We start from the raw sequence: 57,671 nt of genomic DNA, 5'->3' as shown, positions 1-57,671 counted from the left end.
GCTCGACCTGCCCGCTGCCGTCGCTGATCGTGACGCCCTGCCGCGGGTTCCACTTCTGCGAGAAGCCGGAGGACAGGAACTCGCGCGCGGTCGCGTAGTTGTTCTGTGCGCCGGTCGCCGCCGCGATGAAGCCGCGGAGCACGGCGGTCTGGTCCTCGCCGCCGGAGGGGCCGTCTGGACGCAGCTCGACGCCGGAGACGGACTCGTCCTTGATGGACTGGCCGGAGCGGACGTCGCCGGAGACCGGGATGGCGGCGCACGCGGCGAGCGCGACGAGCGTCAGGGCGGCGAGCGCGACCGCGAGGCTGCGGCGGAGGCCGCGGCGCGGGGCGCGGGCGGCGGCGCCGGTGGTCGCGCGGGCGACGCCCGGGTCCGCGGCGGTGCGGCCGGCTGCGGTGCGGCGGGTCATGCGTCCTCCTCGCGGACAGCGCGGGGGCCGTCGTAGGGGTCGTCGAGGTCGGGCAGCGGGATCGCGGACGTCGCCGTCGACACGTGGCCCGTGCGCGGCAGGGTGAGCACGAACGCCGACCCGTCGCCGACCCGGGACCACACGTCGATCCGGCCGCCGTGGAGGTTCGCGTCCCCGAGGCTGATCGCGAGCCCGAGCCCGGTTCCCCCGATGGTGCGCTTGCGGCTCGGGTCCGCACGCCAGAACCGGTCGAACACCCGGGCGGCGTCCTCCGGGGGCATGCCGACGCCGTGGTCGCGCACCGCGATCGCGACCGTGCGCGCGTCGCTGTCGACGACGACCTGCACCGGCCGTTCCTCACCGTGCTCGATGGCGTTGCCGACGAGGTTCCGCATGATCCGCCGGATGCGCTTGGCGTCGAGCTGCATCGTCGTGTGGCCGCCTGGTGTGTGCAGCTGGAGGTCGACCCCGGCGCGTTCGGCGAGCGGACGGAACTCCTCGACGATGTCGGCGGCGAGCGCCGCGGGGACGACCGGCTCGGTGTCGAGCTGCGCCGCCTGCGCGTCGTAGCGGGAGATCTCGAGGAGGTCGGCGAGGAGGAGCTCGAAGCGTTCGACCTGGGCGTGCAGGAGCTCTGCCGACCGCGCCACCGCCGGCTCGAACGCGTGCCGGGAGTCGTAGAGCACGTCACCCGCGAGACGGATCGTGGTGAGGGGCGTGCGGAGTTCGTGCGAGACGTCGGAGACGAAGCGCTGCTGCACCCGGGACAGTTCGGCGAGCTGCGTGATCTGCCGGCTCACCGCGTCGGCCATGCCGTTGAAGCTCCGCGCGAGGGTGGCGATGTCGTCCTCGCCGTGCACCGGGATGCGCTCGTCGAGGCGGCCGGCGGCGATCTTGCGGCTCGTCTCGGCGGCGCCGCGGATCGGCACGACGACGAGCCGCACCACGAGGCTGGTGACGAGGGCGATGAGGACGATGAGCGCCACGCCGCCGATCGACAGCGTCTGCGACACGAAGTCGAGGGTCTGCTGCGCGTCCGAGAGGTCGTAGACGAGGTACAGCTCGTACTGGCCGGCGCTCGGGATCTGGAGCGTCGAGCCGACGGCGAGCCCGGGCTGCCGGCGTCCCTCGTCGTCGAGCTGCACGGGCTGGAGGCTGAGCCGTCCGGTGTTCTTGGCGACCTCCTTCCGCAGCGCGTCGGTGATGACGGCGTCGGGGAAGTCGCGCGTGACGATGGTCTGCAGGGTCTGCGGCGTCGTCTGGCCGGGGGTCCGCTCGATCGCGACGTCGGTGCCGCCCGGGCTCGTCGTGTTCGAGAGGATCGCCTGCTGCGCCTCGTTCTGCAGCGTCTCGAGCTCGGACTGGTTGTTGTCCTCGCTGGCGGTCGCGGCGTCGAAGATGTTCTGCGCCACGAGGGTCGCGCGGGCCGACTCGGACTCGATCTGGTCGCGGCGCTGCGCGTAGACGTTGTTCGAGATGCTCACCATGACGGCGGTGCCGATGACGGCGACCGCGAGACCGGTGGTGACGACGGTGATCGCCACCGACCGGAACATGAGCGACCGGCGCCACAGGTAGGCGATGCCGCGCCAGCCGCGGCGCGCCCACCGGCGCAGCCGACGGCCGACCCGGCCGAGGGTGCCGCTCGGTGCCGCGCGGGGTCGCGACGGGGGTCGTCGCGGCACGGTGCTCAGGCTCCTCCGGCCCGGTACCCGACGCCGCGGACGGTCGTGACGATCTTCGGGTTGTCCGGGTCGTGCTCGATCTTCGCGCGGAGGCGCTGGACGTGCACGTTCACCAGCCGGGTGTCCGCTTTGTAGTGGTAGCCCCACACCTGCTCGAGGAGCATCTCGCGGGTGAAGACCTGGTTCGGCTTCTCGGCGAGGGCGCGGAGGAGGTCGAACTCGAGCGGGGTGAGAGCGATCGCGGTGTCGCCGCGGCGGACCTCGTGCCCGGGGACGTCGACGGTGAGGTCCCCGACGTGCAGCACGGTCGAGTCGGAGGCCGTGGGTCGGAGCCGGGTGCGGATGCGCGCGACGAGCTCCTTCGGGTTGAACGGTTTGACCACGTAGTCGTCCGCGCCGTTCTCCAGCCCGACGACGACGTCGGCGGTGTCGCTCTTCGCGGTGAGCATGATGATCGGTGTCCCGCTCTCGGCGCGGATGCGCTTGCAGACCTCGATGCCGTCGATGCCGGGGAGCATGACGTCGAGGAGCACGAGGTCCGGCTCCGAGTTCCGGAACGCGTCGACGGCGTCGTTGCCGTCGGCGCTGAACTCGGGTTCGAAGCCCTCGGAGCGGAGGACGATGCCGATCATCTCGGCGAGGGCCTGGTCGTCGTCGACGACGAGGATGCGCGGTGTCATGTGATGGGGGCTTCCGTCCCTGTGGAGCGTGGGTGTCGGTCCGACACCGTTCCTCACGATAGCCGAGGCCCCCGCCGTCGACGCTTTTCCGCCAGGATGGAGACCACCGCGTGTCCGCGTGCGGTGCGACGGAGGGGGTGGGGCATGTCCGGCTGGCAGGTACCGGGTTCCGACGGTGCGCAGGAGCGCCCGACTGGAGGCGCGCAGCAGCCCGTCCCGCAGCCGCCGTCCGCCCCGTGGCCGGGAGCAGGGCCCGGTGCGGGTCCGCGACCGGGCGCCGGGGCACCGGCGGCGTCCCGTCCGGTCGTGCCGCTGCGACCGCTCGGCCTCGGCGACGTGCTCGGGGGCGCCTTCACGGTGTTCCGGCGCAACGCCCGGGTGCTGCTGCTCTGGAGCTTCCTCGTCACGGGTGTGATCGGCGTGCTCGCGAAGGTGGCGTCGACGCTCTCCCAGGGCAGCCTGCAGGCGCGGGTGTTCAGCACGCTCGACTCGGGCACGTCCTCGGCCGACGCGGCGTCGGTCGCCGCCGGCACCGCCACGGCGTTCCTGCTGCTCTCGGTCGGGCTGCCGTTCGTCGCGGCACTGTTCCGTGGGTTCCTCCTCGCGCCCGTCGCGGTGGACACCGGGCAGCGGGTGCTCGGGCGCCGGGCGACGTTCCGCGGCGTGTGGGCGCTCCTCGCCGGTCGCCGCTGGTCGGTCGTGGCGTGGGTGCTCCTGCAGGCGGCGGCCGGTGTGCTGCTCGGCGGGGTGTTCCTCGCGGTGTTCATCGGCTTCGTCGTCGCGCTCGTGAGCAGCCGGGCCGAGTTCGGCTGGTTCCTGCTCGCGGTGCTCGTGGTGGGACTCGGCGGCGCGGTGGTGTCGACGTGGCTGACGACGAAGTTCGCGTTCACCATCCCGACCATCGCGCTCGAGGGCCGCGGGGTGTTCTCCGCGGCCGGGCAGTCGTGGCGGCTGACCCGAGGGGCCTTCTGGCGGACCTTCGGCATCATGCTGCTCGTGAACGCCGCGTTCGCGTTCGCGGTCTCGATCGCGTCGTTCCCGCTCTCGATCGCCACGGTGCTCGTCGGTGGCGTGTTCGACCCGCTCGGGCAGACCTCCGGGTCCGACGGCGGCGTGTGGTCGGTCGTCGTGGTGGTCGTCGGCGCCCTGCTCGTCACGGCGGTGCAGTGCACGACCGACGTCATCTCGGGCTCGGTGCTGACGTTCCTGGCGATCGACCGTCGGATCCGGACCGAGGGGCTCGACCAGCGCATCGCGTCGCACCTCGACACCGGAGTGCCGACCGACCCCTTCGCCCCGGCCGATCCCCTGCCGCCGGCGCCTCCCGGTGCGTGGGGGCCGCCCGGGGCGTGGGGACCGCAGCCGCAGTGGGGACCGCCGCCACAGCGGGGTCCACAGCACCAGTGGGGTCCGCAGCCGCCGCAGCAGTGGGCACCGCCGCAGTGGGGCGGACCGCGGTGAGCGCAGTCGACCCCGACGAGGCGCGCCGACTGCTCGAGCAGGAGCTGCAGCACCAGCGGTACGACGCGGCACGGCCGACGTGGTGGGACCGGGCGTCGAAGGCGTTCCTCGACTGGCTCGGATCGCTCCGTGCCGACGGACTCGACTCCCCGGCGTTCGGGCACACGCTGCTCGTCGTGGCGGTGGTCGTCCTCGTCGCCGTGGCGGTCGTGGTCGTCCTCGCTCGTGGCCTCCCCCACCGCCGCGCCCGCACGTCCGGATCGCCCGGCGGCGGCGTCTTCGAGGACGGTGACACCCGGACCAGCGCCGACCTCGTCCGCTCCGCGGAGGCCGCTGCTGCTCGGGGCGACTGGACCACGGCGGTGCTCGACGGCTTCCGGGCGCTCGCGCGCGGCCTCGGCGAGCGTGACCTCGTGCCGGACGTACCCGGTTCCACGGCGCGGGCGATCGCGGCGCGTGCGGCCCGGTCGTTCCCGGACCTGGACGACGCCCTCGACGGTGCCGCCCGGGTCTTCGACGACGTCCGCTACCTCGGTCGCACGGCCGACCGGGACACCGCGACCGTCGTCCTCGACACCGCCCGGACCGTGGACCGCGCCCGCCCGGTCCGCCCGGACGCCCAGGCGGTGCCCGCGTGAGCGCCACGCTGACGACACCGCCGCACGCCCCGGACCGGCACGTGGACACGGACCCGGCCTCGTCCACGCCGTCGGGCCGACGTCGACGGTGGGGCGCCTGGGTCGTCGTCGCCCTCGTCGCCGTGCTCCTCGCCGGACTCACGGCCGCGGTGGGCGGGCAACGGGGGCCCGCCACGCGGGAGCTCGACCCCCGCAGCCCGTCGGCGAGCGGCGCCGAGGCACTCGTCCGGGTGCTCGAGCAGCGCGGCACAGCCGTCGACGTCGTGCGGTCCGCCGACCGGGTCGGCACCGGCACCGTGTTCGTCGACGACGCGGACCGAGCGTTGTCAGCGGCCGTCGCGCGCCGGATCGCCCGCTCCGCCGCACACGTCGTCCTGGTGGGCGGGTCCGGCGCCGTCCTCGAGGCGTTCGGCCTCGACGTCGAGCCGGTCGCCACCGTCGGTGACGGACCAGCGGTCGGCACGACGACCTGCGCGGTCCCGGAGGTCGCCGCCGCGCGCTCCGTCACCGCCGACGGCACGTCCTACCGGGTGTCGGGCGGCGACGTCGAACGCTGCGTCCCGACCGGCTCCGGCGACGCCCGAGGGTGGGGCATCGTCCGGGCGACGACCGACGGCGGCGACGTGACCCTGCTCGGCACCACGAACGTGCTCCGGAACGACACGATCACGACCGCGGGCAACGCCGGGCTCGCACTGGGGCTGCTCGGCGGGAGCGACCGGCTCACCTGGTACGTCCCGACGCCGGGGAGCGCCGACGCCGCGCCGACCCTCGGAGACCTCGCGCCCCCGTGGGTCCCGAGCGCGATCGCACTCCTCGCGCTCGTCGCCGTCGCCGCCGGCATGTGGCGCGGACGACGACTCGGTCCGCTCGTCGTCGAACCGCTGCCGGTCGTGGTCCGCGCCGCCGAGACGACCGAGGGACGGGCCCGCCTCTACGCACGGACGCGCGACCGGACGCACACGCTCGACACGCTGCGCGTCGCGGCACTCCGACGCATAGGCACCCGCCTCGGGCTCCCCCGCTCCGCCCACGTCGACGAGGTCGTCCGGGCAGCGGCACGGGCGACCGGCCGACGCCACACCGACGTCGGCGCCGTGCTCGTCGGCGGTCCGGCGACGACCGACGCCGCCCTAACCGCCGGCGTCGCGGCGCTCGACGACCTCGAGCACGCCGTGACCGCCGCCACCACGGGCGCGACCGCCGCCCCCGCCGAACCGACCGACCGAGACCGACCTGGAGCACGAGCGTGACCGACCTGCCCCCGAACCACCAGCAGCAGCCCGCCGTCGCGGCGGCCGACCCGCTCCGCGACGCCTTCGACCGCGTCCGCGCCGAGGTCGCGAAGGCCGTCGTCGGCCAGGAGGGCGCGGTGTCCGGCATGATCGTCGGGCTGCTCGCGCAGGGCCACGTGCTCCTGGAGGGCGTCCCCGGGGTCGCGAAGACGCTGCTCGTCCGGAGCCTCGCGGCCGCGATGTCCCTCGACACGAAGCGCATCCAGTTCACGCCGGACCTCATGCCGGGCGACGTCACCGGGTCGCTCGTGTACGACGCGTCGACGGGCACGTTCCCGTTCCGCGAGGGCCCCGTGTTCACGAACGTGCTCCTCGCCGACGAGGTGAACCGGACGCCCCCGAAGACGCAGTCCGCGCTCCTCGAGGCCATGGAGGAACGCCAGGTCAGCGTCGACGGGGACGCACGACCCCTCCCCGACCCGTTCTTCGTCGCCGCGACCATGAACCCGATCGAGTTCGAGGGCACCTACACGCTGCCCGAGGCCCAACTCGACCGGTTCCTCATGAAGCTCACACTCGACGTGCCCCCGCGGGACGTCGAGTGGCAGGTCCTCCGACGGCACGCGGACGGCTTCGTCCCGCGGGACGTGTCGTCGGCGGGCATCGTCCCGGTGGTCGGACGCGACGAGGTGCTGGCGGCCCAGCGCGCGGTCCGCGGGGTCGGTGCGCGGGACGACGTGCTCGCCTACGTCGTGGACCTCGCCCGCGCCACGAGGCAGGCACCGTCCATCCGGGTCGGCGTGAGTCCGCGCGGTGCCACGGCCCTCCTCGCTGCGGCGAAGGCCTGGGCGTGGATCACCGGGTACGACGCGATCACCCCGGACCACGTGCAGGCGATGGTCCTGCCGGTCTGGCGCCACCGGCTGCGGGTCGCCGCGGACGCCGAACTCGAGGGCGTCGGCGCGGACGGTGTGCTGCAGCAGGTCCTCGAGCAGGTCCGGGTGCCGATCTAGTGGCAGTCAGCGGTCGGTTCGTCGCGCTCCTCGCGGTCGGCGTCGTCCTCGTCGTGCTGCTCGGCACGGGGTGGGCGGGCCTCGCGTGGGTCGGGGTCGTGGTCGTGGCCGCGGCGCTCGACGTGCTGCTCGCGGCCGACCTCGGACGGGTGCGCGTCGACCGCCGGATGCCCCGACTCGCACGTCGGGACACCGTGGCCGACGGCACGCTCGTCCTCGCGAACGACGGCCCGCGCCCGCTCCGTGCGCTCGTCCGGGACATGTGGGAGCCCTCGACCGGGTTCGGGCCGGACCGCGTCCGCCTGACGGTGCCCTCCGGGGAACGGCGCACCGCCCGCGTCCGGTTCGCGCCGTTCCGTCGTGGGCGTCGACGGACCGCGGGCGTCGCCGTCCGGGCGTTCGGACCGCTCGGTCTCGCCGCACGGCAACGGGTGCTGCCGGCTCCGGCCGAGCTCGTCGTGACGCCGCCCTTCCGGTCCCGTCGACACCTGCCGTCCCGGCTGGCACGACTCCGGGAGCTCGACGGCGAGACGACGCTGCAGCTCCGCGGCCACGGCACCGAGTTCGACTCCCTCCGCGACTACGTCCGGGGCGATGACGTCCGGTCGATCGACTGGCGGGCGACCGCCCGTCGGCAGGACCTCGTGGTGCGGACCTGGCGTCCGGAACGGGACCGTCGGGTGGTGGTCGTCGTCGACGCCGGCCGTGCCGGGGCCGGGCGGATCGAGGACGAGCCGCGGCTGGACACCTTCATCGAGTCGGCACTGCTGCTCGGCGCGCTCGCTGCCGCGGCCGGGGACCGCGTCGACCTCGTCGTGCTCGACGACCACGTCCGCGAACAGGTCGTCGGCGCCACCCGGACGGACGTCGTGCAGCGGTTCGGCGAGGCCCTCGCGCAGGCCGAGCCCGGGCTCGCCGCCACCGACTGGGCCGCGGTGCCGGCGGCCGTCGACGCGGTCACGACCTCCCGGGCGCTCGTCGTGCTGCTCTCCGGCCTCGACTCGGTCGGGGCATCGGGTGACCTGTTGGCGGTGCTCCCCCGGCTGACCGCGCGCCACGCGGTCGTCGTGACGAGCGTGACCGACCCGGACGTCGCGGCGGCGGCGCGCGGCGACCGGGAGCCGGCCACCGAGCCACGTGGGCTGACCGTCGGACGCGGGGCGGGCCTCCCGGCCGGGGCAGCACGCGCCGGGGCTGCCGAACGCGACGTCCACCGACGGGCGGCCGCCGAACGCACCCTGCTCGACGCCGACGGGGTCGCGGACGCCGCCCGCCGTGCCGGTGCGGAGGTCGTGCGGGGCGTGCCGACGGCGGTGCCGCCGCTCGTCGCCGACGCCTACATCCGTGCGAAGGCGGCCGGACGGCTCTGACTGCTGCTCAGCCGGCGGTCAGCGCCGTCGCGCCGCGCTCGAACTCCTCGAGGTCACCGCGCTCCCCCGCGCGGTAGGCCCGACCGCCGACCACCCACTGGTAGACGAGGACCAGCGCGAGCGCGACCGTCCCGATGCCGATCTTCACCGGCCACGGCCATGGCTGTCGGGTGACCACGCCCTCGACGAGCCCGGACAGGAGCAGCGTCAGCGTCAGTCCGACCGCGACCGTGATGAGCGCGCGACCGTCCTCGGCGAGTGCCTGCGCCCGGGTCCGCGCGCCCGGCGCGATCCACGACCACGCGATCATCAGTCCGGCGGCTCCGGCGACGAAGATCGAGTACAGCTCGAGCTGACCGTGCGGTGCGATCCAGAGGAAGAAGTCGCCGAGGCGACCCTGGGAGTGCATGACCGCGCCGGACACCCCGAGCCCGACGGCGTTCTGCACGATCGAGAACGGGACGAAGACGCCGGTGATGCCGAACGCGACCATGCTCGCGGCGATGTAGGCGTTGTTCGTCCACACCTGCGCCGTGAACGCCCCGAGGCCGTGGTCCGAGTAGTAGTCGACGAAGTCCTGCGTGGCGTACCGGCGGAGCGCCTCTGGCGTGCCGAACGTGTCGACCGCGCCGGGGGTGGCGCTGATCCACACGCCGACGACGACCCCGATGAGCGTCGTCGCGACGGCCACCCAGATCGTGGTCCAGCGGATCCGGTAGAGCGCGGCGGGGAGCTGCACCGCGAAGAACGTGGTGAGCGCGGTCAACGGGTCGACCGGGGTGCCGGTGAACCGGAGCCGGGCGCGGAAGAGGGTGAGCGAGAGGCGGTCCCCGGTCGCGGTCCGGGGCGCTGCGCCACGGATGCGGGCGAGGTCGGTCGCGGCCTCCTGGTAGCCGGAGACGAGTGCGTCGACGTCCGCCCCGGAACGGGGACGGCGGCGAGCGAGTCGGTCGAGCTCCTGCCAGCGGTCACGGTGCACGTCGCTGTACGCGTCGAGGTCCACTGCTCCCCCTCGTGGTCCGGCTCCGGTGCGCGGTGCCGGCGGTCCGGCACCGGTGCGTGGCGCCCCGGTCTCCGACAGAATGATCCCATGCCGAAGCCGACCGCGCCGCGCGACCTCGCGGACACGCGCTTCGTCCGGGCGCTCGACGACACCGCGGACGAGCTCGTCGTCGGTGAGGCGGTGGCGCTCGACGTCCAGCCGGCCGGCATCGCGCTCCGACTGGCCGCGGCGCTCCTCGACGCGGCGTGCACCGTCGCGCTGTACGTCATGCTGCTCATCGGTCTCGCTCGTGTGGTCCCGAGCGGGGTCGACACGGGCTGGGTGGCGGCGTTGCAGATCGCCGTCCTCGTCCTCGTCCTCGTGCTCGTGCCCGCCGCCGTCGAGGCCACCACCCGCGGCAAGAGCGTGGGACGGTACGCGACGGGCACCCGCGTCGTGCGGACGGACGGCGGCGCGATCGGCTTGCGGCACGCCTTCACGCGCGCCCTCGTCGGGCTGCTCGAGCTCTGGGGCACGCTCGGCTCGTTGGCGCTGCTCGTTGCGTTGTTCGGCTCGCGGCCGCGGCGGCTCGGAGACCTGCTCGCCGGGACGGTCGTGCAGCACGAGCGGGTACGGCGGACGGCGGACCCGGTGGTGCTCATGCCGGTCGAGCTCGGCGAGTGGGCCCGGGTCGCGGACGTGTCGTCGCTCCCCCAGCGGCTCGAGAACCGGCTCGGGGCGTTCTTCCGCGGAGCCGCCGACATGCGGCCGGACCACCGGACGGCGACGGCGGACGCCCTCGCCGCGGCCGTCGCTCGGCACGCGCACCCCGTGCCGCCCGTGCCCGCCGAGGTCTTCCTCGCCGGGGTCGTGGCGCTCCGGCGGGACCGGGACCTCCGCGCGCTGCGGGGTCGAGCTGCGACGATCTCCGCGGCGGCCGCCACGGCGGGTGCGCGGCCCCAGGGCTTCCCGCGCTAGCCCGCGCTGGCCTGCGGCGCACAGGGCGGCGGGCGCCGTGCGCTCCGCGCGCCGCGCGCCGCCCGCAGCGCTGCGCGGAGCGGATCGCGTTCGCACAACCGAAGGCACCACGAACCACGCGCAACCGTGATGCGGCGCGACTTTGGTTGTGCGGGGCGCCGCGCGCGTCGTGCGCGCCGCGCGCGTCGTGCGCCCGCGCGCACCGGGCGCCGCGCGCACCGGGCGCCGCGCGCCCCGCTCCCCGCGCCCCGCGCGCCCCCGCGGCGCGGCCGCCGCGCGCCCCCGAGTCCCCGCGGAGCGGCCGCCGCGCGTCCTCGCGCCCCACCGCGTCAGTACCGGTAGTGCTCCGGCTTGTACGGCCCCTCGACCGGCACGCCGATGTACGCCGCCTGCTCGGGCCGCAGCGAGGTCAGCCGGACCCCGAGGGCGTCGAGGTGCAGACGCGCGACCTTCTCGTCGAGGTGCTTCGGCAGCACGTACACCCCGGTCGGGTACGCGTCCCGCCGGGTGTGCAGCTCGATCTGCGCGAGGACCTGGTTCGTGAACGAGTTGCTCATGACGAACGACGGGTGCCCGGTGGCGTTGCCGAGGTTCATCAGGCGCCCCTCGGAGAGCACCAGGATCGAGCGACCGTTCGGCAGCCGCCACTCGTGCACCTGCGGCTTGATCTCGACCTTCTCGACCCCGGGAAGCGCCTCGAGCCCCGCCATGTCGATCTCGTTGTCGAAGTGCCCGACGTTCGCGACGACCGCGAGGTGCTTCAACGCGAGCATGTCCTCGACCCCGACGACGCCGAGGTTGCCCGTGCACGTCACCACGATGTCGACCTCACCCGCGACGTCCGCGAGCCGGGCGACCTGGTAGCCGTCCATCGCCGCCTGCAGGGCGCAGATCGGGTCGACCTCGGACACGATCACGCGGGCGCCCTGGCCGCGGAGGGCCTCCGCCGCGCCCTTGCCGACGTCGCCGTACCCGACGACGAACGCGACCTTGCCGCCGATGAGGACGTCGGTCGCCCGGTTCAGGCCGTCGGGCAGCGAGTGCCGGATGCCGTACTTGTTGTCGAACTTCGACTTGGTGACCGAGTCGTTGACGTTGATCGCCGGGAACTTGAGCTTCCCGTCGCGCGACAGCTCGTAGAGGCGGTGCACGCCCGTGGTGGTCTCCTCGGTCACGCCCTCGATGTCCGCCGCGATCCGGGTCCAGCGGTCGGCGGAGTCCCGGAGCGACGCCGCCACGGTGTCGAGGACGATCCGCCACTCGGCGCTCGCGTCGGGTCCGGCCTCGGGCACGCGCCCGGCAGCCTCCGCGTCGGCTCCGGTGTGCACGAGCATCGTCGCATCGCCACCGTCGTCGAGGACCAGGTTCGGGCCGATCCAGTCCGCTCCGGCGGACGCTGCCTCGGCGCTCCAGTCGAAGATCCGGTTCGTGCACCACCAGTACTCCTCGAGCGTCTCGCCCTTCCACGCGAAGACCGGCACGCCCGCGGGCTCGTCGATCGTCCCGGTCGGGCCGACGACGACCGCCGCGGCGGCCTCGTCCTGCGTCGAGAAGATGTTGCAGCTCGCCCAGCGCACCGTCGCGCCGAGGGCCACGAGCGTCTCGATGAGCACCGCCGTCTGCACCGTCATGTGCAGCGACCCGGCGATGCGGGCGCCGGCGAGGGGCTGCGCGGCGCCGAACTCCTCGCGCAGGGCCATCAGCCCCGGCATCTCGTTCTCCGCGAGACGGATCTGGTGGCGTCCGGCCTCGGCCAGCGAGAGTTCGGCGACGCGGAACGGTGCTTCGGTGCGGGACTCGATGGTCATGGCGCCAGTCTTCCACGCGCGCGTCGGCGCGTGGTGTGCGCGACGCGGTGCGACGCGCGGAGCACGCCTCGGCGGTGACGGCCGGGAGGCACGGTGCGCGACCCGACGTCGGTCACGCGAGCAGGGCCTCCAGGCCGGTGCCTCAGTCGGCTTCGCGGAGCGGCTCGCGTCGGACGACGCGCCAGCCCCGCGGCACCCGCAGCCGCGCGGCGTGCCGCGCGCACAGGTCGTAACCGTGCGGCTCGACCCGCGTCGAGAGCGGGCCGACGACGACCATCGAGTCCCCGTAGTCGTACGTGAGGGTCGCCGACGCGCTCGCGCCACAGGCGACCTTGCTGCAGATCCGTACGTCCATACCGGTACCGACCCTACCGGGTGGGTCCCGGACCCCTGCGCCCGCGTACGATGACGGGATGCGTCGCAAGCCCCCGCTCGTCACCCCGGTCGACCGAGGCCGGGGCCGTTCCCGGCACGGACGCGGCGGTCGTTCGAGCGTGACCGGCCCGGACCTCGCACCGCTCACCACGCGGGCGGAGGCGTTCGACCGGATCGTCGGCGACACCGCGCACTACCTCGTGCAGCTGTGGCCGGACGAGCTCGCGGGCGTCGTGTTCCAGGTCGCGGACATGCCGACCGACCCGACCCTCCCGGACCGGATGCCGCGGTGGCGGGTCGACCGGGCCGGCAAGCGGGTCACGGTGTTCCGCGTCCCCGTCGAGCGGGTGACCCGCAGCCCCGAGAAGGACGACGTGGACCGCCGGATCATCGTCGAGACCGCCGTGTTCCGCGCGGTCGGCGAGCTGATCGACAAGGACCCGTGGGACCTGGCACCGGACCGCTACCGGCACTGGTGACGGTCCCGACGGTCCCGACGGACCCGACGCTCCCAGCGCACCCGACGCACCCCGCGGGCCGAGCGTTCCCCGCTCAGGGGTAGACGCGCACCGGGGTCGAGACGGCCGTCGACGGCCGCACCGGGAAGCCCGCGATCCCGTCGTCGTTCTGGTAGGTCACCCCGGCCACGAGCCCCGCGGCGCCCGTGATCGTCAGCTGCTTCGCGGTCGGCGCCGGGACGGTCACGGTGGCCCCGGAGACGACGGACACCCGCCGTTCCTCGTCACCGGAGGCGATCGTGACGTCGGCGTCCGCACGTGTCGGGTTGACGAGGGTCAGCTGTGCACCGTCACCGGGCGCGACCGCGGTGACGACGTCGTCCCCGAGCGGCTCGGCCGACGCGAACCAGCCGAGGTCGGTCGCGTCGTCCTGGGTCGGCGTCGTGGTGCGGGCGCCCGCGACGACCGGCACCGTCGAGCTGATCGTGAGCGAGTACCGCCCGTCCGGGAAGTCGTCGAGCGTGACGTCGGTCACGATGCCCGGCTCGGCCGTGGCGTTCACGGTGGAGCCGCCGCCGTCCGCCGTCGTGATCCCGAGCGTCACCCGTGCCGCGGTGGTGCCGGGGACGAAGAGTCGGACCACCGGGGCGGCGTCCGCGGTGTCGTCGCCGCGCTGGGCTGCGTCGGCGCCCTCGAGGACGACCCCGGGGATGATCTGGGACGTGCTCGGAGCGGCGCCGCCGGACACGATGTCGAAGCCGCCGGGGGTGAGCGTCCGCACCACCGTCTCCTGCATGTGCGCGACGATCTGCCCACCGGAGGACTCGACGTGGACGACGGTCGAGCCCTGGTCGGAGACGAAGCCGGACAGCGGCACGACCTTCTGGCTCCGCGGCGCGACCACGATGCCGGTCGTCCCCGGGGCGCTCACGGTGCCGGAGCCGTCGTAGATCGCGAGGTCGACGGTGGCGTTCACGTCGGTGGGGTTCGCGAGCGTGATGAGGCTCGTGCGTCCGGTCTCGGTCGAGCCCCCGACCAGCCAGGTCGACTGCGCGGGGTCGTCGCACGACGCGGCCCCGACGCCGACGAGGTCACCGTCGGAGACGCTCTGGTAGCTGCTGCCCGCGACCTGCGGCGTCGTGGAGCCGGCCGGCGCGGTGAGGAGCCGGGGGTCGCTGCTGCCGGAGTCGTCGACGCCGAGGTCGGACCGCTCGACGGAGTCGCCCGTCGTCGCCGTGGCCACGGTGGCGCTGCCGACCGGGCTCGCCTTGGTCGCGTCGTTGCCCGCGTCGTCCGAGAGCCGCAGCGCGTTGCCCGCGCAGACCCGCTGCGCGTCGGCCGCGACGGGGGTGACCGTCTGTCCGGCGGGACGGCCGGGGGTCGACTCGGTCCCGATGGCGTGCGCCACCGTCACGGTGCCGGCGGCGACGACCACGGCGACCGCGGTGGCGGTGCCACGGACCAACCAGCGGCGGACGGTGGCGGGGGTGCTGGCGCTCATTCGTCACGCTCCTCGTCGAAGGTGGTCGCGGGTTCCTCGGCCTCGATGCGGTTCGAGGTGGCGCGGCGCCGGCGGGGTGCGGTGGGGACCGCGAGCAACGCTGCGGCGCCGAACACCACGCCGAGGACGACGAGGTAGGCGACGTGCGTGGCCTGAGCGGCCGCGGAGCCGGTGGAGGTCCGGTCGACCTCGCCGTCGAAGTGGAACAGCTGGCCGTTCGTGGTCTCGCCGATGCTCGTGAAGAGCGCGTTCTGGCCGATCGCCCCCGCGGCGCGGTCGTGCACGGTCTGCGCCAGCGGGTCGGAGCCGGCGTCGTCGAGCAGCACGAAGCTGATCCCGAGCGAGCGCAGCGCCGGGCGGGGGTCGTAGCCGCTGCGGCTCGCGAGGTTGCCCGCGAGCGTCGTGAGCTGCTCCCCCGAACGGCTGAGCGTCAGCGCCGTGGAGTCCAGCGTCGACTGGTCGTCGAGCGTCGAGCCCTGCCCGCGCTCGAGCGAGACGGACAGCGAACCGTCGGGCTGCGGGTCGACGACGAGCGTGCCGACGTCCGGGTTCGCCTGTGCCTCGGCGTTGACGTAGGCGCTGAGCACGCGCCCGCTCGTCGGCTGGATGGTGGCGGTCTGCAGGTAGAACGCGGCGAACGCCGGTGCGACGGTCACGCCGGCGAGGACCGTCGCCACGAGCCCCGCGACCGGGGCGAGCCTCGGCAGCACGTCGAGGCCGATGCACGCAGCTGCGACGATGCCGAGCCAGTACACGCTCAGCCCGCTCCCCGGCCAGACGATGGTGGTCGTGGAGCCGACGCCCGTGACCGCGAGCTGCGTGGCGCCGAAGGCCGTGGCGTACCCGAGCAGGGCGACGACGAGCGCGGCGCCCGCGACGGCCCAGCGGTGCCCGAGCACCGCGCCGAGTGCCGCGACCGCCACCGGGAGCGCCAGGACGGCCATGACGACCGGCAGCACCCACGCGACGAGGGCGAGCGACTCGGTGTGCAGCAGCCAGCCGCTCCAGTCCGGCACGGGCTGCCCGATGGCGAGCTGGAACGCCGACGGCGCGCGGGTCGCGGACGGCACGCCGGGGTCGGCGAGGACGGCGAGCGGGTTGCCCCTGGCCACCTGCGCCAGGAGCAGCGGCAGGAACAGGACCGCGGCCGGCACCGGGATGAAGATGCGGCGGTGTGCCCGCCGCCAGCCGACGACCAGTGCGACGAGCCACGTCAGCAGGAGCACCGGGAGCAGCGACGGCGCCGAGGCTGCGACGACCGCGAAGAGGATGGCGGCGCCGGCGGCCCACGCCCACGACCGGTGGGCCTCGAGCAGCGCGAGGAACAGCCACGGCAGCGTCAGGTGCGCGATGACGGCACCGAGGTGCCCGCTCGTGACCGCCCCGACGAGCGTCGGCGCGATCGTGTACAGCGCTGCGCCGATCACCGGCACCCAGGTCCGGGTGGTGACCTTGCGCACCGCGAACCACGCGCCGAGCGCGGACACCGGGAACGCGAGCAGCATGACGAGCACGACCGAGGTCGACGGCGACCAGAACGTGATCGAGCCGAGGACCGCGACGACCGCGGTGAACGGATCGCTCGGACCGGTGAAACCGGTACCGAGGGAGTGCCAGCCGTAGCCCACGTTCTGCCACAGCCGACCGACCGAACTCGACAGCGGCAGGAGCCCGCCACCGGTCAGCGCCGGCGACCCGAGCAACGGGTACAGCGTCACGACGCTCAGCACGGCCGCGGCGAGCACGACCCAGACCCCGCCGTCGCCGAGGAACGAGGCGCGTGCGATCGGGGCGTCCTCGACGCGTGCGAGTTCGACGTCGCGGGACGTCGTCCGGCGCTCGTGCAGGCGGCGCCAGCTCACGCGGAGCGGCTCGATCGCGGCCCACCCGACGGTGCGGTTGCGGGCGAGCACCTTCCGCGCCCGTCCGACCCCGCTCCCGAACGCGACCGCGAAGGCGGCGGCGAGCTCGCCCGTGACGGCGGCCGGGTGCTTCGCGACGAGGTGCCCGACCGCACGCGCGACCGCGAACGGGACGAGCGTCAGCCAGTGCAGCCAGAGGGTCCACGCCGGTGCGTAGGTCAGCCGGCGGTGGAGCTGCGCCTGACGGTGCAGCCGCACGCGCTTGCCCTCGGAGAGCCGCTTGCGACCGAACTCCTCGACCGGGCCGGCACTCGAGACCCGGGCCTCCGGGACCACCGCCACGCGGTGTCCCGCGAGGCGCGCCCGTACGCAGAGGTCCAGCGCGGCGTCGACGTCGGGCAGCGCCGGGTCGAACCCGCCGAGCTGCTCCCAGACGGACCGCCGGACGAGCATGCCGGCCGCCGCGACGCCGAGGACGTCGGTGTACCGGTCGTGCTGACCCTGGTCGAGTTCGTCCTGCACGAGCACGAGGGACCGTCCGGTCCTGGTCATGCTCTCGCCGAAGTCGCGGATGCGGGAGGGGTCGTCGTCGTGCACGAGCTTCGGGCCGACGACCACGACCGACGGCGCGATCTCGACCGCGGTGAGGAGTTCGGCCAGCGCCTCGGGAGCCGGTGCGTTGTCGTGCCCGAGGAACCAGAGCCACTCGTCGGCCGGACCACCGTCGCCGTCGGCGGGCGCGACCTCGCGGACACCCGTGGCGACCGCCTGGACGAAGGTCCGGCGCGTCGACAGGCGGACCAGTGCGGCCGAACCGCCGAACTCGAGTCCCGCCGTGGAGCCGTCGGTCGATCCCGCGTCGACGACGACGAGACCCTCGGGGTGGCGGGTCTGCCGGGCCAGCGCGTCGAGGGTGCGGTCGAGGTGGTCGCCGCCGTCGGCGGCGACGAGGATCGCGGTGACACGGGGCTGGGAGACGCTGGGCTGCATGACGGGCGTCACTCTACGGTCTGGAGGCACGCGGTCCGTCGCGGACGGCGGCGCGCCGTGAACCTGTGGGAGCCATCACCGCACGGTGTACGCCGGACGCGCACCGTGCCTCCCGGCGGCTACGCCCTCTTGCGGAGCTTGCGACGCTCGCGCTCGGAGAGACCGCCCCAGATGCCGAAGCGCTCGTCGTTCTCGAGCGCGTACTCGAGGCACTGCGCACGGACCTCGCACGAGGTGCAGATCTTCTTCGCCTCGCGCGTCGATCCGCCCTTCTCGGGGAAGAACGCCTCGGGGTCGGTCTGCGCGCACAGCGAGTCCGCCTGCCAGGCGAGCGGGTTCTCCTCGTCGTCGGTCTCCGTGCGGCGGACGCCCGGGACGCCGAGCGACACCGGGTCGACGTGCCAGTCCTCCGGAACACCGGCGCTGAAGTCGGAACCGTTCACCCTGATCACCCCTGACGACTTGTGACGGACCACGACGGGTTGCCGTCGTTGCCTGTAATTACAGCGGTGTGATTCCCGAGAGTCAAGTCGCGGATCATAGAAGCGCCTGACCGTTGCGGCGTGTCATGTCCCCCGTCCTGGCGTGTCGCCCGCGTTCTGTCCGGGTTTCGGGGGACACACCAGGTCCGGACCAGGTCACGCTCGAGCGACGCTCCGGCGCGCCTCCCACGCGCTGGACACCATCTGGTCCAGGGAGTGCCGCATCGCCCAGTCGAGGTCACGGGCCGCCGCCTCGCCCGTCGCGACGATGCGCGCGGGGTCACCGGGGCGCCGCGGAGCGACCTCGGGCTCGAAGGCGATCCCGGTGCCTTTCGCCATCGCGTCCATGATCTGGCGGACGCTCACGCCGTCGCCGCTGCCGAGGTTGTACGCCCGGTCGAGCGGCTCCCCCGCCTCGAGCTTGCGCGCGGCCACGGCGTGCGAGTGCGCGAGGTCGGCCACGTGCACGTAGTCCCGCACGCAGGTGCCGTCCGGGGTCGGATAGTCGTCACCGTTGATCCGCGGGGTCCGACCGGCGAGCAGCGCGTCGAACACGAGCGGGAAGAGGTTGTGCGGGCTGGCGTCGTAGAGGTCCGGCTCGCCGGAGCCGACGACGTTGAAGTAGCGCAGCGACGTCGTGGTGAAGCCCCGGGCGACCTCCATGTCCCGCAGCAGCCACTCGCCGATGAGCTTCGACTCGCCGTAGGGCGACTCGGGCGCCTTCGGGGTCGACTCGACGACCGTGTCGACGTCCGGGGTGCCGTACACGGCGGCGCTCGACGAGAACACGACCCTCGTGACGCCCTCGTCCGCCATCGCGCGGAGGAGCGTCGTCATGCCCGTGACGTTCTGCTCGTACGTGTGCAGCGGACGCTCGACCGAGACGCCCGCGTACTTGAAGCCGGCGACGTGCACGACGCCGGTGACGGCGTGCTCCCGGAGCGTCCGGCGCACGAGGTCGCCGTCGAGGATCGTCCCCTCGACGAACGGCACGTCCTCCGGCACGAAGCCGCGGAAGCCGCTCGACAGGTCGTCGAGCGCGACGTTGTCGATGCCCGCCGCCCGCAGCGCTCGGACGACGTGGGACCCGATGTACCCGGCACCGCCGGTGACCAGCCAACTCATGGTCGTCACGCTAGCGGACCGGGGTGTCCCCCAGCGGCGTCAGACGTGCGTGTTCACGCACCCGTCGCGATGAACACCGTCGACGTCAGCCCGGACGCCGCGTCGGCCTCGACCGTGACGTCGCCCTCGTCCGGTGTGACGTAGCAGGCCTCGCCCTGGCGGAGCAGCGTCGCGCTCGTCGCGCCGACGAGCGTCACCACGCCCTCGGTGCAGATCGCGATCGAGGGGCCGTCCAGGGGCGCGACACCACCCGTGCCGAGGCCGACCGGGCCGCCGTCGCCCGTGACCCGCACGAGCGCGAAGCCGACGCCGTCGGGGGCGAAGCGGTCGACGCCCGGCGCGAGGTGCTCGGGCTCGAGGACCGGTGCCGGGTACGCGGTGAAGTCGAGGACGTGCAGGAGCTCCGGCACGTCGACGTGCTTGGGCGTCAGCCCCCCGCGGAGGACGTTGTCGGACGGCGCCATGAGCTCGATGCCGAGCCCGTCGAGGTAGGCGTGGATGTTCCCGGCGGGCAGGTACATCGACTCCCCGGCCCGGAGCGTCACACGGTGCATGAGGAGCGACACCACGATTCCGGGGTCGCCCGGGTACGCCGCCGCGAGGTCGCGGACCGTGCGGATGTTCGGCCCGGCCTCGTCGTCGGGGACCGCGGCGGCGAGGTCGCTCGCCGCCCGCACGACGGCGAGCGCGCCCTCGTCGGCGGTCTCGAGCCAGCGCACGGTGTCCTCGAGGCCCTGCCCGAGGTGCGCGACGAGCGGGCCGAGACGGCCGGAGCCGGCGTCGAGCCGCTCGACGTCGGCCGTCGTCTCGGCCACCGGGCGGAAGCCGCTCAGGGCCTCGAAGCGCTCGCTCAGCGCCACGACGAGCTCGGGCTTCGGGAACGGGTCCTTGTAGTTCCGGGCCGGGTCGTCGATCGGGACGCCGGCTGCCTCCTCGCGCTCGTAGCCCTCGCGTGCCTGCTCCGGGGTCGGGTGCGCCTGCAGCGAGAGCGGGGCGGCCGCCGCGAGGACCTTGAGGAGGAAGGGCAGGCCGGTGCGCCCCCTGCCGAGGGCGTCCTCCGGTTCCGCGGCGATCCAGTCGAGCAGCGTGTCGGCTCCCCCGACCATCGCCGGGTTCACCACGACGCTCGGGCTGCCCGGGTGGGCGCCGAGCCAGAGCTCGGCCTGGGGTGCGCCGGTGACGGTGCGGCCGAGGAGCTCGGGGATCGCGGTGACGGACCCCCACGCGTAGTCGCGCGGGGTGTTGGTGATGCCGAGGAACATGCGGCGAGCCTACCGGCGGGCGCGCGACGGTACCCTGACGACGTGACGAACACGTGGCCGGTGGCTCGAGGGACGGTTCCGGAGCGGGAGGCGTTCGCGTTCGCGAGCACCCTGCTCGGTGTGGTGTTCGCCGGCGACGCGGTGCCGAACACCCTCACCTGGGTCGGCGCCGGCGTCCTCTGGGCACTCGTCGCCGCCTGGGGGGTCACGATCCTCGTCCGCGCGAAGCCACCGCTGACCCGGACCCCCCGGTCGCTGTGGTTCTTCCTCGCCTGGTGCCTGGTGTCGCTGGTCTGGTCACACTGGCGGTACGCGACCCTGCCGAGCATCGTGGTGCAGGTCGTGTGCGCCGCGGTGGCGTTCGCGGTCGCGTCGACGCTCACCTGGCGCCGCATCCTCGACGCGACGAGCCTCGCGATGCGCTGGGTCCTCGCGCTGTCGCTGCTCTTCGAGGCCTTCGTCGCGGTCGTGCTCCGGCACCCGATCGCTCCCGCGTGGACCGACTACGGGGACGCGAAGATCCCGGACGCCTTCTACTTCTCGCGCGCCGAGCTCTTCACCGGCGGCCGCATCCAGGGGCTGCCGGGCAACGCGAACCTCCTGGCGATGGTGGCCCTGCTCGCGGCGATCGCCGTCGGGGTGCAGCTCGCCGAGGGTCGCATCCGTCGGGCACGCGCCGTCGGGTGGCTCGTCGTCGCCGCCGTCGTGTTCCTCCTCACCCGCTCGTCCACGGTCGCCGCGGCCGCGGTCGTCGTCGCGCTCGTGCTCGTCGTGGCGCTCTGGATCCGCCGGACCCCCACGGACCGCCGCACGCCGCGCTACCTCGTCGTCGCGGCCGTCGCCCTCGTGCTCGCCGCGGTCGCCTTCGTCGCGCGCGGTGCGGTGTCGGAGCTCCTCGGCAAGGGATCGGACGCGACGGGCCGCGGTGAGATCTGGGGGAAGGTCCTCGGACTCGTCGACCAGCACCCGGTCGTCGGCTGGGGGTGGATCGGCTACTGGTGGCCGAGCATCCCCACCCTCGCCGACCTCGCACACCGCAAGGGCGTGACGTACCTGCAGGCGCACGACGCGTACCTCGACGTGTGGATGCAGACGGGGATCATCGGTCTCGTCCTCTTCGCGATCTACGCCCTGACGACCCTGCACCGGGGCTGGGCCGGCGCGACGCGGATCGGGTACGACGCGCGCCTCGAGCAGCGTCCGTTCGACCCCGTGACGCTCTTCCCGCTCCTCGTCGTCGTCGCGCTGCTCGTGCAGTCCGTCGCCGAGTCGCGGTTGCTGTACCAGGGCAACTGGATCCTGTTCGCACTCCTGGCGATCAAGTCGCGCATCGTGCTCGTCGGCGACGAGCCGGTGTCGACGGGTGACGGACCCCGCACGCCGCCCGCCCGCCGCGCGTTCCGACGGGTGCCGTCCGAACGCGCCTGACCTCCGACAGGAGCCGACCGCGGCCCGCCGGGCGGAACCACCGTCAGCGCGGTCGGCGCGGCACGGCGGCACCGCCGTCAGCGCAGTCGGTCGCAGGGCACCTTCGCGCTCCACGGGGCCGTCCGCACCCGGACGAGGTCGAGACCCGGGTCGGCGCGGCAGGCGGCGGCTGCGGCCGGGATCTGCGGCGCCCAGGCCGGTCCTGCGGCCCGGCGGGACTCCGCCGGCGCGTGGTCCACGACCTGGGGAGCCACGCCGATCACCACCGACGCGACGACCACCGCGACCCCGCACCAGCCGGCGGCCGACCCGGCGAGCCGAGCGGCGCCTCCCGTCCGCCCGGACCGTGACGCACCGGGGATGCCGCCCCGTCCGTCCGCCCACGTGACGAGGGCACCGGCGGCGGTGGCTGCTGCGGAGAGCAGCAGCAGGCCGCTGGCCGCCGCGTAGCGCAGCGGACCGGCCTCGGCGAGCGCGGGTGTCGGGTGTGCCCACGGCGAGTCGACGCCGTTCGCGTACAGCGCCGCTGCCCAGACGAGGAACGACGCTGTGGCCAGGGCGATCACGACCCACCGTGCCCGCGCGGGTCCGACGACGACGGCCGCGACGAGCAGCGTCAGGATGACGACCGCAGGGACGACGGCGACCCACCAGCCGTGCGCGAGCACCGACCGGACCACGTCCGTCGCGCCCGGTCGGTACAGTCCGCCGACGGGCTGCACGAACCAGCCGGCCACGACATCGAGCGGCCGCGGGGTCGCGGGAGCCGGGGTCCGCGGGGTGGACAGTGCGACGACCACCTGGGCCGCCGCTCCGAGGAGTGCCACCGCCGTGACGGGCAGTGCCAGCAGGTCCGGGCGTCCGCCTCGTCGGGTGGGACGGGGGAACCAGGCGAGCAGCAGGAGCGGCAGGAAGAGGACCGCCTGCGGCTCGGTGAGCGTCACGGCCGCTGCGACGACGGCGAGGCCGGCCGCCGCCCACCAGCTCCGGGCGCGGTACGCGAACACCCACGGTGCGAGTGCGAGCAGGAACCAGTGCAGGTTCGCGGTGTTCCCGGCGATCTCGTACGGTGCGAGGGGCAGCAGCGCCGGGACGGACGCGAGCAGGGCCCGGAGCGGCCAGGGGCCGACGACCTGCCGGGCGAGCACGAACACGAGCGCAGCTGCCGCCCCGACGACGCAACAGGAGCCGAGCGACAGGGCGAGCGCGTACCGCTCGACGGGCAGCGCCCACGCGGCGTCGACGATGATCCGGGGCACGAGGTGCAGGTACCCGGCGTACGGCTGCAGGAGGTCCCACGGACCGTCGGCCACCCGCTCCCGGAGGAACACGCCGCCGTCCTCCGCCCACACGGTGCGGGCGGCGACCGGTCCGAGCCGCAGCCACCCGACGACGGCGACGACGAGCCCGACGAGTGCGGGGCCGAGGACACCGACGACGGCGGTCCGGACGGTCCCCCAGCGCTGCACGTCGAGAGCGTATCGTCGATATCGCGTTTCGTGGATGGCGACCAGCCGCGGGGTGGCACCTGCACGCCGCCGCGGTACGCGAAGATGGACGGGTGACGGACAGCCGGGTGACCAGACGCGTGCAGGCGCGCCGGTACCTCTCGGCCTGGATCGGGTTCTCGGCGGGCGGGCGGTTCAGCCAGGCCCTCGCGACCGTGATCGTCCTCTTCGCGTTCGGCGAGCCCACCGTCACCGCGCTCGTCGGCGGCGCCGGCACGTGGGCGGTGCTCGTCACCCTCGTGGTGCTCGCCGGGCTCAGCCTCCTCGGTCAGCGGTACCGGATCGAGTGGCACGGGGTGCTCCCCCTGTCGCTGCTCGCGTTCGTCGGCTACTGCGCGCTCAGCGTCCTCTGGAGCCAGTACTCGTGGGTCGCCCTCCGCGGGTTGACGGCCACGGTCTGCTTCGTCGGGCTCGGCCTGTACCTCGCCCTCGGACGCGACCTCGTGCAGGTCATCCGCGCCTCCGGTGACGCGTTCCGGATCCTGCTCGTCGTCGCCCTCGGCCTCGAGGTCCTCTCCGGCCTCGTGCTCGACGTCCCGATCCCCGCCTTCGGCATCCGAGGCGACATCGCGTACGGCGGACCGATCCAGGGCATCGGCGGCACCCGCAACTTCATGGGGTTCATCGCAGCGATGGCCCTGGTCACGTTCGTCGTCGAGTTCCTCACCCGCTCGGTGACCGTCTGGCGCGCCGTGGCGTCGACCGCCCTCGCCGTGATCGCCCTCATGCTCGTGCAGTCCCCCATCACGGGTCTCGCCATGATCGCCCTGGCCGTCACGGCCCTCGCGCTGTGGGCCCTGCGGCACGCACGACCGACCGCGCGACCCGTCGTGAACGGCGTCCTGGGCGCCGCGGTCCTGGCGATGGTCGCGGTGGGTGTCATCGCCAGGCACCGGGTGCTCGCCGAGATCGGCGCGGCGGGCGGGACGGCGACCCGCATCGACCTCTGGGCGCAGATCCGTTCCCTGACCACGCAGTACCCGATCCAGGGTTGGGGTTGGGTCGGCACGTGGCCGCAGGAGGCCGTGGTCCCCTACGTCACCTTCATCGACCCGGCGGGCGAGCGCTTCACCTCGGCGCTCAACGCGTTCGTGGACGCCTGGTTGCAGATCGGGCTCGCGGGCACGATCCTGCTCGGCATCACCGCCGTCCTCGCGTTCGCACGTGCCTGGGTGACCGCGACGACGTTCCCCGGCGTGGCCTACGTCTGGCCGGCGGCGGTCCTGGTCCTCCTCGCGGTGACGAGCACCGCGGAGAGCTACCTCCTGCACGGTGCGGGACTCATGGTCTTCGTCACCGTGCTCGTCGTCGCGGCGCGGCGGCGCTCGTGGCGGCGCCACCTGCCCCGGGTCTGAGTGTCTGACGGCTCGAGGGTCCGAGCGTCCGAGCACCGGCCTGGAGGCACGGCTCGCCCTGTCCGACCCCTCCCGTCCGGCGGGTAGTGCGCCGGGCGCGGTGCGCCGCGTCGCGCGCCGAGTGCGGGTCGCCGCGTCGCGCGCCGAGTGCGGGACGCCGCGTCGCGCGCCGAGTGCGGGTCGGGTCAGCGGGTCGCGGTCAGCGGCGACGCCCGAAGCGGCGCTGGAAGCCCCACTGCGTCACGCGGAGCATCGCCTCCACGACGATGCCGCCGCTCATCTTCGACACGCCGTGGACGCGGTCGCGGAACCGGATCGGCACCTCGACGATCCGCCCGCCCTGCGCGTCGACCCGCAGCGTCATGTCGACCTGGAAGCAGTAGCCCTTCGAGTCGATGGTGTCGAGGTCCATCGCGGCGACCGCGGACGCCCGGTACACGCGGAAACCCGCGGTGACGTCGTGCACGCCGATGCCGAGCACGAGCCGGGCGTACGTGTTCGCGCCGCGGCTGAGGACCTCGCGCCGCAGCGGCCAGTCCACGACCGATCCGCCGGCGACCCAGCGGGACCCGATCGCGAGGAGCACCCCGTCGTCCGAGCGGACCGCGTCGATCATCGCCGGGAGCCGGCCCGCCGGGTGCGACCCGTCCGCGTCCATCTCCACCAGCAGCGGGTACCCACGCTCGAGCCCCCACCGGAAGCCCGCCACGTAGGCGGTCCCGAGGCCGAGCTTCCCCGAGCGCTGCAGCAGGTGCACGCGGCCGTCCTCGGCCGAGACGGCGCGGACGATGTCGCCCGTGCCGTCCGGGCTGCCGTCGTCGACCACGAGCACGTGCGCCGCGGGCACGGCGCCGAGGACCGCGTCGATGATCCCGCGGACGTTCTCCGCCTCGTCGTACGTCGGGATGACGACGAGTGCGGTGGGGTCCTGCGCCGTCACCGGTTCTGCAGTCGACGCTTGATCTTGCCCGCGACGCTCCTGGGGCCCTCGGTCCGGAAGTAGTGCACCGCACGACCGAGGTCGTGCCGGACGCCGTAGAGCTTCTTGCGCTCCGGCACCCGCACCCGCATCTCGTGCGGTGCGACGGCCGTCCCGGTGTCGCGGACGGACTTGTCCGCGGCGCGGACGGGGTTGCGGCAGAACTCGACGAGCGGCGCGAGCACGTTCTCCCAGGTGAACTGCTCACGCACCCGGTCGACGTTGCCGATGAACTCGGTCCGGGCCTTCTTGTCGAAGAGCGCCGTCTCGAGTGCGTCGGCGAGTCCCGTGACGTCCTGCTCGTGCACCGCGATGCCGAGCTTCTCCGCGGCCACGAGGTCACCGAAGGAGTCGCCGGCCGTGGTCACGATCGGCAGCCGGGCCCAGAGGTAGTCGAGGATCCGGGTGCGGAACGAGAACGTCGTCTCGAGGTGCTCGTAGTGCGTGGAGACGCCCGCGTCGGCCTCGAGCAGGTAGGCGCCCCGCTCCTCGTACGGGATCCACGTCTCGTTGAAGAAGACGTGCTTGCCGGTGAGTCCGAGCGCGTCGGCCTCGGCCCGGACCTTCGCGACGATGTCCATCTCGGGCACGTCGGGGTTCGGGTGCTGGACGCCCATGAAGAGGAGCTTGACGCTCGGCTTCTTCGCCGCGAGCTCCCCGATCGCGCGGACGAGCGTGATCGGGTCGAACCAGTCGTAGATGCCGCCGCCCCAGACGACGAGCTTGTCGTTCTTGCCGATGCCCGGCACGACACCCTTGACGCGCTGCACGTCGTGCACGGGCGGCGTCGACGACAGCCCGAACGGCACGACGCCGATGAGCGATCGGAGGTCGGGGTCGCGCGAGTAGGTGCGGGCGTTCACCCGGCCGGAGCCGGCGAGCTGGCCGAGCCAGAACATGCGCTGCCGCTCGGACGCGCAGATGAAGTAGTCGCCGAGCTCGAGCTGGTGGTTGAGCGTGTCGGAGGCGTCGAGGATCTGCCGGTTCCACTGGTCGACGTCGTCGCTGCGGCCCTGCTCGAGCTGCTCGAGGTGCAGCGGGTCGTAGACGTCGACGACCAGGATCTTCCGCGTGGACTCGAGCACGGGGAACAGCCGGAGGGCGTGCCCCTGCACGACGATGACGTCGGCCCAGGCCTCGTGCTCGACCATCTGCCGGGGGTGCCGGTGCGGGACCGTGACGACCTCGTACGACGGGTCGATCTGCTCCGACCGGGTCAGGCTCGCCACGCGGACGTCGTGTTCCTTCGCGAGCTCCTTCGCCATCTGGGTCGCCCGGATGGCGGGACCGGCCATCTTCTCGCCGATGGCGTCGCCCGTGACGATGAGCACGCGCCGGCGGGTGCCGACCTCGAGCACGCCGAGGGAGTGCACGATCTTGTCGTAGCCGGCGAGGTAGTCCTCGATCGGGTACGCCGGTTCGTCGCGGTTGCCGAACAGGCGGAGCAGCTCGCGGTCGCTGCGCACGCGCGTCGCCTGGATCTGCCGGCGCGACTCCGTCATCGACGGCAGCTGCTCGACGAACTGGTCGACGCCGTAGATGCCCGCCATGCTCGTCTTCGGCACGGGGATCGTCGGCACGCCGTCGTCGCCGGGGTTGCGCAGGTCGAGCTCGGTCGAGTCGAGTTCGCCGCGTCCGACCGCGCGACGGACCGCGAGGGCGAGGGACCCGGGCAGCGCTGCTGCGAGCTGCTCGTCGCCGAGGTTCTTGTAGAGCGTGAAGAGGGCGTTCCGCTCGAGCAGGTAGGTCTCGCGGAAGTCGCCGAACTTGTTCATCGACGCGTGGTGCTTGTGGAAGGCCACGGACTTCGGCTGGTACCGGAAGCGCCAGCCGAGCAGGTTGAGGCGCCACCCGAGGTCGACGTCCTCGTAGAACATGAAGTAGCGGTCGTCGAAACCGCCGAGCTGCTCGAAGAGCTCCGCCCGGATGAACATCGCCGCGCCGGTGCCGAACAGGACGTCGGTCTCGCTCTCCCAGCGGCCTGTGTCCGGCGACCCGGCGAACGGCTTGTAGCCCATGCCGTACCAGGTCATCGCGGCCTCGGTGAAGTCGACGTTGACGCCCTCCCAGTCGAGGACCTTCGACGCCACCGCGCCGATGTCCGCGCCGGAGGCGAACGTCGCCATCGCCTCGCGCACCCAACCGGTGTCGGGGCGGGCGTCGTTGTTGAGGAACGCGACGACCTCACCAGAGGACTTCGACACGCCGAGGTTGCAGCCGCCCGTGAAGCCGAGGTTGGCGTTCGCGTCGACGAGGGTGAAGTCGAGGTCCGACGCCTTGAGCCGACCGAGGTGCTCCGGACCGGAACCGTTCTCGACGACGATGACCTCGAGCTTGTCCTGCGGCCAGTCCTGCTTCCGCAGTTCCGCGATGCTCGTGAGGGTGTCGTCCGTGCCCTTGTAGTTCACCAGGACGACGGAGACGACTCCGGCCTTGCGCTCGCTCACGCGGTTCCTCCAGCTGCTCGCACGCGTGCTCGCGTGGTGGTGTCGGTGGCCCGGCGCCGAGGCGCCAGCGGCCGATGACACCCTACAAGGCGGAGCGTGCCCTTCGCCGTCGAGACCCTGGGCGTCGTGCAGAATGACACGATGCCGACGCACGCCATCCCGACCGACCCCGCCCACTCGCCCCTCGAGGCCGAGTACACCGCCATCGCGGCCGGGGCGTGCTCCGAGGGGCCCCGCGGCACCGTGCGGTTCGCCGTGTCGACCGACGACGTCGCCGCGGGCAAGGGCGACCTCTTCGTCGCGCTGGGCCTCGCCCGGGCCCTGCACGCGGACGGGTGGGGCGTCGCGCTCTGGCCGATCGAGCGGTGGGCCGAGGAGGTCCCCGCGGACACCGCCGTGCTCGTGAGCATGATCGAGTCGTTCGTCCCCGGGCTGGTGCCCGCCGGGACCGCGCTCGTCGCCTGGGTGCGGAACTGGACGGCGCAGTGGGCGTCGCTGCCGTACCTCGACGAGTTCGACTCCGTGTGGACGTCCTCGGGCATCGCTCGTGACGCGGTCGCCGAACACCGCAGCGGCCCCGTCGAGGTCGTCCCGATCGCCGTCGACGCCGACCTCTTCTCGCCGCTCGAGGACGTGCCCCGCAGCGACCGCGCGGTCACCACCGTGAACTTCTGGGGCGTCCGACGCCGCGTGCAGGACGTCCTCCAGGCGGTCCGACCGTCGGAACCGATCGTCTGGTTCGCCGCCAACGCCGAGCACGTCGAGTCGTCGCCCGGTGTCGAGCTCCGGCCGATGGTGTCGTACTTCGCGCTCCCGGAGGTCTACCGCGCAGCGGCCTTCGTGGTCGACGACGTCATCGCGCCCGCCGCCGAGTTCGGCACGCTCAACTCGCGCCTGTTCGAGTCGCTGGCCTCCGGCGCGCTGCCGGTGACCGACTGCGCGCTGGGGTTGGACGAGCTCGGGCTGTCCGACGTCCCGGTCTACGACGACGCGGCATCGCTCGAGCGTGCCCTCGCGATGCCCGAGGCCGAGCGGACCACGCTCGTCGACCGCCTGCGCACCGTGGTCTCCGCACGGCACACGTACGCCGCGCGCGCGTCGCAGGTCGGGCCGGTCCTCGACGCCGTGGTTGCCTCCGCTCGCGGTCGCTCCGGCGCCCGCGCGCCGATGCTGCGGTGGGCGACGCTCCTCCGTGAGGAGCTCCGCGCGACCGCCGCCGAACGCGACGTGCACCGTTCCGGTGTCGAGGCCATCAACGAGCGGCTCATCGCCTCCGAGTCCGCCGCCGCCGGGTTCGACGCGGCCCGGCGCGCCGCCGAGACCGAGCGGGACGACATCGCGCGCCGCTACGACGGGCTGACGCACTCGTTCGAGTACCGCACCCTGCACAAGGCGACGCAGGTCGCGCGCCGGGCGCTGCGCCGCTGACGCGCCGACCGACGGACGGACGGAAGGGCGGGAGGCACGGTGCCAGCTGGCACCGTGCCTCCCGTCCGTCAGTGGAGTCGACCCGACCGCGTCAGCGGACGGTGACGCTCTTGCAGACCGACGTGTTCGCCCCGGCGCCCGTGTTGATGGCGTAGGCGCACACCTTCACGCTGGCACCGCTCGTCTGGCTGCCCACCACCGTGCTGAACGCGTGGTTCGTCCCGAACCCGGCGTAGGTCGCGCCGAGCGACTTCGTCTGGTCGGCTGCGATGCTCTTCTTCGCGACGCCGTCGATGTAGACGTGGACGCGCACCGGGTTCGCCGTGTCCGGGTCGATGGCCCACCCGCGCACCTTCACCTGGCCCTTGTCGGGCGACGAGACCTCGTCGAGCAGCAGGGTCGGGTTCCCCGAGGCCGCCGAGACGGTCGCGCAGGCCTTCGTGTCCGACCCGCCACCGACGTTCTTCGCCACCGAGCACACGGTGTGCTTCCCCGGTCCGATCCCGGTCAGGGTCGCGGCGTACCCGTGCCCGCTCCCGTAGCCCGGGTACTGCTTGCCGAAGGCTGCGTCCGTGACGTCGGCCTTGCCCGTGGCGACCTGCTTGCCGTCGACGGTCCAGGTCATCGCGACCGCGGCGGTCGTGTCGGGGTCGTAGGCGGTGCCCGAGACGGCGATCTTGCCGAGACCGGCCGAGGTCGCGGTGCCGATCGTCACCTTCGGCGGACCGGTCGGGGTGGAGAAGGACCGGCACGTGCTCGCGTTGACCGCCTTCGGCCCCTGGTTGATCGCGATGATGCAGAGGGTGTGCTTGCCCGCCGAGATGCCGCTCTTCTCGAGACGGTACGCGTGGTCGTCGCCGTAGCCGGGCTTCGCCGTGCCGAGGCCCGGCTTCGTCTGGTCGGCCCACGGCGATGCGAGGCCCTTGCCGTCGAGGTAGAAGGCCATGCGCACCTTGCCGGTGGTGTCCGGGTCGATCGCCCAGCCGCGCACGAGGAGCTTGCCGGGTGCCTTCGACGCCAGCTCGTCCACGGCGAGCCAGGGGTACCCGGTCGCCTGCTTGACGGACTTCGACGCGACCTGCACCCACTTGCCGTTCGACAGGTCCTTCGCGTGCACCGTCACCGTGCGCGTGCCTCCGGGGAAGCCCTTAACGGTCCCGGAGTACCCGTGGGCGTCCCCGTAGCCGGGCCGTGCCGTGTTCAGGCCGCTCTTCTTCTGGTTCGCGGTGAGCGTCCCGATCGTCTTGCCGGCGACCCGGACCTGCACCTGGGTGGCGGCCGCGGTGTCCTGGTCGATCGCCCATCCGCGGATCGTCAGCGACCCGGCGACGGCCGAGGCGGCGTCGATGGCTCCGGTCGGCGTGCCACCGGGCACCGTCACGTCCTTGCACCCGAGCAGAACGTTCGACCCGGGTCCCGTGTTGATGCCGTACACGCACACGTTGTGCTTGCCGGAGCGGATGCCGGTGAGCGTCGTCGAGTACCCGTGCGCGGTGTTGCCGGCGCCGAGACGTGCCGCGAGGTCGGCGCGCTGGCCGTTCGCACCGAGCGAGGCCTTGCCAGCGCCGTCGACGTAGACGTGCGCGCGGATCGGGGCGGTGGTGTCCGGGTCGGCGGTCCAGCCGCTGACGACGATCTGTCCGAAGCCGCCCTTGACCGTGTCGACGCTGCCGATCGGCGACGAGCCGCCCGTGGGCGAGCCGAACCAGTCGGTGTACATGCGCCAGAAGTTGCGGTTGCCGTAGGCAGAGCAGCTGTCGCCCTCGCCGTAGAGGTTGTTCATCGCGGCGGTGTTCGGCGTGTACGGCGTGTAGATGTACAGCCCGGCCGTCGCCTGGTTCTTGATGTAGACCGTCTTGCGGCCGCACGCCGCGTTCGGGTTCAGCAGGATCGAGTTGTTCCGGCCGGCCTGGTAGGCCCAGTACGTCGGCGAGGCCTGGTAGCGCTTGAACTGCAGCCCTGCCGCGTAGACCTGCTGCGCGAACCCGCGGTAGGCCGGGTCGCACGGCGCGGTGTCCGGGCAGGCGAAGCCCGTGGCGTGCTGGTACATGTAGTTCGTCGGCTTGAGCGTCGAGACGATGCCCTGCTCCTTCTGCAGCAGGACGAGGAGCGCCTTCTGGCTGATGCCGCACGCCGAGCCGACCTGCGCGATGATCGTCGCGCCGCTCTTGGTCCCGCCGGCGATCGCGGCGCAGCGTCCGGCGACGGCCTTGATCGCGGGGACGTTCTGCGTGAAGTCCTTCAGGCACTTCGGTCCCCCGGACTGCTGCCGGCAGTTCGGTGCGACGCTGTTGAGGAACGACTGCACGCCGGACGCGGACATCGCGGACCCGTCGTAGAAGTTCGCGTCCGAGATGATGTTGCCCGGGTCGAACGCACTGGCGGTCGCCGCGGACGCGGACTCGGTCGTGGTCTGCTCGGCGAGCACGGTGCCGAACGTGAGCCCGGTCACGGCGACCGCGAGCGCGGCGACCATCGCGAGCGAGGTCCGCAGGGGACGTCGGCGGGGTCGGGTGGTCTGCATCACGGCACCTCCGCCGTCATCGGGTCGGACGTGGTCGACTTCGACCCGACCGAGTACTGGAGTGTGATCGACCAGGTGCCCGAGGACACCTTCGCGGCCGGGAAGGACACCTGCGCGCAGTTGACCGCGCTCGGGCTGGACTGTGCGGAGCTGGTGGCGGTTCGGGTCGTGCCGCCCTTCGTCGCGGTGAAGGTGCACGTGCCCGAGGCGTTCGTCGTGCCGGATACGAGGCCTCCGGCCTGCAGCGTCCGGCTCGCGGCGTCCCAGCCCGCGAACGTGACGACAGCGGTCGCCGGGAAGTCGGCCGGGTCGGTGTCCGGCTGCGCGGTGTCCCCCGAGCCCGGGAACGCGCCGGGGGTGTCGTCGTCGGACGCGCCCCCGTCGTCGTCGGACGAGCCGGTGCCCCCGCCGGCGCCGGACGTCGCGTCTCCCGTCGGCGCTGCCGAGGCGCTGCCACCGGTGGCGGGAACGGTCGCTGACGGGCTCGACGACGTGGTCGCCGTACCCGTCGGGGACGTGGAGGGAGCCGGGTCGCCGTCGCCGGCGGAACACCCGGCCACGAAGAGACTGAGCGCGCCGACCACCGCGAACGCAGCGATCGGCCGTGATGCGAGGGGCATGCTGACGGGCCGTCCTGTGGATGTTGACAAGGGTCCGGGTTGCGCCCACGGTAACCCGAAAGTGAAGGTTGAGGGTTGAATCCGGGCACAATCACCCCCGCACGGGGTGCACGACGGCTGTCGGGCAAGACGGGGAACGCACCTGTACGCCGCCCGGCCCGCTCCGGCCGGCGCGCGAGGCCCGCCGAGTATGCTGTCCCGGTCCCGCCCCCACGAACGAAGAGACGCATGGTCGATCACAACCGCATGGCTGCGCTCGCGGATGAGCCCCTCGTCGTCGTCGGCGCTCCGACGAGTGCGATCCGAGGGACCTGGCGCGAGCTGCGCGACGTCTTCCGGCAGCGCGAGATGCTCGGCATGCTCGTCCGGCGCGACCTCAAGGCCCGGTACAAGGACTCGGCGCTCGGCTTCGTGTGGACGCTCGTCCGGCCGCTGACGCAGCTCCTCATCTACTACTTCGTGATGGGGCAGATCCTCGGCGCGGCCAAGGGCATCGACAACTTCGCGATCTACGTCTTCACGGGCCTCAGCGCCTACACGCTGTTCAGCGAGATCGTCGCCGGGTCGACCGGGTCGATCGTCGGCAACTCGGGCCTCATCAAGAAGGTCTACGTCCCGCGCGAGGTGTTCCCGCTCGCCAGCGTGGGCGCCGCCCTGGTGAACTACGTCATCCAGTTCGCCATCCTCATCGCGGCGACCCTCGTCATCGGGGTGTTCCCGTGGCACGAGGGACTCGTCTACCTCATCCCGTCGCTGCTCGTGATCCTCGTCTACGGCGCGGCCATCGGCCTCGTCCTCGCAGCGCTCAACGTCTACCTGCGCGACGTGCAGTTCGTCATCGACGTCGGGCTCATGGTGCTGCTCTGGGCATCGCCGATCGTCTACTCGTACGCGATGGTCGTGGACCGGCTCAAGGTCGACTGGATCCTCGCCGTCTACACGAACAACCCCCTCACGCTCTCCGTCCTCGGGATGCAGAACGCCATCTGGCTGCACGACCCGAAGGACGTCGTCTACCCGGAGCACCTCATGCTCCGTCTCGGCATCGCGTTCGTCATCGGGGTCGTCTGCCTCCTCGGCGCGCAGCGGGTGTTCTCCCGTCTGCAGGGCAACTTCGCGCAGGAGCTCTAGACCATGGCCATCAGCACCCCGGTGACCCCGTCGACCACGACCCGGTCCGCCGCACGCCCCGACGTCATCGTCATCGACCACGTCCGCAAGCGGTTCACCGTCCGCAAGGACAACACGATCCGCGAGCGCATCGTCACCCTCGGCCGCGCCGGTCGGAAGCACCGGCAGGACTTCTGGGCGCTCGACGACGTCAGCGTCACGATCCAGGCCGGCTCCACCGTCGGCCTCATCGGGCAGAACGGCTCCGGCAAGTCGACCCTCCTCAAGGCGATCGGCGGCATCATCCAGCCGACGTCCGGGACGGTGTCCCGCCGCGGTCGTCTCGCCGCGCTGCTCGAGCTCGGCGCCGGGTTCCACCCGGACCTGTCCGGCCGCGAGAACGTCTACCTCAACGCGTCCCTGCTCGGCCTGAGCCGGAAGGAGACCGAGGAGCGCTTCGACGACATCCTCGCGTTCTCGGGGATCGGCGACTTCATCGACACCCAGGTGAAGTTCTACAGCTCCGGCATGTACGTCCGGCTCGCGTTCGCGGTCGCCGTCCACACCGACCCGGACGTCCTGCTCGTCGACGAGGTCCTCGCGGTCGGCGACGAGGCCTTCCAACGCAAGTGCCTCGACCGCATCCGCTCGTTCCAGGAGCAGGGCAAGACGATCATCATCGTCACGCACTCCCTCAGCCAGGTGCAGGAGATGTGCGACCGTGTGGTCCTCCTCAACAAGGGCAAGGTCCTGCACGACGGCGACGCGGTGCAGGCGGTCAGCAAGTTCCGCGACGTGCTCGAGGAACGCCGGTCGGACGAGCTGAGCGCCGACGTCGCGGTCGGCCGCGGCACCGTGCTCGGCGCCACCGTGACCGCCGAGGGCAAGGAGCACCGCGCCCCCGTCACCCCCGGCGACGACCTCGTGGTGGACATGGAGTTCGAGCACCTCGACGGCGTCACCGACTGGGAGGCCGCGGTGCAGATCAACAACACCGCGGGCCAGGTCGTCTACGGCACGACGACGGGCATCATGGGCGTCCACCTCGAGCCGCTGCACGGCCGCCGGAAGCTCCGGCTGAAGATCGCCGACACGAACTTCGGGACCGGCAAGTACTTCATCAACGTCTCGATGATGGACTCCGCCGGACGGCACCTGCACGACCTGCCCGAGTGCGACTCGTTCGAGGTGCCCTCGTTCGGCGACGCCGTCGGCACCGTCTACGCGAAGCCCTCGCTCGAAGAGCTCTGAACGTGCCCGGACCCTCCGTGCCGCCCGACGGCACGCGGACCGCGGTCGTCATCGTCAACTGGGAACGTGCCGACCTGACCGAGCGTGCCGCCCGCGCGGTGCTCGACGACCCGACCGCCGACGCGCAGGTCGTGGTCGTGGACAACGGCTCCTCGGACGACTCCATCGCCGTGCTGCGGGCGGCGCTGCCGGACGTGACGATGGTGGTCCGCGACCGCAACGACGGCTTCGCGGCCGGCGCGAACGCGGGCATCCGCGCGACCGACGCCGGCGTCGTCGTGCTGCTCAACAACGACGCCGAACCCGCGCCGGGCTTCGTCGCGGCGCTCCGCGACCACCTGGCGCGCGCCGCGCCCGACACCGCCGCCGTGACGGGCCGCATCCTCCTCGCCGGACGCTGGTCGCGCCTCCCGGCCGGTGCCGTGCCCGCACCCGACCAGCGCGTGCTGCACGACCACGCCGGCCACCGGTGGACACCGGCGGCGGACGGCGAGGTCCGCCTCAACTCCACCGGCGTGCGCGTCGACCGCGACGGCAACGGCCGGGACCGCGACTGGTTCGCCGCCGCCGACCACCGCGCGGACGTCGACGTCTTCGGCTTCTCCGGCGGCGCGAGCGCGCTCCGGCGGAGTGCCCTCGACGACGTCGGGCTGCTCGACGAGTCGCTCTTCATGTACTACGAGGACACCGAGCTCGCCTGGCGGCTCCGCCGCCGCGGGTGGCGCGTCGAGCACGCCGCGGACGCCGTCGTCGAGCACGACCACTCCGCGTCGTCCGGCGTCCGGAGCGACCTCTTCGTCTTCCGCAACGCGCGGAACCGACTCGTCGTCGCGCTCTGGCACGCGCCGTGGTCGACGGTCGGCCGAGCAGCGGTCCGCACAGCGGTACGCGGGCTGCGCGGCCTCGCGTCCGCGCGGGACCGCCGGGAGGCACGGCTCGTCATGGCAGCGTTGGCCGACGTCGCAGGGCACCTCCCCCGGCACCTGGCACGTCGCCTGACCGAGGACCGTCGCGCGAGTGTGCCGCGCCGGTCCGTGGACCCCGGCGCATGAGCCGCGGGCGCTATCCTGGTCGCTCCCCCGTCGACGGCCCCGGCCGGAAGGATCCTCGCGTGCCGCACACCACCGTCCTGATCGACGGGACGGCCGTACCGGCAGCGCTGGGCGGCGTCGGCCGCTACGTCGAGGGCCTCGTCTCGCACCTCGCCGAGCCCGACCTCGACGTGCACCTGGTCGTCCGACCGGAGCACGTCGAGCACTTCGCCGCCCTCGCGCCGTCCGTCACCGTGCACGCCGCCCCGCGGTCGACCCGTTCGGTGCCGCTGCGCTTCGTCTGGGAGCAGACCGGGCTGCCGTTGCTCGCCCGCCGCCTGCACGCCGACGTGCTGCACTCGCCGCACTACACGTTCCCGTTCGCCTGGCGCGGGGGCTCGGTCGTGACCCTGCACGACGCCACCTTCTTCTCGAACCCGGAGTGGCACTCGCGGACGAAGCGCTCGTTCTTCACCTGGTGGAGCCGTCGGTCGCTCCGCAGCCGACCGGTCGTCGTCGTGCCGAGCGCGGCGACCGCGTCCGAGGCCGCACGGGTCGTGACGGGCATCCGCGCCGACGTGCGGGTGGCGCCGCTCGGCGTCGACCGGGCCGTCTTCCACGAGCCCTCGACGGCCGAGGTCGAGGACGCCCGGATCGCCGCGACGATCCCCGAGGGCGCGCCGTGGATCGCGTTCCTCGGCACGATCGAACCGCGCAAGAACGTGCCGGCCCTGCTCGACGCGTACGCAGCGGTCCGGCAGGCCCGCGCGGTGACCGGATCCGACACCCCGTGGCTCGTGCTGTCCGGCGCACGGGGCTGGGACGAGTCCGCGACCGCACGCCTCGATGCCCTGCAGGACGACGACCACGTGGTCGAGGCCGGCTACCTCCCCCTCGAGGACCTCGCCGGCTTCCTCGGCGGCGCAGAGCTCGTCGTCTACCCGTCCCTCGGCGAGGGCTTCGGGCTGCCCGTGGTCGAGGCGATGGCGTCCGGTGCCTGCGTGGTCACCACCCCGCGTCTGTCGTTGCCCGAGGTCGGCGGTGACGCGGCGGTGTACACCGAGCCCGACGCCGAGGCGATCGCGACGACGATCACGGCGCTCCTCGACGACCCGGACCGCATCGCGAGGCACCGCGCGGCCGCGCTCCGACGGGCCGAGGACTTCACGTGGGACGCCACCGCGGCCGTCCACGTGCGGGCGTACGCCGACGTGCACGCCCCGGCCGCCGGCGCGCGCACGGGAGGCACCCGGTGACCGCGTCGCCACGTGTGGCCGTCCTCACCGTCACGTACAACACGGGCGAGACCATCCGCCCGTTCCTCGCGAGCGTCGCCGACGCCTCGTCGACCCCGGTCGCGGTGGTGATCGCCGACAACGGGTCCGCCGACCTCGACGCGCTCCGGGCGATCGGCGAGTCGTACGGCGCCACGGTGGTGTCCTCGGGCGGGAACCGCGGGTACGGCGGCGGCATCGACGCGGCACTGACCGCCCTCGACGACGTCCTGCCCGACGTCCGTCCGGACTTCCTGCTCGTCACGAACCCCGACGTCGTGCTCGCCCCCGGTTCGATCGACGAACTGGTCCGGGCGGCCGACCGGCTCCCCGACGGTGGCGCCTTCGGCCCGCGGATCCTCGACGACCAGGGCGAGACCTACCCGTCGGCGCGGCAGCTGCCGTCGCTGCGGACCGGCCTCGGGCACGCGGCGTTCTCGCGGTTCTGGCCGGCGAACCCGTGGAGCCAGCGCTACTGGTCCACGACCCAGGTCGTCGAGCGCGAGGCCGGATGGCTGTCGGGCGCGTGCTTCCTCATCCGCACGTCGCTCTTCCGGCAGCTCGGCGGGTTCGACGAGTCGTACTTCATGTACTTCGAGGACGTCGACCTCGGGCAACGGGTCGGACGCGCCGGTCGCACGAACGTGTACGTGCCGTCGGCCGTCGTCACGCACACCGGGGCGCACTCGACGTCGTCGAACCGGCGCCGCATGGAGATCGAGCACCACCGGAGCGCCTACCGCTACCTGTCGAGGAAGTACCGCGCCTGGTGGCTCTGGCCACTGCGCGTCGTGCTCCGCGCCGGACTGTCCGTGCGGGCCCGCTGGGTGACGCGCGACGCCCCTACCACACCGAGTGATCGTCAAGACTGAGGATCCACACCGGTAGGATGAACGGGCCGTGAACGGAAGGACACCATGGCCCCCCACCCTGAGCATGCCCGGAGCACGTCGACGTACCGCTTCTACGGCATCCTCGACATCGTCCTGCACACCGAACACGCCGGCTGGCGACGCTACTTCGACAACGAGTACGCGCGCATCTCGAGCGACACCGGCGCCGACGCGGCCGCACTGCGCGTCGACGTCCACATCACGAAGCGGCCGCCGACCCGCCAGCCCGGTGACATCGTGCGGTCCGAGCGCTTCAAGGGGCTCTTCCGGTACTCGTACGTCATCCGCGGCATCGACACGGACCACGTCACGATCTGGTTCCGCGAGCACCCGATCGACCGCGTCTACATGAACGCGATCGGCGTGTACCTGCAGGCGCAGGTGCTCGAGCCGATCGTCTACGCGAAGCTGCTGCAGGAGGACGTCCTGCTCCTGCACGCGGGCGGCGTCGCCTCGACGGACAAGGGCTTCCTGCTCCCGGCGTACGGCGGTACCGGCAAGACCACGCTGTCGATGTCGCTCATGGCGGCGGGCTACAAGCTCCTCGGCGACGACCTGCTGTTCGTCGAGCTCCGCAGCGGCCGGGTCCACCCGTACCCGCGCCCGCTGCACGTCTTCACCTACAACATCCGGAACCTCGTCGACGCCCGCATCCCCACCAAGTACCAGGTCGCCGTGTACACGAAGAACGTGCTCCGGTGGGTGCTCGAGCGCGTGCTGCGACGCGAGTTCCTCATCTCCACGCGCGTCCACGCCGACGAGCTCTACCCAGGCGACGTCTTCGCAGCCGCGGTGCCGTACACGGCCATCGGGTTCCTCCGGAAGACCGGACCGGCGGTCGAGGAGGTCCGGATCACCGAGGACAACGTGCACGAGCTCGCCGACGCGATCGCCGCGTCCGAGGACCTCAACGACAGCATGCTCGCGATCCTCGGCTCGGACAGCCGTCGCGTCGCCGCGTTCCTGTCGCTCGAGCACGACGTCATCGTCCGGCTGCTCCGCCAGTTCGACCGGCTGCTCTACGTGAACACCCGCGCGATGGACCTCGCCCACCCCGAACCGCTCATCACGGAGCTCGAGCGCGGGTCGCTCGCCGCGGCGTGACCGACGCCGCGACGACGCCGGCGTCGACCGGGGCCGCCACGGCCACGGTCGAGCGCGACGACCGGACCGACACGGCGCCCTCGGGTGACACCGGTCCGGAGCCTCGACGGCGTCGGCCGAGCGGCGTGTTCATCGCGAACGGTGCCCTGATCCTCGTCGCGGTCGCCCTGTGCGCGTCGATCGGGTACCGCTCGCGCGCGGTGACGACGAACATCGACGGTGTCTCGTACATGTCGATCGCGCGGCAGTACGCCGCGGGCGACTGGTCGGACGCCGTCAACGCCTACTGGTCGCCCCTGGTGTCCTGGCTCATGGCGCCCGTCATCGGGCTCGGTCTCGGCGCGACGACGGCCTTCATGATCGTCAACGTCGCGACGTGCGCCGCGGTGCTCGTCGTCCAGACCGCACTGCTCCTCCGCGTGACCGGACGCGGCTCGGTGGCGCTCTGGGTGAACGCGGCGACCGTGCCCGTGCTCCTCGGCAACGTCGGCCGCGACACCCCCGACCTCCTCGTGGTGCTGTGGTTCGTGCTCTTCGTGTGGGCGCTCTGGCACGCAGACCGGGCATGGGGCGGCACTGCGCGCGCGATGGTCCTCGCCGGCGTGTTCCTCGGAGCGGTGTGCGCCTCCGGCTACGTCGCGAAGCTGTACACGGTGCCGGTGTTCGTCGTCGTGACGCTCGTCTGGGTCGCCGTGCGGGTCCTCGGTCGGATGCCGGGCAACCGGTCACCCCGTGCGCTCCTGGCCGTCGGGACCGCCGTCCTCGTGACCGCCGTGCTGTGTGCGCCGTGGGTCGCGGCGCAGTCGCTCAAGTACGGCACCGTCACGATCGGCTCGTCGTTCGACGTCAACATCTCCAAGAAGTTCGACCCGTCGGCGGGCACGTCCGCTGCGGGTGACGAGTACCTCCTGCCGACGCCGCCGAACGACTCCGCGGTGTCGGCGACGGAGGACCGCACCGCGTCGCTGTACGCCGCCAACACCCTCACGGCGCCGCGGACGGGCGCGGACGCCGGACCGACGGACGGCCCGGCCGTCGAGTCGGACCGCGGCTCCGGGCTGCTCGACCGTCTCGACTACTACGTCTCGGCCCGCGTCGCCGCGTTCCCGTACTACCTGCAGCGCATCGTCGCGTTCGGCGCCGCGGTCATCCCGATCGGGATCGCCGTCGGCGTCGCGGCGCTGCTCGGCCGCGTGACCTGGCGCCGCCACCCGTTCGCCGTGCTCACCGGCATCACGACCGGCGTGTACGGGCTCGGCTACGCGGCGATCACGACGGTCGAGATGGGGGGCGGGAACGCGCGCTACTACCTCCCGCTGCTCACCGGCACGCTGTTCATGGCCGGGGCACTGCTGCCGTCGGTGTTCCGCGCGATCGGCACCGGACACCGGGTCCGCGCGGCGATCGCGGTCGTGGCGCTGCTCGGGGTGGTGGGGGCGTCCTGGTCGCAGAACGTCTTCATGCGTTCGGCACCGTTCTCGCCGATCACGACCGCTGGTTCCGCCGCGGCTCCGCTCGACGTGTTCGGGCCGACCCTGCGTGCGGAGGACCAGGAACTGCTCGACGGTCTCGTCGCGCAGCAGGCGTTCCCCGCGGGCAGCAGGCTCCTCGGCCGGAACTACCGGGAGACCGTGTCCATCGCCTTCGCCACGGGCGCGCAGGCCTTCGGGCGCTCCGGGCGGGAGTACGACTGGCAGGACCCGTCGTTCGTCGACCTCATGCACCGCGCGGGCATCGACTACTACCTCGACTTCCGCGGCGCGGACCGACCGGAGGCCGACTACTCGGACCTCGGGACGACCCGCGCGGTCGTGGTCGCACCGATCGTCTGCGCCGACGTCGCCGGTGGGCAGCCGAGCCCCTGTCGCGTGACCGTGGTCGAGCTCGACCAGGCCGCGGTGCAGCTCGACCAGGACTGACCCGTCCGGTCAGGCTCCGGCGAGCCGCGCCCGTTCCGACCGGGCGGCCGCGAGCAGCACCCGCGCCCGAGCGTCGAACGAGTGCTCTGCGGCGACCGCGGCAGCGACCTCGGCGCGCTGCTCGGCGCCGGGCCAGGGGTGCGCCGGGTCGAGCAGCGACGCCAGCTCCGACCGTGAGCGCGCGACGGCGAGTGTCGGCGCGTCGAGCACGTCGGCGATTCCCGTGACCGGATCGGTGACGACCACGCCGCCCGACGCCAGCACGTCGAACACCCGGTTCGACACGAACCCGCCGGCCGCCATGTCCGGCCAGTGGTCGTTGAGCACGACTCGAGCGGACGCGTACGCCGCCGCGACCTCGTCGCGCGTCAGGGACGCCCGACCGCGCAGGTGGTCCGGGACGACGCCCTCCCACCCCGGCCCGTGCACCCGGAGGTCGGCCCCGAGCGCGACGGCGTCGGTGACGACCGGTCGTGCTGCCCCGCGCGTCGACCCGATGAAGACGACCCGCCCGGCGTCCGCGCCACCGGCCCCCTGGGATCCGGCCACCACGTCCCCGGGGTGGAACACCGAGGGGTCGGTCGCCTGCAGCAGGGACTCCACCCGGACACCGCTGCGCGCGGAGGCCGCTGCCGCCCACGCCGGCCCGGCCGCGAAGGCGCGGTCGAAGGTCCGCAGCTCGGTGTCCGCGACGTCGTCCGGGTGGCTGATCACCCAGAGCAGGTTCACCGACGCGGGGTTCGGCGGGACGCGGTCGAGGCCGCGCACGACGAGGGTCACGTCGTCCGTGCCGTCGTCGTCCCGCACGTGGGCGTCGCGCCGGTCGATCCGCACGCGCTGCCCGAGGCGCTCCAGGGCGGCCGCGAGCTCCGCGGCGAAGTGCACGTCGCCCCAACCGTCGCCCTCGGGTCCGGCGGGCGCGGCGATCTTCACGGACCACGCGAGCGCAGCGCCGTCCGACCGCTCGCGCACCACCGGGGTCACCGGACGCAGGCCCCACGGCGGCAGCGGCGGACCGCCGACCACGGCGGACGAGTCGCCGGCGTCGATCCATGTGCGCCAGGAGGCCACGACGTCCGCCACGGCGGCGTCGACCGTCCGCCCCGGCTCGACCGTCCTGGTCACCTCGCCGACGTCGCGCGTCCGCACGACCGAGTGCGCGGCAGCGGCGGCAGCGGCGGTCCAGGCCGTGAGCGTGGTGCGTTCGTCCGGCAGGCACGGGGCCGGCACGAGCGCCTGCTGCGGCACCGAGACGGCCGGCTGGTCCGCGCCGAGCAGCACGTCCGTCGTGCGGTCACCACGGTCGTCCGACCACGGCAGGGCGCCGGGCCGCACGAGTCGGGACCCGCGGCGCAGGTCGCCCCCTGCGGTCCGCACGAGCGCCTGGACCGGGCCGTCGGCGGTGCGTGCGAGTGCGGTCAACGCGCCGGCGTCGAGCTGCACCGACGTGTCGACGAGGACGAGGGTCCGTCCCACCCCGGCCGCGACGCTCGCGTTCACCGCGGACCCGATGCCGTCCACGTGCTCCCGACGCGCCCAGGGCAGCGTCGGGTCGAAGCCGTCGCGGGGCGAGGCGTCCGCGACGTAGGACACCGCGCGGACGTCGGCGTCGCTGCCGAAGGCGTCCCGCGCCACCGTCACGAGCCGAGGGACCTCGGCGTGGCGGTCGGAGCGGGTCGTGACGACCACGGTGACCGGCGCGTCGAGGTGCTGCAGGTCGCCGTCCCAGCCGGCGACGCGGACGACGTCGGCCGACGTGGCGGACGCATGGTGGGCCTCGCGGCTGGTGTCTGCCGTGCCCCCGTCGTCGGGGCGCCGCGTCCGGCGGAACAGGCCCACGACCGCGTCAGGCGTCGAGCAGGCGCTGCAGGTACACGCCGTACCCGCCCTTGACGAGCGGTGCCGCGAGCTCGGCGAGCTGCGCGTCGTCGATCCAGCCGTTGCGCCAGGCGATCTCCTCGATGCAGCCGATCTTGAAGCCCTGCCGGTCCTCGATCACCTTCACGTACTCGGAGGCCTGCATCATCGACTCGAACGTGCCGGTGTCGAGCCAGGCGGTGCCGCGGTCGAGGACCTGCACGCCGAGCTCCCCCGCCTCGAGGTAGCGCTCGTTGACGGTCGAGATCTCGAGCTCGCCACGCGCGCTCGGTTCGATCGTCTTGGCGATCTCGATGACCTCGTTGTCGTAGAAGTACAGACCGGGCACCGCGTAGTTCGACTTCGGCTCGGTCGGCTTCTCCTCGATGGAGACGGCCGTGAAGTCGTCGTCGAACTCGACCACGCCGTACGCGGTCGGGTCGGCCACGTGGTACGCGAAGATCGTGGCGCCCTGCACCTCGGTGTTCTTCCGGAGGTTCGTGCCGAGGCCCGTGCCGTGGAAGATGTTGTCGCCGAGGACGAGCGCGACGCTGTCGTCGCCGATGAAGTCCTCGCCGATGACGAACGCCTGCGCGAGGCCGTCCGGGCTCGGCTGCACGGCGTACTGGATGTCCATGCCGAGCGCGGAGCCGTCGCCGAGGAGTGCCTTGAACTGCTCGTTGTACTCCGGCGTCGTGATCACCAGCACCTCACGGATGCCGGCCATCATGAGCGTCGACAGCGGGTAGTAGACCATCGGCTTGTCGTAGATCGGCATGAGCTGCTTGCTGATGCCCTTGGTGATCGGCCAGAGCCGGGTGCCGGAGCCGCCGGCGAGGATGATGCCCTTCACGTCGAGCCCCTTACTTCTTCGTCCGGAGGGACTCGGTGTACGCCACCGCTTCCTCGTAGGTCGGCAGCAGCCCCTGCTCGGCGGCCTGCTCGAGCGTCGGCGCCGTCGTGTCCTTCTCGGACAGCACCGGCTCGCCGAGGCCCTCTGGCAGCTCGAGCCCGACCGTCGGGTCGAGGATCGTGATCCCCTTCTCGCGCTGCGGGTCGTAGTGCGCGCTCACCAGGTAGTTCACCGTCGAGCGGTCCTCGAGCGCGACGATCGCGTGGCCGAGGCCCTCGGACAGGTAGACGGCCTTGCGGTCGACGTCGTCGATCCGCACCGAGTCCCACTGTCCGAACGTCGGCGACCCGACGCGGATGTCGACGATGTAGTCGATGAACGCGCCGCGGACGGCGGTCACGTACTTCGCCTGGCTCGGGGCGACGAGGGCGTAGTGGATGCCCCGGGCGACACCGGCCGAGGAGATCGACATGTTCACCTGGCGGAGGTCGAGCGGGTGGCCCACCGTCTCCTCGAGGACGTCGGCGCGGTAGGCCTCGAGGAACGCTCCTCGTGCGTCGCCGTGCTGCACGGGCGTGAACTCCCACGCGCCGGGGATCTTGAGTTCGCGGATCTGCACCACGGCAGCCTAGCAAGGCGGCTGGTACACCACGTTTCGCGACCCGCACGCCCGTTCGCATTAGGCTGTTGAGGCCTCGCGCTCCCGTCAGCCATCGAAACGAGACCTGCATCCCCGTGAAGTTGTTCGTCCAGATCCCCTGCCTCAACGAGGAGAACACCCTCGCCAGCGTCATCGACTCCATCCCGCGGGAGATCGAGGGCATCGACGAGATCGAGATCCTCGTCATCGACGACGGCAGCACGGACCGCACCGTCGAGGTCGCGAAGGAGCACGGCGTCAAGCACTTCGTGCACCACACCACGAACATGGGCCTCGCCCGGTCGTTCCGCGACGGCGTCGACTACGCGCTCCTGCACGGCGCCGACATCGTGGTCAACACCGACGGCGACAACCAGTACCCGCAGGCCCAGATCGCCGAGCTCGTGCAGCCGATCCTCCGGAAGGAGGCGGAGATCGTCATCGGCGACCGCCAGACCCGCACGATCGAGCACTTCTCCGGGTTCAAGAAGCTCATGCAGCGCTTCGGGTCCTGGGTGGCCTCGCGGGCAGCCGGTCTCGACCTCCCCGACGCTGCGAGCGGGTTCCGTGCGTACTCGAAGTACTCCCTGATCCGACTCAACATCGTGACGCGCTTCAGCTACTGCATGGAGACGATCGTGCAGGCCGGGTACAAGCGCCTCGCGATCGCCTCGGTGCCGATCACGACGAACCCGAAGACGCGCGAGTCCCGGCTGTTCAGCAACATCTTCCAGCACATGTTCCAGTCCGGTTCGGCGATCGCCCGGGTCTACCTCATGTACCGCCCCATGGCGTTGTTCGCGTGGGTCGCCGCGGTCCTCGGCGCGCTGGGGCTCTGGCCGCTCGTCCGCTACCTCGTGCTCCTCTGGATGCACACCCCCGGGAACCACCTCCAGTCGATCATCCTCGGCGTGGTCCTGCTCATCACGGCCGTGCTCGCGGTGGTGATCGGCGTCGTGGCGGACCTCACCCGGCTCAACCGGACGCTGGCCGAGGAACAGCTCGACCTCCAGAAGCTGCAGCGTTACGGTGACTGAGCGCGCCGCGATGGACCTCGACCGCCGTACTCGCGCCGTCCTCTGGCTCCGACGTCCCTCCTCGTGGATCGAGGTCGCGGCGTGGGCCGCACTCGTCGCCTTCGTCGCGTTCACGATCGGACCGGCGCTCCTCGGCCAGGGGACGTTCCTCAACACCGGGCTGCTGAGCCGGTACACCCCGTGGGGCGAGTCGCTCGAGACGCTCAAGAACTCCACCAACATCCTCTCCAGCGACACGCTCGACAGCGTGACGCCGCAGACGACGCTCCTCGTCCGGCTCGCGCACGAGGGCGTCTTCGGCGCCTGGAACCCGTACGTCGCCGGCGGCGTCGAGCTCGGTGGCGTGCCGAACTCGGGCGCGTGGTCCCCGCTCTCCCTCCCGTGGTGGATCCTCCCGTTCACCTACGCGGCGGGTGCGGTGAAGCTGCTCGAGATCGTGGCGGTCACGGCCGGCATGTCCCTGCTGCTCCGTCGCTGGGGCGTCCCGCGCGCGGCGTGGCCGATCGCCTCGCTCGTGTTCGCCTCGTCGGGGTTCATGGTCGCGTGGTCGAACTGGCCGCAGACCCGCGTGGCGGCGTTCATCCCACTGCTCTTCTGGGCGATCGACCGAGCCGCCGTCGAACTGCGTGCCCGGGACCTGCTGAGCGTCGGCCTCGTCGTCATGAGCATGCTGCTCGGTGGCTTCCCGGCGGTCGTCGGGTACGCGCTCTTCGTCGGCGGGATCTTCTTCCTCGCCCGGACGATCGTGGCGCACCGGGCAGTCCGTGGCGTGCTCGTCAGCGCCGGCATCGCGGTGGGCGGCATCCTCGTCGGCGTCCTCCTGTCCGCGTGGCAGCTCATCCCGTTCGCCATCAGCGCCTCGAACGTCGTGGACTTCAACGGCCGCGGGCAGAGCGGCGGCAGCGGCCTCGGCTCGAACCCGATGGTGAGCTCCTGGATCCCCGACATCTCCTCGCTGGCGAGCACCGGCGCCGCCTGGAGCGCCCGCAACCCCGTCGAGGAGTACTCGTACCTCGGCATCGGGGCGATCGTGCTCATCGCCGCAGCGGTGCTGCTCCGCCCTCGGACCGACGCGGCGGTGGTCCTCGACGACACCACCCGGCGTCGACGGCGCGGCGTCCTGCCGATCACCGCGGCGCTCCTGGCGTTCAGCGTGGTGCTCGTCTTCCTCGGCGGCCCGATCCTCGCGGCGGCCCGTGAACTGCCCGTCTTCGATAGCAATCCGATCGGGCGTGCGCGCGTCGTGGTCGGTTTCTTCGCGGCCGTCGTCGCCGGCATCGGCTTCGGCCGGGTCGCCGACCCGGAGGTCCTGCGCGACGAACTCGCTCGGTTCCGCCGTGCCACCCCGATGCGCCGCGTCACCCGCATCGCCACCGTGGTGCTCGTCGTGCTCTTCGCCGCCGCCGTCGGGCTGCAGACCGCGCTCGCGCTGGAGACGGTGCCCACGCAGTACGTGCACCGGACCAAGCTCGAGACGCTCGCGATCGGCCTGGTCGGTGCAGCGGTCGCGGTCTGCGTCCTCGCGGCGTGGCTGCTCCGGAACCGGGTGGTCCGGGTCACGGCCGCGGTCCTCGTCGCCGCCGGCATCGCGGCGCCCGCGATCGTCGCCACCCAGCAGTGGTGGCCGATCGCACCGAACTCGACCTTCTACCCGTCCTCGCCCGCGATCCGTTACCTCCAGGAGCACGTGGGTGCCCAGGACCGCTACGCCACGACCGGCAGCGCGACCCTGCCGGGCTCGGCCTCCTACTACGGCATCCGTTCGACGACCGGGCACGCGTTCCAGACCGCGGAGTGGAAGCAGCTCATGCGGAAGGTCGATCCGAAGACCTACCCGACGGCGTCCTACCTGACCTTCCAGCCGAACGAGATCCCGGAACTGGTCGACTCGGCGATCCTCGACCGTGTCGCGACGAAGTACATCGTCGCCGACCCCTCGGCGCCGCTCGCGGGCACGAGCGAGGCGGGGGCATCGCAGACGAAGTGGTCGGACCTGACGGCGTCGAACCCCTCGGTGGACTCGGCGAGTCACACCGGTCCGGTCAACGGGATGACGATCACCGGTCCGCCGGCCCTGACGACGTCCACGGACGGCATGACGCTCACGGTCTCGCTCATCGACGACGCCACCGGCGGGACGCTGACGTCCACCGAGAGCTGGGTGCCCGCCATGGGCGGTCCCCGGAACGTCGCCGTCGAGGGGTCGGACATCCCCGCGAGCACGTCGTGGCACGCGCGGATCACGATCACCGGGCAGTCGAAGCTCGTCCCGATCGGCACCGACGACGACGGCAAGGCCGTGCTCACGCTCTACCGCCCGGTCGAGGGCGAGGGCGTGTCCGTCGTCCACACGGGTGATGCGACGATCTACGAGCGTGACACGGCGCTCGACCGCGTCCGCTGGGCGTCCGACCAGCGCGTCGTCCCGACGAAGTACGGACGGGTCGACACGCTCGCGGAACACTCGCTGCCGGCCGACACCGTCGTGCTGAGCGAGCAGACCGACCACCGGGCGGACACCGGTGCCGACGCGGAGGTCACCCTGCAGCCCGGGGACACCAGCGAGACGATCGCGAAGGTCGATGCCTCGGGTGCCGGCTGGCTCGTCGTGATGGACTCCGTGCAGCGGCCGGGTTGGCACGCGACCGTCGACGGGAAGCCGGTCGACCTGGTCGCTGCCGACAACGCCGGCGGTGCCGTGTGGGTGCCGGAGGGTGAGCACACGGTCCGCGTGTACTACACGGTGCCGCGCCTGACCGCCGGGTGGCTGGTCACGGGCAGCACCGCCCTGCTCGCCGTGCTCGTCAGCACGGTCGTCGTCGTGGTCGGTCGACGCCGGCGACGTGCGCGCTCCCGTGCCTGAGCCGGTGCTTGCTAGCATCGGTCCTCGATCCAACGACCCCACCGGCAGCGCCGGTGACAACGCAAAGGAACCCACCCCGTGAAGATCCTCGTCACCGGAGGGGCCGGCTTCATCGGCTCGAACTTCGTCCGCCGCACGCTCGAGGACGCCTACCCCGGCCTCGAGGGTGCCGAGGTCGTGGTCTACGACGCGCTGACGTACTCGGGCAACGAGGCCAACCTGGCACCGGTCGCCGACTCGCCGCGTTACACCTTCGTGCACGGTGACATCCGCGACGCCGCGAAGCTCGACGAGGTCGTCCCGACCGTCGACGCGATCGTCCACTTCGCCGCCGAGTCGCACGTCGACCGGTCCGTCCGCGACTCGGGCATCTTCGTCGAGACCAACGTCGTCGGCACGCAGCGCCTCCTCGACGCCGCGCTCCGCCACGGCACCGAGCGTTTCGTGCACGTCTCCACCGACGAGGTCTACGGCTCCATCAGCGAGGGCTCCTGGGCCGAGGACCGCCCGCTCGAGCCGAACTCGCCCTACTCGGCGTCGAAGGCCGGCAGCGATCTGCTCGCCCGCAGCTACCACCGCACGCACGGCATGAACCTGTCGATCACGCGCTGCTCGAACAATTACGGGCCGTACCACTTCCCCGAGAAGGTCATCCCGCTGTTCGTGACGAACCTGATCGACGGCAAGCACGTCCCGCTCTACGGCGAGGGCAACAACGTCCGCGACTGGCTGCACGTCGACGACCACTGCCGCGGCATCGCGCTCGTGCTCGTGAAGGGCCGCGCCGGCGAGGTCTACAACATCGGGGGCGGGACCGAGCTGACGAACAAGGAGCTCACGCAGCTGCTCCTCGACGCCACCGGCCACGACTGGTCGAGCGTCGACCGCGTCGCCGACCGACTCGGGCACGACCTCCGCTACTCGGTGGACATCACGAAGATCCGCGAGGAGCTCGGCTACGAGCCGCAGGTGCCGTTCGAGCAGGGTCTCGCCGACGTCGTGCAGTGGTACCGCGACAACCGCGCCTGGTGGGAGCCCCTCAAGGAGCGTGCGGCGCTCGGCTGAGCGGCGTGACCGACCCCGACGGGACCCACGACACCATGACGCGATACCTCATCACGGGGGCGGCCGGCATGCTCGGCCAGGACCTCCAGCACGCCCTCGCCGGACGTGACGTCACGGCTCTCGGCCGCGCGGACCTCGACATCACCGACGCCGACGCGGTCGACGCGGCCGTCGCCGGGCACGACGTCGTCATCAACTCCGCGGCCTACACGAAGGTCGACGACGCCGAGACCCACGAGGACGACGCGTACGCCGTCAACGCCACGGGGCCGAAGCTCCTCGCCGAGGCCACGGTCCGGCACGGGGCGAAGCTCCTCACCGTGTCGACGGACTACGTGTTCGACGGCAACGGCACGGCGCCATACGCGGAGGACGCGCCGACCGACCCGATCAACGCCTACGGCCGGTCGAAGGCCGCCGGCGAGGCGCTCGTCCGCGACATCGCCCCGGACACCGCGTACGTGGTCCGGACGGCGTGGATCTACGGCGCGCACGGGCCGAACTTCGCGGCCACGATGCTCCGTCTCGCCGCGTCGCACGACACCGTGAGCGTCGTCACGGACCAGGTCGGGCAGCCCACCTGGACCGGTGACCTCGCCGCGCGGATCGTCGAGCTCGTCGACGGCGACGCGCCGGCGGGCGTCTACCACGGCACGAACGCCGGCCAGGGCTCCTGGTACGACTTCACCCGCGCCATCTACACGGAGGTGGGTCTCGACCCCGAGCGGGTGCTCCCCACCGACAGCGCCGCGTTCGTCCGGCCGGCGCCCCGGCCCGCCTACAGCGTGCTCGGTCACGACGCCTGGTCGCGCGCCGGGCTCGCGCCCATGCGCGACTGGCGCGAGGCGCTGCACGCCGCCGTGCAGGCGGGCGCACTGCGGGCCTGAGCCGCGACACCTGACGCGACCAGGAGACGGCCTGGAGGCACAGCACCGGACCGGTGCGGAGCCTCCCGTCCGTCACCGGGTCGCGCCGGACGCGAGCCCGTGCCGGTCCGTCACGGGGTCCTCCCCGTCCCCCCTGGTAGGGTCAGCCAGCCGGGTCACGGCACCACGACCACGACGAGGAGCACGCCAGCATGACCACTCTCCACGTCGTCGTCGACCAGGTCGTCGCCCCCGTGCCCGGTGGGATCGGCCGCTACACGGAGGAACTCACGCGCCACCTCGTCGCGAACGCGCCGGAGGGCTGTGACGTCGCCGCGGTGGTCTCCGCCGTCGGGAACGACGAGCTCCGCCGCCTCGAGACGCTGCTGCCCGGACTCTCGGAGCTGCAGCGCCTGGCGCTCCCCCGACGCGAGCTCTCCCTCGCGTGGCAGGGCGGGATGGTCGGCGGTCTCGCGAAGGAGATGGTGCACGCCCCGAGCGTGCTCGCGCCGCTGGTCAAGCACGACCGCGTGCAGTTCCCCGGCCGCCAGACCGTCGTGACGGTGCACGACACCGTGCCGTGGACCCACCCGGAGACCCTGACGCCCCGCGGCGTGCACTTCCACCGCGCGATGATCAAGCGCGCGTACAAGTACGCCGACGCCGTGGTCGTGCCGACCCACGCCGTCGCGTCGGCCCTCAACGAGATCCACCGCTTCGACGACCGGCTGCGGGTCATCGGCGGTGCCCCGAGCGGACGACTCCGGACCCCGGTCGACGCCGACCTGCGTGCCGAGCGGCTCGGTCTCCCCGAGCGCTACGTCCTCGCCGTCGGGACGCTCGAGCCGCGCAAGGGTCTCACCCACCTCATCGACGCGATGGCACACCCGGACGCCCCGCAGGACGTCCCGCTCGTGATCGCCGGGCCCGACGGGTGGGGCGACGTCGACGTCTACGGCACCGCGGAACGCGCCGGACTCGCCCGCGACCGGGTGAAGGTCCTCGGTCGGGTCGACGACGCCGACCTCGCCGTGGCGTACGACCGCGCGACGGTGTTCGTGTTCCCCAGCCTGGCCGAGGGCTTCGGCCTGCCGGTGATCGAGGCGATGAGCTTCGGCACGCCCGTGATCCACTCCGACGACGCCGCCGTGAGCGAGGTCGCGTCCGACGCCGGCGTGACCGTCGCCCGCGACCCGCGCGACTCCTACGCGGAGCGGCTCGCGCAGGCCGTCTACCAGGTGGTGAACGACCCGTTGCTCGCGTCGCAGCTGGCGGTCGCCGGTCCGGACCGCGCGCGGATGTTCGACTGGAACGACGCCGCCTTGGAGACCTGGCAGCTGCACGCCGACCTCTGACGGCACCGGTCCAGTTCCCGGTCGCCCACGCTTGCTAGCGTTCGTCCAGACCGAACTCGCGCAGCGACGGGGACACGATGCCACCAGCCGATCAGGAAATCGACGCCCCCACCGCGAACGCGCCCGGGGACGCCGCCGCGGGCGCCGCGCGACCGGCCTCCCGACGGGTACCGCTCTGGCTCGTGAGCGTCGTCGTCGGGGTGCTCGCGGCGCTGGTGTCGGCGATCGGTTCGTGGACCCCCTCGGCCTGGGCCGACGAGGCCGCCACGATGAGCGCTGCGCGACGGTCCCTCCCCGAACTCTGGCACATGGTGCACCACATCGACGCGGTGCACGGCCTGTACTACGCCGGGCTGCACCTCTGGTTCACGGTCGTGCCGTACTCGCCGTTCACCCTGCGCCTCCCGAGCGCCCTGGCGATCGGCGTCGCGGCGGCGTTCACCGTGGTCCTCGGCGACCGCCTGGCCGGGCGGTGGACGGGCATCACCGCCGGTCTGGTCTTCGCCGTGCTGCCCCGTGTGACCTGGGCCGGGACCGAGGGCCGGTCGTACGCAGCCACCGCGGTCGTCTCCGTCGTGCTCACGCTCGTCCTCGTCATCGCCGTCCGCCGCACCACCGAGCGGAGCGGACGTCCGTGGGCCTGGTGGGTGCTGTACGGCGTCCTGGTGGTCCTCAGCGGTCTGCTGTTCGTCTACGTGGTCCTCATCGTGTGGGCGCACGCCGTGACCCTCCTGCTCTGGATGCTCCGGCGGGGCGGTCCGGGCGGTCGTCGGTCACACGTGCGGGCGGCGCTCTGGTGGCTCGTGCCGACGGCCACGGCGGCGCTGCTCCTCCTGCCCTTCGTCCGGCTGGCCTCCGGCGAGACGGGTGCGCAGCTCTTCTCCCTCCCGGAGCTCCGTTGGGGGCCGCTGCTGCGCACGCTCGTGTTCACGGTGCAGTTCTTCATGTCGGCCAAGCTGCTCGCGTGGGTCGGTTGGGCGCTCATCGTGTTCGGTGCCGTCGGCACGGTCGTCGTGCCGCGGCTCCGGCTCCGGGCCCCGGCGGTCGAGGTCACGCTGCCGGTCATCGTGCTCCCGCCCATCGTGGTCATCGTCGCGTCGCAGCTGACCCACCCGCTGTACAACGCGCGGTACTTCACCTTCGAGACACCGTTCGTCGCACTGGCGATCGCACTCGGCCTGACGCTCGTGCCGTGGCGGGTCGTCTCGGCGCTCGGGCTCGCAGCGATCGTCGTGCTCGCGCAGCCGCAGTGGCACCTCCAGCGGCTCCCGACGGCGAAGGACTCCTCGACCTGGGCGCAGGCAGCGGCGTACCTGACCGAGCAGCGCGCCGCGGAGCCCCGGGGCACCCGTGACGCGATCTACTACGGCCCGCTGCCCCTCCACGTCAACCGCACGACGGAGTTCGTCGCCGCGGCCTACCCGGAGGCCTTCGCCGGGATGCGGGACCTGACCCTGGAGCGCAGTGCGGTCGACCTCGGGCAGCTCTGGGCGCAGCGTCGGAGCGCGGCCGATCCGCTCCCCGACCTGACGGGCGTCGACCGCGTCTGGTTCGTGGGGCAGCCGACGGACGACGCGCCGGAACGCATGCAGCAGCAGCTCGTGGCGGACGGCTGGCGCGTGGCCACCGACCGGCGCGACGGCGGCTTCCTGCTGCGGTCCTTCGAGCGGGGCTGAGCGGCGCGAGCCGTACGTGCTGGCGCGCCGTCAGAGCGAGTCGCGCAGCCGGGCCGCCTTCTCCTCGACGAGCCGCTCCAGCCCGTCCGCGTGGTCGGCGAGGCGTGCAGCGACGTCCGCGTCCGCGCTGCCGATGATCCGCGCCGCGAGGAGTCCGGCGTTCGCCGCCCCGTTGATCGCCATCGTGGCCACCGGGATGCCCGCCGGCATCTGCACGATCGACAGCAGCGAGTCGAGGCCGTCGAGCCGCGCGAGCTGCACCGGGACACCGATCACGGGCAGGGTCGTCATCGACGCCACCATGCCGGGCAGGTGCGCAGCGCCACCGGCACCCGCGATGACGACCCGGATGCCACGTGCGGCGGCACCCCGGGCGAACCGGGTCATCTTGTCCGGCGTGCGGTGGGCCGAGACCACGTCGGCCTCGAACGCGATGCCGAGCTCGGTGAGCATGTCGGCGGCGGCACGCATGGTCGGCCAGTCGGAGTCCGACCCCATGATGATCGAGACGAGCGGCTGGGCAGGTGCTGCGGTGTCGGTCACGCGTCGAGCCTAGCCGAGCAGCACCCGACCCCAGGCGTCGCCGTCGGCACCGATCATCCGCTCGTGTGCGACCCACGCGGCAGCCCCGGGGTCGGCTGACCCACGGTCGACGGCGGCCACGACGGCCGTCCGCCAGGCGGCCGGGTCGTCGGGGACGGCCACCACGCCGTGCGCCGCGGCCTCGGCGTAGGAGGGCCGGTCGGACACGACGGCGGGCAACCCGAGCGCCACGTACTCGACGGCCTTGAGGTCGCTCTTCGCGCGGTTGAAGACCTCGTCACGCAGTGGTGCGACGCCGGCGCGCCAGCGCTGCCGGTGGTCGACCAACCAACGGGCGAACGCCGGGTAGTGGCCGTCGGGCACCTCGACCCGTCGGTACCAGTCCGCGTCGCCCTCCGCGACGCCGATGACCTCGAGGCGGATCGGCAGGCCGTCGGAGGCGACGAGGTCGGTGAACACGTCCCGCAGGAGCTCGAGGTCGGCCGCGTGCGTCAGCGTGCCCATGTAGAGCACCCGGTGCTCGTCGGCGGGGAGGTCGTCGGTCGCTGCCGGCTCCCCCGGCGTCCAGAGCGACGGGTCGAGCGCGTTCCGGACGACCACGGTGTCCCGGGCGAGGGGACGGACGACCTCGGCGAGCTCCTCCGTGCTCACCACGACGACGTCGGCGCCGCGCACGAGCGCGTCGATCGACGCGAGCCGGTCCGGGTCGTACTCGGCGCGGGCGAGCCGCTGCCGGCCGGAGTCGGTGAAGAAGTCGTCGTCGACCTCGGCGACGACCCGGACGCCCCGACCGCGTGCGGCGTCGAGGAACGGTGCGACGGAGGCCCGCGGCAGGACGTCCCGCTGGACGAGCACGACGTCCACGTCCGTGTCGGCCGCCCCGTCCACGAACGCACCGGCGTCGACCTGCCGGACCGTGGCCGTGCCGGATGCCGCGAGGTGCTCGGTGCGGCGGACCACGCGCACGTGCGCCGAGGCCGGGTGCGCACCGTCCGCACCCGCGACGACGTAGCCGACGACGGGCGGCGGCGTGGGGTCGGCCGGCGCGGTCCCACCGGCGGTCAGTGCGCGGCGGAGTCGGCGGGCGGCACGACGGACGAGATCACGCGGCATGCGTCCATGATCCCGGAAACGGGCCGGCGCGGAGCACGGGCACGCGGCGAGCGGCAGCAGCAGCAGCAGCAGCAGCGGCAGCGGCAGCGCCGTCTAGCGCACGGTCAGGGTTCGGCAGCCGAGCGACCGGTCCCCGCCGGACCCGATGCCGACCACCACGACGCAGACCTTCCGCTTCCCCGACGCGACGACCGCCGTGCCGGACACCCCGTGCGACGGTCCGACGCCGTGCACCCGGTCGACGTCCGCTCGGCGGCCGCCCGCCGTGAACGTCCCGACCTGCCGGCCGTCGGCGGTCACCCGGAGCCGGACCGCGCGCCCGGTGTCGTCCCGGTCGAACGCCCAGCCCCGCACGGACACGCGGCGGTGGCTCGGCGACGAGAGCGCGTCGACGCGGCCGGTCGGCGCCACCGCCGCGACGCTGACCGTGCGGCACGGGTCCGATCGCTGGTCCTTCCCGCTGCCGGTGTTGCGGGCGACCGCGCACACGGTGTGCTTCCCGGGCGTGGTCGGCACCACCCCGGTGAAGCCGTGCGCGCCACCGACGCTCCACTGCGCCGCGACGTCCGCACGACGGGCGTCGGCCGTGACGGTCCGCACGGAGCGACCGTCGAGCGTCAAGGCGACACCGAGCGCGGTGTCGGGCGCGTCACCGTCGAACGCCCAGCCGGTCACGGCGACGCCGCCGGCGGCCGGCACGGCGCGCTCGAGCGCCACGTACGGGTCGGACCGGTACGCCCGGGCCGGCTGGACCGCGGGCGACCCGAGCTGCGCCTTCGACACGAGCGTCCGCGCGAAGGACGGGTACCACTTCCCCGCCGCCGGGCCACCGTTGCAGGTGCCGTCGCTCGCCCCTGGGGTCTTCACCCAGAGCAGGGCGTCGAGCGCGGTGCCGCCGGAGACCACCCGGGGTGCGGTGCCGAGTCCGGCTCCGGGGCCGTTGCACCACGTGCCGCGCCAGCCCTGCCCGTTGCGCGAGGTGTCGATGACGTAGTGCGAGCCGTCCGTCGCCGCGGAGAGCTTCTCGGCGTACGCCTGCTCCTGCGCCGTCGGGTAGTAGTTCGCGACGTTCGTGGAGAACCCACGGGCGGTGGTCACGCCGGCCTGCCGCAGCCGGTCGGCCATCGTCGCGACCGGCACCCAGTTCGAGTTGCCGCCGTCGAGGTAGGACGGCACGCCGGCCGCCGAGAACACCCCGACGGTGCGCTTGAGGATCCGGTAGCGCTGGGCGTCGAGGGACGCGTCGCACGCCGCGTTGCTGAGCATCGCCAACGAGTCCGGTTCGACCACGACCGCGGCACGGTGTCCTCGCAGCCGTCCGGCGACCTGGTCGATCCAGGCGCCGTACGAGGCCTCGTCGAGTCCCCCGGCGGAGTACCCGCCGCAGTCGCGGTCCGGGATCGCGTAGGTCACGAAGACGGGGGTCGTGCCGGCCTGCTCGGCCGCGGCGACCGCGCGGTCGATGGTGGTCGTCAGGGTCGTCCCGCGCGTCCAGTCGCCGAGCCAGATCGCGACCGGGTACCGCGCGATGGTGCTCGCTGCGGCGGCACCGTCCGGGTCGGTCGTGCGGAGGGCGTCGGCGGCCTTCGCGGCCTCGCTGGTCGCCGAGCGGTAGGGCCCACCGGCGAAGAGGGTCGTCGCTGCCGCCGTCCGCACGGTGGGCGTCGCCGCCTCGGCGGTCGGGGCGAATCCGACGGTGGTGACGACGGTGGTGAGGACTGCGGCGGCGCCGAGGACGGCGAGGCTGCGCATGCGGGCTCCCTGGGCTGCTCGGACCGGCCCCCTGGCCGGTCGGAGCGTCCATGACAACACGTGCTGTGCACGCCACGACACACGCCAGATCGGGTGCCACCCGAGCGGGTGTCCGCCTTTCTGCCGACGTCCCCAGCGGACTGGAGGCACGTGGCGGGCCCGCCACGCCTCCCTCGCAGGCTCGGCCGGACGCGCGTCAGTCGTCGAAGTGCGCGGCTGCGGCGCGCGCCCGGTACACGACGTCGTCGACGTCGTCGCCGACGACGGTGACGTGCCCGATCTTCCGGCCGGGTCGCGGCGCCTTGCCGTAGAAGTGGTACTTCGCCTCCGGGAACGCGGCGAGGGCCCCCGGGTACCGGGCGGCGAGGTCGCCGTCCGCCGGACCGCCGAGCACGTTGATCATGACCGCGGCGGGCGCGTGCATGCCCGTGGCGCCGAGGGGCAGGTCGAGCACGGCACGGAGGTGCTGCTCGAACTGGCTCGTCGTCGCACCGTCGATGGTCCAGTGCCCGGTGTTGTGCGGCCGCATCGCGAGCTCGTTGATGAGGATCCGCTCATCGGACGTCTGGAACAGCTCGACCGCGAGGACGCCGGTCACCCCGAGCTCCTCGGCGATGCGCACCGCGATCTCCTCGGTCAGGTCGGCGATGCGCCCGGCGCTGTCCGACGCCGGCGCGAACACCTCGGCGCAGACGCCGTCCTGCTGCACGGTCTCGACGAGCGGCCACGCGACGACCTCGCCGGAGGGACGACGCGCCACGGACTGGGCGAGCTCACGGGTGAAGGGGACGAGCTCCTCCGCCAGGAGGGCCTGACCGTCGCCGGCCTCCGCGACGGCGATGAACCAGTCCTCGACGTCGGCCGGG

Annotated in this window: 46 protein-coding genes (2 of these 46 only partly in view); 23 read left to right on the top strand and 23 right to left on the bottom strand. The window is 72.9% G+C overall.

Going from position 1 to position 57,671, the window contains the following annotated elements; genetic code table 11:
* The 3 genes in view from ACIPYW_RS11400 to mtrA are tightly spaced (at most 5 nt apart) and all read right to left on the bottom strand, a layout consistent with a single transcriptional unit that may run on beyond the window.
* Positions 1 to 409, bottom strand: the start of a protein-coding gene (locus tag ACIPYW_RS11400) for a GerMN domain-containing protein (protein WP_400413490.1). The gene continues 1,361 nt to the left of window position 1, outside the view; only the first 409 of its 1,770 coding nucleotides appear in the window; it begins with the start codon at positions 407 to 409; the stop codon falls past the left edge of the window.
* Positions 406 to 2,094 carry an MtrAB system histidine kinase MtrB gene (gene mtrB / locus ACIPYW_RS11395; protein ID WP_290131374.1) on the bottom strand — a complete coding sequence of 563 codons (1,689 nt, stop codon included), beginning with the start codon at positions 2,092 to 2,094 and terminating at the stop codon, positions 406 to 408. Before mtrB ends, ACIPYW_RS11400 begins: the two co-directional genes overlap by 4 nt.
* 5 nt (positions 2,095 to 2,099) lie before the next feature.
* Entirely contained in the window at positions 2,100 to 2,774 is a 675-nt protein-coding gene (gene mtrA, locus ACIPYW_RS11390; RefSeq protein WP_400413486.1) for an MtrAB system response regulator MtrA, read from the bottom strand.
* A 306-nt stretch (positions 2,775 to 3,080) separates the two neighbouring features.
* Between mtrA and ACIPYW_RS11385 the strand changes: the two genes are divergently transcribed.
* From ACIPYW_RS11385 to ACIPYW_RS11365, 5 genes are read left to right on the top strand one after another with little or no spacing between them, the layout of a single operon-like run.
* Positions 3,081 to 4,235 carry a glycerophosphoryl diester phosphodiesterase membrane domain-containing protein gene (locus ACIPYW_RS11385; RefSeq protein ID WP_400413483.1) on the top strand — a complete coding sequence of 385 codons (1,155 nt, stop codon included), beginning with the start codon at positions 3,081 to 3,083 and terminating at the stop codon, positions 4,233 to 4,235.
* Positions 4,232 to 4,873, top strand: coding sequence for a DUF4129 domain-containing protein (locus ACIPYW_RS11380; RefSeq protein WP_400413481.1), 642 nt, complete (start codon positions 4,232 to 4,234; stop codon positions 4,871 to 4,873). The genes ACIPYW_RS11385 and ACIPYW_RS11380 overlap by 4 nt, the downstream gene beginning before the upstream one ends.
* On the top strand, positions 4,870 to 6,126 hold the full coding sequence (locus tag ACIPYW_RS11375) for a DUF4350 domain-containing protein (protein ID WP_400413479.1): 1,257 nt from the start codon (positions 4,870 to 4,872) through the stop codon (positions 6,124 to 6,126). The genes ACIPYW_RS11380 and ACIPYW_RS11375 overlap by 4 nt, the downstream gene beginning before the upstream one ends.
* On the top strand, positions 6,123 to 7,121 hold the full coding sequence (locus tag ACIPYW_RS11370) for an AAA family ATPase (RefSeq protein WP_400413476.1): 999 nt from the start codon (positions 6,123 to 6,125) through the stop codon (positions 7,119 to 7,121). The genes ACIPYW_RS11375 and ACIPYW_RS11370 overlap by 4 nt, the downstream gene beginning before the upstream one ends.
* Positions 7,121 to 8,491: a DUF58 domain-containing protein gene (locus ACIPYW_RS11365; RefSeq protein WP_400413474.1), complete on the top strand. Its 1,371-nt coding sequence runs from the start codon at positions 7,121 to 7,123 to the stop codon at positions 8,489 to 8,491. Before ACIPYW_RS11370 ends, ACIPYW_RS11365 begins: the two co-directional genes overlap by 1 nt.
* Before the next feature lie 7 nt (positions 8,492 to 8,498).
* Here ACIPYW_RS11365 and ACIPYW_RS11360 read toward each other — a convergent pair whose 3' ends face one another.
* Positions 8,499 to 9,494, bottom strand: a complete 996-nt coding sequence (locus ACIPYW_RS11360) for a stage II sporulation protein M (protein WP_400413472.1) — start codon at positions 9,492 to 9,494, stop codon at positions 8,499 to 8,501.
* 87 nt (positions 9,495 to 9,581) lie between these two features.
* Here ACIPYW_RS11360 and ACIPYW_RS11355 point away from each other — a divergent pair, with 87 nt between their 5' ends.
* Positions 9,582 to 10,451, top strand: coding sequence for an RDD family protein (locus ACIPYW_RS11355; protein ID WP_400413470.1), 870 nt, complete (start codon positions 9,582 to 9,584; stop codon positions 10,449 to 10,451).
* Positions 10,452 to 10,780: 329 nt separating this feature from the next.
* On the opposite strand, the gene ahcY is transcribed toward ACIPYW_RS11355, so the two are convergent.
* Both ahcY and ACIPYW_RS11345 read right to left on the bottom strand, forming a co-directional pair.
* Positions 10,781 to 12,259, bottom strand: a complete 1,479-nt coding sequence (gene ahcY, locus ACIPYW_RS11350; RefSeq protein WP_400413469.1) for an adenosylhomocysteinase — start codon at positions 12,257 to 12,259, stop codon at positions 10,781 to 10,783.
* A gap of 142 nt (positions 12,260 to 12,401) precedes the next feature.
* Positions 12,402 to 12,614, bottom strand: coding sequence for a DUF3499 family protein (locus ACIPYW_RS11345; protein WP_058726834.1), 213 nt, complete (start codon positions 12,612 to 12,614; stop codon positions 12,402 to 12,404).
* Between the two features lie 58 nt (positions 12,615 to 12,672).
* On the opposite strand from ACIPYW_RS11345, the gene ACIPYW_RS11340 reads away from it, so the two are divergent.
* On the top strand, positions 12,673 to 13,113 hold the full coding sequence (locus ACIPYW_RS11340) for a metallopeptidase family protein (protein ID WP_290131365.1): 441 nt from the start codon (positions 12,673 to 12,675) through the stop codon (positions 13,111 to 13,113).
* Positions 13,114 to 13,186: 73 nt separating this feature from the next.
* Here ACIPYW_RS11340 and ACIPYW_RS11335 read toward each other — a convergent pair whose 3' ends face one another.
* The 5 genes from ACIPYW_RS11335 to manA all read right to left on the bottom strand — a co-directional run bounded on the left by ACIPYW_RS11335 (position 13,187) and on the right by manA (position 20,314).
* Complete coding sequence (locus ACIPYW_RS11335; protein ID WP_400413465.1) at positions 13,187 to 14,593, bottom strand: DUF5719 family protein; 1,407 nt, start codon at positions 14,591 to 14,593, stop codon at positions 13,187 to 13,189.
* On the bottom strand, positions 14,590 to 17,445 hold the full coding sequence (locus ACIPYW_RS11330) for a glycosyltransferase (RefSeq protein WP_400413462.1): 2,856 nt from the start codon (positions 17,443 to 17,445) through the stop codon (positions 14,590 to 14,592). Before ACIPYW_RS11330 ends, ACIPYW_RS11335 begins: the two co-directional genes overlap by 4 nt.
* A 119-nt stretch (positions 17,446 to 17,564) precedes the next feature.
* Positions 17,565 to 17,897: a WhiB family transcriptional regulator gene (locus ACIPYW_RS11325; protein ID WP_400413460.1), complete on the bottom strand. Its 333-nt coding sequence runs from the start codon at positions 17,895 to 17,897 to the stop codon at positions 17,565 to 17,567.
* A gap of 186 nt (positions 17,898 to 18,083) precedes the next feature.
* Positions 18,084 to 19,052 (bottom strand): UDP-glucose 4-epimerase GalE, encoded by a 969-nt coding sequence (gene galE, locus ACIPYW_RS11320; protein ID WP_400413457.1) that lies wholly within the window; start codon positions 19,050 to 19,052, stop codon positions 18,084 to 18,086.
* Positions 19,053 to 19,105: 53 nt separating this feature from the next.
* Positions 19,106 to 20,314 carry a mannose-6-phosphate isomerase, class I gene (manA, locus tag ACIPYW_RS11315; protein WP_400413454.1) on the bottom strand — a complete coding sequence of 403 codons (1,209 nt, stop codon included), beginning with the start codon at positions 20,312 to 20,314 and terminating at the stop codon, positions 19,106 to 19,108.
* Positions 20,315 to 20,356: 42 nt separating this feature from the next.
* Between manA and ACIPYW_RS11310 the strand changes: the two genes are divergently transcribed.
* Entirely contained in the window at positions 20,357 to 21,742 is a 1,386-nt protein-coding gene (locus ACIPYW_RS11310) for an O-antigen ligase family protein (protein WP_400413451.1), read from the top strand.
* A 77-nt stretch (positions 21,743 to 21,819) separates the two neighbouring features.
* Here the strand turns inward: ACIPYW_RS11310 and ACIPYW_RS11305 are convergent, their stop codons facing one another.
* Complete coding sequence (locus ACIPYW_RS11305; RefSeq protein WP_400413448.1) at positions 21,820 to 23,211, bottom strand: hypothetical protein; 1,392 nt, start codon at positions 23,209 to 23,211, stop codon at positions 21,820 to 21,822.
* A gap of 92 nt (positions 23,212 to 23,303) precedes the next feature.
* Between ACIPYW_RS11305 and ACIPYW_RS11300 the strand changes: the two genes are divergently transcribed.
* Complete coding sequence (locus ACIPYW_RS11300; protein WP_400413446.1) at positions 23,304 to 24,605, top strand: O-antigen ligase family protein; 1,302 nt, start codon at positions 23,304 to 23,306, stop codon at positions 24,603 to 24,605.
* A 199-nt stretch (positions 24,606 to 24,804) separates the two neighbouring features.
* On the opposite strand, the gene ACIPYW_RS11295 is transcribed toward ACIPYW_RS11300, so the two are convergent.
* Positions 24,805 to 25,545, bottom strand: a complete 741-nt coding sequence (locus tag ACIPYW_RS11295; protein WP_400413443.1) for a polyprenol monophosphomannose synthase — start codon at positions 25,543 to 25,545, stop codon at positions 24,805 to 24,807.
* Positions 25,542 to 28,031 carry a glycosyltransferase gene (locus tag ACIPYW_RS11290; protein ID WP_400413440.1) on the bottom strand — a complete coding sequence of 830 codons (2,490 nt, stop codon included), beginning with the start codon at positions 28,029 to 28,031 and terminating at the stop codon, positions 25,542 to 25,544. The genes ACIPYW_RS11295 and ACIPYW_RS11290 overlap by 4 nt, the downstream gene beginning before the upstream one ends.
* Positions 28,032 to 28,127: 96 nt before the next feature.
* Here ACIPYW_RS11290 and ACIPYW_RS11285 point away from each other — a divergent pair, with 96 nt between their 5' ends.
* On the top strand, positions 28,128 to 29,459 hold the full coding sequence (locus ACIPYW_RS11285; protein WP_400413438.1) for a glycosyltransferase: 1,332 nt from the start codon (positions 28,128 to 28,130) through the stop codon (positions 29,457 to 29,459).
* Positions 29,460 to 29,550: 91 nt separating this feature from the next.
* Here ACIPYW_RS11285 and ACIPYW_RS11280 read toward each other — a convergent pair whose 3' ends face one another.
* Positions 29,551 to 31,983, bottom strand: coding sequence for a hypothetical protein (locus ACIPYW_RS11280; RefSeq protein ID WP_400413435.1), 2,433 nt, complete (start codon positions 31,981 to 31,983; stop codon positions 29,551 to 29,553).
* Positions 31,983 to 32,603: a hypothetical protein gene (locus tag ACIPYW_RS11275; RefSeq protein WP_400413433.1), complete on the bottom strand. Its 621-nt coding sequence runs from the start codon at positions 32,601 to 32,603 to the stop codon at positions 31,983 to 31,985. The genes ACIPYW_RS11280 and ACIPYW_RS11275 overlap by 1 nt, the downstream gene beginning before the upstream one ends.
* 228 nt (positions 32,604 to 32,831) lie before the next feature.
* Here ACIPYW_RS11275 and ACIPYW_RS11270 point away from each other — a divergent pair, with 228 nt between their 5' ends.
* The 7 genes from ACIPYW_RS11270 to ACIPYW_RS11240 are packed head-to-tail and all read left to right on the top strand — an operon-like array spanning position 32,832 to position 41,185.
* Positions 32,832 to 33,734, top strand: coding sequence for an ABC transporter permease (locus tag ACIPYW_RS11270; protein WP_058726847.1), 903 nt, complete (start codon positions 32,832 to 32,834; stop codon positions 33,732 to 33,734).
* Positions 33,735 to 33,737: 3 nt separating this feature from the next.
* Positions 33,738 to 34,964: an ABC transporter ATP-binding protein gene (locus ACIPYW_RS11265; protein ID WP_400413431.1), complete on the top strand. Its 1,227-nt coding sequence runs from the start codon at positions 33,738 to 33,740 to the stop codon at positions 34,962 to 34,964.
* A 2-nt stretch (positions 34,965 to 34,966) separates the two neighbouring features.
* A complete protein-coding gene (locus ACIPYW_RS11260; protein ID WP_400413428.1) occupies positions 34,967 to 36,016 on the top strand; it encodes a glycosyltransferase family 2 protein in 1,050 nt (349 codons plus the stop codon).
* A 59-nt stretch (positions 36,017 to 36,075) separates the two neighbouring features.
* The gene (locus ACIPYW_RS11255; protein ID WP_400413426.1) at positions 36,076 to 37,251 is read left to right on the top strand and encodes a glycosyltransferase family 4 protein; all 1,176 of its coding nucleotides are present in this window, start codon (positions 36,076 to 36,078) and stop codon (positions 37,249 to 37,251) included.
* On the top strand, positions 37,248 to 38,141 hold the full coding sequence (locus ACIPYW_RS11250) for a glycosyltransferase family 2 protein (RefSeq protein WP_400413423.1): 894 nt from the start codon (positions 37,248 to 37,250) through the stop codon (positions 38,139 to 38,141). Before ACIPYW_RS11255 ends, ACIPYW_RS11250 begins: the two co-directional genes overlap by 4 nt.
* Positions 38,142 to 38,186: 45 nt before the next feature.
* The gene (locus tag ACIPYW_RS11245; RefSeq protein ID WP_400413420.1) at positions 38,187 to 39,266 is read left to right on the top strand and encodes a hypothetical protein; all 1,080 of its coding nucleotides are present in this window, start codon (positions 38,187 to 38,189) and stop codon (positions 39,264 to 39,266) included.
* Positions 39,263 to 41,185 carry an ArnT family glycosyltransferase gene (locus ACIPYW_RS11240; RefSeq protein WP_400413418.1) on the top strand — a complete coding sequence of 641 codons (1,923 nt, stop codon included), beginning with the start codon at positions 39,263 to 39,265 and terminating at the stop codon, positions 41,183 to 41,185. Before ACIPYW_RS11245 ends, ACIPYW_RS11240 begins: the two co-directional genes overlap by 4 nt.
* A 9-nt stretch (positions 41,186 to 41,194) precedes the next feature.
* On the opposite strand, the gene ACIPYW_RS11235 is transcribed toward ACIPYW_RS11240, so the two are convergent.
* Genes ACIPYW_RS11235 through ACIPYW_RS11225 form a run of 3 tightly spaced genes read right to left on the bottom strand, consistent with a single transcriptional unit; the run spans position 41,195 to position 44,514 of the window.
* The gene (locus tag ACIPYW_RS11235) at positions 41,195 to 43,024 is read right to left on the bottom strand and encodes a glycosyltransferase (protein WP_400413415.1); all 1,830 of its coding nucleotides are present in this window, start codon (positions 43,022 to 43,024) and stop codon (positions 41,195 to 41,197) included.
* 7 nt (positions 43,025 to 43,031) lie between these two features.
* A complete protein-coding gene (rfbA, locus tag ACIPYW_RS11230; RefSeq protein WP_400413413.1) occupies positions 43,032 to 43,895 on the bottom strand; it encodes a glucose-1-phosphate thymidylyltransferase RfbA in 864 nt (287 codons plus the stop codon).
* 10 nt (positions 43,896 to 43,905) lie between these two features.
* The gene (locus ACIPYW_RS11225) at positions 43,906 to 44,514 is read right to left on the bottom strand and encodes a dTDP-4-dehydrorhamnose 3,5-epimerase family protein (RefSeq protein ID WP_111238994.1); all 609 of its coding nucleotides are present in this window, start codon (positions 44,512 to 44,514) and stop codon (positions 43,906 to 43,908) included.
* A gap of 116 nt (positions 44,515 to 44,630) precedes the next feature.
* Here ACIPYW_RS11225 and ACIPYW_RS11220 point away from each other — a divergent pair, with 116 nt between their 5' ends.
* The 6 genes from ACIPYW_RS11220 to ACIPYW_RS11195 all read left to right on the top strand — a co-directional run bounded on the left by ACIPYW_RS11220 (position 44,631) and on the right by ACIPYW_RS11195 (position 53,397).
* A complete protein-coding gene (locus tag ACIPYW_RS11220; protein WP_290131344.1) occupies positions 44,631 to 45,572 on the top strand; it encodes a glycosyltransferase family 2 protein in 942 nt (313 codons plus the stop codon).
* Positions 45,565 to 48,435, top strand: a complete 2,871-nt coding sequence (locus ACIPYW_RS11215) for a hypothetical protein (RefSeq protein ID WP_400413410.1) — start codon at positions 45,565 to 45,567, stop codon at positions 48,433 to 48,435. The genes ACIPYW_RS11220 and ACIPYW_RS11215 overlap by 8 nt, the downstream gene beginning before the upstream one ends.
* Positions 48,436 to 48,513: 78 nt before the next feature.
* Positions 48,514 to 49,500 carry a dTDP-glucose 4,6-dehydratase gene (gene rfbB / locus ACIPYW_RS11210; protein ID WP_400413407.1) on the top strand — a complete coding sequence of 329 codons (987 nt, stop codon included), beginning with the start codon at positions 48,514 to 48,516 and terminating at the stop codon, positions 49,498 to 49,500.
* Positions 49,501 to 49,535: 35 nt separating this feature from the next.
* Positions 49,536 to 50,387 (top strand): dTDP-4-dehydrorhamnose reductase, encoded by an 852-nt coding sequence (rfbD, locus tag ACIPYW_RS11205; protein WP_400413614.1) that lies wholly within the window; start codon positions 49,536 to 49,538, stop codon positions 50,385 to 50,387.
* Positions 50,388 to 50,578: 191 nt separating this feature from the next.
* A complete protein-coding gene (locus ACIPYW_RS11200; RefSeq protein WP_400413404.1) occupies positions 50,579 to 51,721 on the top strand; it encodes a glycosyltransferase family 4 protein in 1,143 nt (380 codons plus the stop codon).
* A gap of 77 nt (positions 51,722 to 51,798) precedes the next feature.
* Positions 51,799 to 53,397, top strand: coding sequence for a hypothetical protein (locus ACIPYW_RS11195; protein WP_400413402.1), 1,599 nt, complete (start codon positions 51,799 to 51,801; stop codon positions 53,395 to 53,397).
* Positions 53,398 to 53,427: 30 nt separating this feature from the next.
* On the opposite strand, the gene purE is transcribed toward ACIPYW_RS11195, so the two are convergent.
* From purE to ACIPYW_RS11175, 4 genes are all read right to left on the bottom strand, one after another.
* Positions 53,428 to 53,895, bottom strand: coding sequence for a 5-(carboxyamino)imidazole ribonucleotide mutase (gene purE / locus ACIPYW_RS11190; protein ID WP_400413612.1), 468 nt, complete (start codon positions 53,893 to 53,895; stop codon positions 53,428 to 53,430).
* 54 nt (positions 53,896 to 53,949) lie between these two features.
* Positions 53,950 to 55,053, bottom strand: coding sequence for a glycosyltransferase (locus tag ACIPYW_RS11185; RefSeq protein WP_400413400.1), 1,104 nt, complete (start codon positions 55,051 to 55,053; stop codon positions 53,950 to 53,952).
* A 93-nt stretch (positions 55,054 to 55,146) separates the two neighbouring features.
* Positions 55,147 to 56,805 carry a glycoside hydrolase family 6 protein gene (locus ACIPYW_RS11180; RefSeq protein WP_400413397.1) on the bottom strand — a complete coding sequence of 553 codons (1,659 nt, stop codon included), beginning with the start codon at positions 56,803 to 56,805 and terminating at the stop codon, positions 55,147 to 55,149.
* A gap of 196 nt (positions 56,806 to 57,001) precedes the next feature.
* Positions 57,002 to 57,671, bottom strand: partial view of a 5-(carboxyamino)imidazole ribonucleotide synthase gene (locus tag ACIPYW_RS11175; protein ID WP_400413394.1) — the 3' portion only. It continues 467 nt past the right edge of the window; the window shows 670 of its 1,137 coding nt (coding positions 468-1,137); its start codon lies off the right edge, out of view; its stop codon occupies positions 57,002 to 57,004.

Origin of the sequence: Curtobacterium sp. NPDC089689 (assembly GCF_044749145.1) — a bacterium.
Lineage (GTDB): Bacteria > Actinomycetota > Actinomycetes > Actinomycetales > Microbacteriaceae > Curtobacterium.
The sequence above is the reverse complement of the archived record's forward strand: the minus strand, read 5'-3'. Positions and strand labels throughout refer to the sequence as shown.

Coding starts and splice junctions, on each gene's coding strand:
- rfbD (WP_400413614.1), top strand. CDS start 49,536: ATGACGCGATACCTCATCACGGGGGCGGCCGGCATGCTCGGCCAGGAC.
- ACIPYW_RS11355 (WP_400413470.1), top strand. CDS start 9,582: ATGCCGAAGCCGACCGCGCCGCGCGACCTCGCGGACACGCGCTTCGTC.
- ACIPYW_RS11195 (WP_400413402.1), top strand. CDS start 51,799: ATGCCACCAGCCGATCAGGAAATCGACGCCCCCACCGCGAACGCGCCC.
- mtrA (WP_400413486.1), bottom strand. CDS start 2,774: ATGACACCGCGCATCCTCGTCGTCGACGACGACCAGGCCCTCGCCGAG.
- manA (WP_400413454.1), bottom strand. CDS start 20,314: ATGTTCCTCGGCATCACCAACACCCCGCGCGACTACGCGTGGGGGTCC.
- ACIPYW_RS11185 (WP_400413400.1), bottom strand. CDS start 55,053: ATGCCGCGTGATCTCGTCCGTCGTGCCGCCCGCCGACTCCGCCGCGCA.
- ahcY (WP_400413469.1), bottom strand. CDS start 12,259: ATGACCATCGAGTCCCGCACCGAAGCACCGTTCCGCGTCGCCGAACTC.
- ACIPYW_RS11200 (WP_400413404.1), top strand. CDS start 50,579: ATGACCACTCTCCACGTCGTCGTCGACCAGGTCGTCGCCCCCGTGCCC.
- ACIPYW_RS11340 (WP_290131365.1), top strand. CDS start 12,673: ATGCGTCGCAAGCCCCCGCTCGTCACCCCGGTCGACCGAGGCCGGGGC.
- ACIPYW_RS11280 (WP_400413435.1), bottom strand. CDS start 31,983: ATGCAGACCACCCGACCCCGCCGACGTCCCCTGCGGACCTCGCTCGCG.
- ACIPYW_RS11245 (WP_400413420.1), top strand. CDS start 38,187: ATGGCCCCCCACCCTGAGCATGCCCGGAGCACGTCGACGTACCGCTTC.
- ACIPYW_RS11345 (WP_058726834.1), bottom strand. CDS start 12,614: ATGGACGTACGGATCTGCAGCAAGGTCGCCTGTGGCGCGAGCGCGTCG.
- ACIPYW_RS11330 (WP_400413462.1), bottom strand. CDS start 17,445: ATGCAGCCCAGCGTCTCCCAGCCCCGTGTCACCGCGATCCTCGTCGCC.
- ACIPYW_RS11270 (WP_058726847.1), top strand. CDS start 32,832: ATGGTCGATCACAACCGCATGGCTGCGCTCGCGGATGAGCCCCTCGTC.
- ACIPYW_RS11275 (WP_400413433.1), bottom strand. CDS start 32,603: ATGCCCCTCGCATCACGGCCGATCGCTGCGTTCGCGGTGGTCGGCGCG.
- ACIPYW_RS11335 (WP_400413465.1), bottom strand. CDS start 14,593: ATGAGCGCCAGCACCCCCGCCACCGTCCGCCGCTGGTTGGTCCGTGGC.
- purE (WP_400413612.1), bottom strand. CDS start 53,895: ATGGGGTCGGACTCCGACTGGCCGACCATGCGTGCCGCCGCCGACATG.
- ACIPYW_RS11265 (WP_400413431.1), top strand. CDS start 33,738: ATGGCCATCAGCACCCCGGTGACCCCGTCGACCACGACCCGGTCCGCC.
- galE (WP_400413457.1), bottom strand. CDS start 19,052: ATGAGTTGGCTGGTCACCGGCGGTGCCGGGTACATCGGGTCCCACGTC.
- ACIPYW_RS11180 (WP_400413397.1), bottom strand. CDS start 56,805: ATGCGCAGCCTCGCCGTCCTCGGCGCCGCCGCAGTCCTCACCACCGTC.